This window comes from Pseudomonas fungipugnans (assembly GCF_029955235.1).
Taxonomy (GTDB): Bacteria; Pseudomonadota; Gammaproteobacteria; order Pseudomonadales; family Pseudomonadaceae; genus Aquipseudomonas; species Aquipseudomonas fungipugnans.
Genome location: NZ_JARBWL010000001.1, coordinates 746,719 through 804,389, shown reverse-complemented (window position 1 = coordinate 804,389; position 57,671 = coordinate 746,719). Strand labels below are relative to the sequence as shown.

Annotated in this window: 48 protein-coding genes (2 of these 48 only partly in view); 20 read left to right on the top strand and 28 right to left on the bottom strand. The window is 60.7% G+C overall.

The features are described from left to right. From tssE to POF45_RS03275, 3 genes are all read left to right on the top strand, one after another. Nucleotides 1–320: the 3' portion of a type VI secretion system baseplate subunit TssE gene (tssE, locus tag POF45_RS03285; RefSeq protein ID WP_282315043.1), read on the top strand. It extends 121 nt beyond the left edge of the window; only the last 320 of its 441 coding nucleotides appear in the window; the start codon falls outside the window, past its left edge; its stop codon occupies nucleotides 318–320. Nucleotides 321–343: 23 nt separating this feature from the next. Further along, entirely contained in the window at nucleotides 344–1,468 is a 1,125-nt protein-coding gene (locus POF45_RS03280) for an OmpA family protein (protein WP_282315042.1), read from the top strand. Nucleotides 1,469–1,862: 394 nt separating this feature from the next. Further along, a complete protein-coding gene (locus POF45_RS03275) occupies nucleotides 1,863–2,996 on the top strand; it encodes an alpha/beta hydrolase family protein (RefSeq protein ID WP_282315041.1) in 1,134 nt (377 codons plus the stop codon). Between the two features lie 503 nt (nucleotides 2,997–3,499). Here POF45_RS03275 and POF45_RS03270 read toward each other — a convergent pair. The 11 genes from POF45_RS03270 to POF45_RS03220 form a co-directional block, all read right to left on the bottom strand. Then, nucleotides 3,500–4,231, bottom strand: a complete 732-nt coding sequence (locus POF45_RS03270; protein WP_282315040.1) for a lytic transglycosylase domain-containing protein — start codon at nucleotides 4,229–4,231, stop codon at nucleotides 3,500–3,502. After that, on the bottom strand, nucleotides 4,228–5,280 hold the full coding sequence (locus POF45_RS03265; protein ID WP_282315039.1) for an EscU/YscU/HrcU family type III secretion system export apparatus switch protein: 1,053 nt from the start codon (nucleotides 5,278–5,280) through the stop codon (nucleotides 4,228–4,230). The genes POF45_RS03270 and POF45_RS03265 overlap by 4 nt, the downstream gene beginning before the upstream one ends. After that, entirely contained in the window at nucleotides 5,277–6,065 is a 789-nt protein-coding gene (gene sctT / locus POF45_RS03260; RefSeq protein ID WP_259502735.1) for a type III secretion system export apparatus subunit SctT, read from the bottom strand. The genes POF45_RS03265 and sctT overlap by 4 nt, the downstream gene beginning before the upstream one ends. Nucleotides 6,066–6,067: 2 nt before the next feature. Continuing rightward, the gene (locus POF45_RS03255; protein ID WP_259502736.1) at nucleotides 6,068–6,337 is read right to left on the bottom strand and encodes an EscS/YscS/HrcS family type III secretion system export apparatus protein; all 270 of its coding nucleotides are present in this window, start codon (nucleotides 6,335–6,337) and stop codon (nucleotides 6,068–6,070) included. 10 nt (nucleotides 6,338–6,347) lie between these two features. Next, entirely contained in the window at nucleotides 6,348–6,998 is a 651-nt protein-coding gene (sctR, locus tag POF45_RS03250; RefSeq protein WP_259502737.1) for a type III secretion system export apparatus subunit SctR, read from the bottom strand. A gap of 86 nt (nucleotides 6,999–7,084) precedes the next feature. Further along, nucleotides 7,085–8,044, bottom strand: coding sequence for a type III secretion system cytoplasmic ring protein SctQ (sctQ, locus tag POF45_RS03245; RefSeq protein ID WP_282315038.1), 960 nt, complete (start codon nucleotides 8,042–8,044; stop codon nucleotides 7,085–7,087). Then, entirely contained in the window at nucleotides 8,041–8,505 is a 465-nt protein-coding gene (locus tag POF45_RS03240; protein WP_282315037.1) for a hypothetical protein, read from the bottom strand. Before POF45_RS03240 ends, sctQ begins: the two co-directional genes overlap by 4 nt. Before the next feature lie 3 nt (nucleotides 8,506–8,508). Next, a complete protein-coding gene (locus POF45_RS03235; RefSeq protein WP_259502740.1) occupies nucleotides 8,509–8,892 on the bottom strand; it encodes a hypothetical protein in 384 nt (127 codons plus the stop codon). Continuing rightward, complete coding sequence (locus POF45_RS03230) at nucleotides 8,871–10,211, bottom strand: EscN/YscN/HrcN family type III secretion system ATPase (protein WP_259502741.1); 1,341 nt, start codon at nucleotides 10,209–10,211, stop codon at nucleotides 8,871–8,873. The genes POF45_RS03235 and POF45_RS03230 overlap by 22 nt, the downstream gene beginning before the upstream one ends. A 1-nt stretch (nucleotide 10,212) precedes the next feature. Continuing rightward, a complete protein-coding gene (locus tag POF45_RS03225) occupies nucleotides 10,213–12,267 on the bottom strand; it encodes an EscV/YscV/HrcV family type III secretion system export apparatus protein (RefSeq protein WP_282315036.1) in 2,055 nt (684 codons plus the stop codon). Continuing rightward, a complete protein-coding gene (locus tag POF45_RS03220) occupies nucleotides 12,264–12,632 on the bottom strand; it encodes a hypothetical protein (protein WP_259502743.1) in 369 nt (122 codons plus the stop codon). The genes POF45_RS03225 and POF45_RS03220 overlap by 4 nt, the downstream gene beginning before the upstream one ends. A gap of 209 nt (nucleotides 12,633–12,841) precedes the next feature. Between POF45_RS03220 and POF45_RS03215 the strand changes: the two genes are divergently transcribed. Then, complete coding sequence (locus POF45_RS03215; protein ID WP_259502744.1) at nucleotides 12,842–15,598, top strand: two component system sensor kinase; 2,757 nt, start codon at nucleotides 12,842–12,844, stop codon at nucleotides 15,596–15,598. A gap of 15 nt (nucleotides 15,599–15,613) precedes the next feature. Here POF45_RS03215 and POF45_RS03210 read toward each other — a convergent pair whose 3' ends face one another. After that, entirely contained in the window at nucleotides 15,614–16,264 is a 651-nt protein-coding gene (locus POF45_RS03210; protein WP_282315035.1) for a two component system response regulator, read from the bottom strand. Between the two features lie 193 nt (nucleotides 16,265–16,457). Here POF45_RS03210 and POF45_RS03205 point away from each other — a divergent pair, with 193 nt between their 5' ends. From POF45_RS03205 to POF45_RS03180, 6 genes are all read left to right on the top strand, one after another. Then, nucleotides 16,458–16,781 carry a hypothetical protein gene (locus POF45_RS03205; protein ID WP_259502746.1) on the top strand — a complete coding sequence of 108 codons (324 nt, stop codon included), beginning with the start codon at nucleotides 16,458–16,460 and terminating at the stop codon, nucleotides 16,779–16,781. Nucleotides 16,782–16,822: 41 nt separating this feature from the next. Then, the gene (locus POF45_RS03200) at nucleotides 16,823–18,268 is read left to right on the top strand and encodes an EscC/YscC/HrcC family type III secretion system outer membrane ring protein (protein ID WP_282315034.1); all 1,446 of its coding nucleotides are present in this window, start codon (nucleotides 16,823–16,825) and stop codon (nucleotides 18,266–18,268) included. Continuing rightward, nucleotides 18,268–19,485, top strand: a complete 1,218-nt coding sequence (gene sctD, locus POF45_RS03195) for a type III secretion system inner membrane ring subunit SctD (protein ID WP_282315033.1) — start codon at nucleotides 18,268–18,270, stop codon at nucleotides 19,483–19,485. The genes POF45_RS03200 and sctD overlap by 1 nt, the downstream gene beginning before the upstream one ends. A gap of 26 nt (nucleotides 19,486–19,511) precedes the next feature. Beyond that, on the top strand, nucleotides 19,512–19,760 hold the full coding sequence (locus POF45_RS03190; protein ID WP_259502749.1) for an EscE/YscE/SsaE family type III secretion system needle protein co-chaperone: 249 nt from the start codon (nucleotides 19,512–19,514) through the stop codon (nucleotides 19,758–19,760). A gap of 90 nt (nucleotides 19,761–19,850) precedes the next feature. Beyond that, on the top strand, nucleotides 19,851–21,197 hold the full coding sequence (locus POF45_RS03185) for a TcdA/TcdB catalytic glycosyltransferase domain-containing protein (RefSeq protein ID WP_259502750.1): 1,347 nt from the start codon (nucleotides 19,851–19,853) through the stop codon (nucleotides 21,195–21,197). A gap of 152 nt (nucleotides 21,198–21,349) precedes the next feature. Then, a complete protein-coding gene (locus tag POF45_RS03180) occupies nucleotides 21,350–22,579 on the top strand; it encodes an anthrax toxin-like adenylyl cyclase domain-containing protein (RefSeq protein ID WP_282315032.1) in 1,230 nt (409 codons plus the stop codon). Between the two features lie 149 nt (nucleotides 22,580–22,728). On the opposite strand, the gene sctW is transcribed toward POF45_RS03180, so the two are convergent. From sctW to POF45_RS03140, 8 genes are read right to left on the bottom strand one after another with little or no spacing between them, the layout of a single operon-like run. Beyond that, nucleotides 22,729–23,814: a type III secretion system gatekeeper subunit SctW gene (gene sctW / locus POF45_RS03175; RefSeq protein ID WP_259502752.1), complete on the bottom strand. Its 1,086-nt coding sequence runs from the start codon at nucleotides 23,812–23,814 to the stop codon at nucleotides 22,729–22,731. After that, nucleotides 23,702–24,472, bottom strand: coding sequence for an HrpE/YscL family type III secretion apparatus protein (locus tag POF45_RS03170; protein WP_282315031.1), 771 nt, complete (start codon nucleotides 24,470–24,472; stop codon nucleotides 23,702–23,704). The genes sctW and POF45_RS03170 overlap by 113 nt, the downstream gene beginning before the upstream one ends. Beyond that, nucleotides 24,469–25,080, bottom strand: a complete 612-nt coding sequence (locus tag POF45_RS03165) for a type III secretion system domain-containing protein (RefSeq protein WP_282315030.1) — start codon at nucleotides 25,078–25,080, stop codon at nucleotides 24,469–24,471. Before POF45_RS03165 ends, POF45_RS03170 begins: the two co-directional genes overlap by 4 nt. Further along, nucleotides 25,056–25,787, bottom strand: coding sequence for a type III secretion system inner membrane ring lipoprotein SctJ (gene sctJ / locus POF45_RS03160; protein ID WP_282315029.1), 732 nt, complete (start codon nucleotides 25,785–25,787; stop codon nucleotides 25,056–25,058). Before sctJ ends, POF45_RS03165 begins: the two co-directional genes overlap by 25 nt. Beyond that, nucleotides 25,784–26,095, bottom strand: coding sequence for a type III secretion system inner rod subunit SctI (sctI, locus tag POF45_RS03155; protein WP_282315028.1), 312 nt, complete (start codon nucleotides 26,093–26,095; stop codon nucleotides 25,784–25,786). The genes sctJ and sctI overlap by 4 nt, the downstream gene beginning before the upstream one ends. Nucleotides 26,096–26,125: 30 nt before the next feature. Next, complete coding sequence (locus POF45_RS03150) at nucleotides 26,126–26,434, bottom strand: EscG/YscG/SsaH family type III secretion system needle protein co-chaperone (RefSeq protein WP_282315027.1); 309 nt, start codon at nucleotides 26,432–26,434, stop codon at nucleotides 26,126–26,128. Further along, nucleotides 26,431–26,646, bottom strand: coding sequence for a type III secretion system needle filament subunit SctF (gene sctF, locus POF45_RS03145; RefSeq protein ID WP_075120821.1), 216 nt, complete (start codon nucleotides 26,644–26,646; stop codon nucleotides 26,431–26,433). Before sctF ends, POF45_RS03150 begins: the two co-directional genes overlap by 4 nt. 6 nt (nucleotides 26,647–26,652) lie before the next feature. Next, nucleotides 26,653–27,261 carry a helix-turn-helix transcriptional regulator gene (locus tag POF45_RS03140; RefSeq protein ID WP_259502758.1) on the bottom strand — a complete coding sequence of 203 codons (609 nt, stop codon included), beginning with the start codon at nucleotides 27,259–27,261 and terminating at the stop codon, nucleotides 26,653–26,655. A 364-nt stretch (nucleotides 27,262–27,625) separates the two neighbouring features. Between POF45_RS03140 and POF45_RS03135 the strand changes: the two genes are divergently transcribed. The 7 genes from POF45_RS03135 to sseE all read left to right on the top strand — a co-directional run bounded on the left by POF45_RS03135 (nucleotide 27,626) and on the right by sseE (nucleotide 32,550). Then, nucleotides 27,626–28,411: a hypothetical protein gene (locus POF45_RS03135; protein ID WP_259502759.1), complete on the top strand. Its 786-nt coding sequence runs from the start codon at nucleotides 27,626–27,628 to the stop codon at nucleotides 28,409–28,411. Between the two features lie 123 nt (nucleotides 28,412–28,534). Next, entirely contained in the window at nucleotides 28,535–28,897 is a 363-nt protein-coding gene (locus POF45_RS03130) for a hypothetical protein (protein WP_282315026.1), read from the top strand. Between the two features lie 18 nt (nucleotides 28,898–28,915). Beyond that, nucleotides 28,916–29,467 carry a type III secretion system translocon protein SseB gene (gene sseB / locus POF45_RS03125; RefSeq protein WP_259502761.1) on the top strand — a complete coding sequence of 184 codons (552 nt, stop codon included), beginning with the start codon at nucleotides 28,916–28,918 and terminating at the stop codon, nucleotides 29,465–29,467. A gap of 75 nt (nucleotides 29,468–29,542) precedes the next feature. Continuing rightward, on the top strand, nucleotides 29,543–30,028 hold the full coding sequence (locus tag POF45_RS03120) for a SycD/LcrH family type III secretion system chaperone (RefSeq protein ID WP_259502762.1): 486 nt from the start codon (nucleotides 29,543–29,545) through the stop codon (nucleotides 30,026–30,028). After that, nucleotides 30,025–31,512 (top strand): type III secretion system translocon subunit SseC family protein, encoded by a 1,488-nt coding sequence (sctE, locus tag POF45_RS03115; protein ID WP_282315025.1) that lies wholly within the window; start codon nucleotides 30,025–30,027, stop codon nucleotides 31,510–31,512. The genes POF45_RS03120 and sctE overlap by 4 nt, the downstream gene beginning before the upstream one ends. Nucleotides 31,513–31,529: 17 nt before the next feature. Beyond that, nucleotides 31,530–32,117 carry a type III secretion system translocon protein SseD gene (gene sseD / locus POF45_RS03110; protein WP_282315024.1) on the top strand — a complete coding sequence of 196 codons (588 nt, stop codon included), beginning with the start codon at nucleotides 31,530–31,532 and terminating at the stop codon, nucleotides 32,115–32,117. A gap of 1 nt (nucleotide 32,118) precedes the next feature. Beyond that, on the top strand, nucleotides 32,119–32,550 hold the full coding sequence (gene sseE / locus POF45_RS03105; protein WP_259502765.1) for a type III secretion system effector protein SseE: 432 nt from the start codon (nucleotides 32,119–32,121) through the stop codon (nucleotides 32,548–32,550). A 320-nt stretch (nucleotides 32,551–32,870) separates the two neighbouring features. Here sseE and POF45_RS03100 read toward each other — a convergent pair whose 3' ends face one another. The 6 genes from POF45_RS03100 to POF45_RS03075 all read right to left on the bottom strand — a co-directional run bounded on the left by POF45_RS03100 (nucleotide 32,871) and on the right by POF45_RS03075 (nucleotide 39,670). Next, entirely contained in the window at nucleotides 32,871–34,157 is a 1,287-nt protein-coding gene (locus POF45_RS03100; protein WP_282315023.1) for an NAD(P)/FAD-dependent oxidoreductase, read from the bottom strand. Then, nucleotides 34,150–35,739: an aldehyde dehydrogenase (NADP(+)) gene (locus POF45_RS03095; RefSeq protein WP_282315022.1), complete on the bottom strand. Its 1,590-nt coding sequence runs from the start codon at nucleotides 35,737–35,739 to the stop codon at nucleotides 34,150–34,152. The genes POF45_RS03100 and POF45_RS03095 overlap by 8 nt, the downstream gene beginning before the upstream one ends. 73 nt (nucleotides 35,740–35,812) lie before the next feature. Then, the gene (locus POF45_RS03090; RefSeq protein ID WP_259502768.1) at nucleotides 35,813–36,760 is read right to left on the bottom strand and encodes a dihydrodipicolinate synthase family protein; all 948 of its coding nucleotides are present in this window, start codon (nucleotides 36,758–36,760) and stop codon (nucleotides 35,813–35,815) included. 60 nt (nucleotides 36,761–36,820) lie between these two features. Further along, nucleotides 36,821–37,747, bottom strand: coding sequence for a 4-hydroxyproline epimerase (locus POF45_RS03085; protein WP_259502769.1), 927 nt, complete (start codon nucleotides 37,745–37,747; stop codon nucleotides 36,821–36,823). A 30-nt stretch (nucleotides 37,748–37,777) separates the two neighbouring features. Next, nucleotides 37,778–39,424, bottom strand: a complete 1,647-nt coding sequence (locus tag POF45_RS03080) for an APC family permease (RefSeq protein ID WP_282315021.1) — start codon at nucleotides 39,422–39,424, stop codon at nucleotides 37,778–37,780. A gap of 21 nt (nucleotides 39,425–39,445) precedes the next feature. Continuing rightward, the gene (locus tag POF45_RS03075) at nucleotides 39,446–39,670 is read right to left on the bottom strand and encodes a hypothetical protein (RefSeq protein ID WP_259502771.1); all 225 of its coding nucleotides are present in this window, start codon (nucleotides 39,668–39,670) and stop codon (nucleotides 39,446–39,448) included. On the opposite strand from POF45_RS03075, the gene POF45_RS03070 reads away from it, so the two are divergent. Beyond that, nucleotides 39,669–40,442, top strand: a complete 774-nt coding sequence (locus POF45_RS03070) for an AraC family transcriptional regulator (protein ID WP_282315020.1) — start codon at nucleotides 39,669–39,671, stop codon at nucleotides 40,440–40,442. The two genes, POF45_RS03075 and POF45_RS03070, sit on opposite strands and share 2 nt — an antisense overlap. A 143-nt stretch (nucleotides 40,443–40,585) precedes the next feature. Here the strand turns inward: POF45_RS03070 and POF45_RS03065 are convergent, their stop codons facing one another. After that, complete coding sequence (locus POF45_RS03065; protein WP_259502773.1) at nucleotides 40,586–40,984, bottom strand: RidA family protein; 399 nt, start codon at nucleotides 40,982–40,984, stop codon at nucleotides 40,586–40,588. A 140-nt stretch (nucleotides 40,985–41,124) separates the two neighbouring features. On the opposite strand from POF45_RS03065, the gene POF45_RS03060 reads away from it, so the two are divergent. Further along, nucleotides 41,125–43,125 (top strand): peptidase U32 family protein, encoded by a 2,001-nt coding sequence (locus tag POF45_RS03060; protein WP_259502774.1) that lies wholly within the window; start codon nucleotides 41,125–41,127, stop codon nucleotides 43,123–43,125. A 47-nt stretch (nucleotides 43,126–43,172) separates the two neighbouring features. Here the strand turns inward: POF45_RS03060 and POF45_RS03055 are convergent, their stop codons facing one another. Further along, nucleotides 43,173–44,915, bottom strand: coding sequence for a dipeptidase (locus tag POF45_RS03055; RefSeq protein WP_259502775.1), 1,743 nt, complete (start codon nucleotides 44,913–44,915; stop codon nucleotides 43,173–43,175). Nucleotides 44,916–45,812: 897 nt separating this feature from the next. On the opposite strand from POF45_RS03055, the gene POF45_RS03050 reads away from it, so the two are divergent. Beyond that, nucleotides 45,813–57,671 carry the 5' portion of an amino acid adenylation domain-containing protein gene (locus POF45_RS03050; protein ID WP_282315019.1) on the top strand. The gene runs 8,112 nt beyond the window's last position, so the window shows 11,859 of its 19,971 coding nt (coding positions 1–11,859); the start codon lies at nucleotides 45,813–45,815; the stop codon falls past the right edge of the window.

Here is a 57,671-nt window from a genome sequence, read left to right as displayed (position 1 = left end):
GCATCCTTAACAGCCGCGCGGGAGCGCTCAGCCATCTGCCGGATTACGGGCTGCCGGACATGAGTCTGATCCTGCAAGGGCTGCCCGCCACGGCCCATGGATTGATCAACACCATGACCGACACCTTGCTCAAGTACGAACCGCGTCTGGCGGCGGTCGCCATCGAACTGCTGTCCCAGGTAATGCCGGGGCATCTGGAGTATGCCCTGGACATGCAATTGAAGGATGGCCAGCGGGTGAGCTTCGGTACCACTCTGGCGCCTGAGGGCAAAGTGCTGGTACGTCACTTGAAGCGACAGCACTGCCTGTCAAAGCCTTGAACCGATAACGGAAGGGAAGCTGGATGACAGCGTTGTTTGAAATGCGTATTCGAGTCGGCGGTGATCCGCGCGGGTTCGGCGAGTTTGCGGCTTTGCGCGATGAGTTGGCCAAACTCAGCCATCCCGCTTGCCCTGATGTGGATTGGGCAAAGGTGGAGCGGTTGTGCCTGGCACTGTTCCAGCAAAACGGGGCGGAACTGCAAACGGCATGTTTTTACACCCTGGCACGGGGTCAGCGTCACGGACTGGAGGGCATTACCCAAGGTGTGGTGCTGCTTGAGGCTCTGGGCAGGGAGTGGTCGCGGCTGTGGCCGCCGATGGCTTCGGTGCGCCTGGATCTGCTGGGGTGGTTGTTCGATCAACTGCAACTGCTGCTGCGCAGTGTAGTGACGACGGCAAACAGCGTCCCTGAACTGGTTCAACTGGACACTGAGTTGGCACGTTTGCAGGTGTGTTTACTTCCTCAACTGTCGAGTCCACTGCTGACGCTGCAGGTTCTGCGCCACAGGGTCGATAATCTGATTCAGAATCTGGAACAGAGCTATTCCGCGGGCGAAAGGGGGCTGGTGCCCATCAGGGTGGGGGCGCCGACCTTGGTGACCCCCGTCGTGATTCTGCCGCCTCCTGAAGTGGAGCCGCGCAGGCTTCGTAGGGTCCAGTTGCTGTTGGCCGGGGCGTTTCTCCTTGCCTTGGTCGTGGGGGGCGGTTGGCGGACTTGGCTGGTGGCTCCAGACAATGAGGCGCTTATGCCCGAACCGGTACGGTTGGACAGCTTGTCGCTGTTCGATGCCGGTAGTGCAACGTTGAAACCAGGCTCGACCAAGGTGCTGATCAATGCCCTGGTCGGCATCAAAGCCCAGCCGGGATGGTTGATCGTGATCGCCGGACATACCGATGCAACCGGGGTTGCCGAACAGAACCTGGCCCTGTCCCACGCTCGCGCTTCAGCCGTGCGGGACTGGATGCAGCGCATGGGCGACATTGCCGACAGTTGCTTCGCGGTACAGGGCTTCGCGGCCAATCAGCCGATCGCCAGCAATGAGACCGAGGCTGGGCGCTCAGCCAACCGGCGGGTCGATATACATTTGGTGCCGCAGGCGGGGGCCTGTGAGCAGGGTGCGATGGTGGGGGAAGATCGCCAATCATGATGAATGGGCAATGCTGAACATCGTGATCGACGAGCTTGATGCAAAAACTTGTCCCATGCTGAACGGTGTACATTTCGTAATGGCTGATTGCCGCCATTTCTAAAGGCAACCTATCGTCCGACGCAACGTTGCCGCGAAGGCGGTCTTATATTCGACATCAATGTTGAATGTGCTGGCCCTTTCGCTAGCGGGCTCGCTCCGACAGGTTTTGCGTCTTAACTGATCGGTATGAGGCTTCGGCCTCTTTTTTCGTTTCACCGGCAAGAGGCTGGCGCGATGTGCGGCGTGAGCCTGACCTCATCCTTTACCCATTCTTTACCTGCCATTGCGCCTCGTTCGCCAGCGGGTCGGTTAGGCTGCTAGCCATCTTGATCTGGACGGTTTTGTGAATCGAATGAACTTTCAACCTCGGTACTGGCTAGCGGTGGGCGCCTTGGCGGGTGGCCTGGGATTGATCTCTGGTTGTGCGGGTGATCCGCCAGACCCGCGTATAGAATTCACCGAGCGGGTCAACAAAGAGCTGACCACCGCCTATCAACCGTCCCATGACGAAACGGCTGGCTGGGGCGCCGTTTGGCAAATCGATCAGCAATCGGTGGATGTTGCGTGGTTGGCGCCGACTAACCACGAGCGCTTGCCGCTGATTATTTACTTGCCAGGATTGGGCGAGCCGGCCTCGGGCGGCGCAGAGTGGCGCAAGGCGTGGGCGCAAGCCGGTTATGCGGTGCTGTCTGTTCAGGGACACGCCTATGATCAGTCCATTTTTGCGTCGCAGCAGGCGCAGTATGGCGACTTCCGTGGGATGGCGAGCAGTCATTACACCGCCGCCGCCCTGCGCGACAGGCTGTCCACATTGCAGAAAGTCCTGGCCGAGGTTCGGGCACGAGCCGCCAAAGGCGACGCGCAACTGGCGGCCATCGACTGGAACCAGGTGGTGGTGGCCGGCTTTGATCTTGGGGCACAGACCGCAGAGGCACTGGCCGGGGCGCTGGAGCCCGGCGCTACGTCGGGCGTCGCGATTCAGCCCAAAGCCGTATTGCTGCTCAGTCCTTACGTGGAAGCCGATGCCGGGCAAGACGTGTTCGCCCGGATATCGGCGCCCGTGCTGTCGATGACCGGTCAGAATGATGAAGATCCGTTCAACTGGGTCAGTTCTTATCGCCAGCGAGAAGTGTTGGGCCAGTCGGTGACGGCGGCGGGCAGTGTTCAGTTGGAGCTGAACAAGGCGACACACAAGACCTTGTCCGGCACCGAGTTGTTCAACCGTCCGGCGAAAAAGGCCGACAAGGGCAGCGCTCCGTCTGGCGATGCTCCCAAAGGTAAAGGGCACAAGCGCGGCGCCAAATCCGGCGGCGATTTCCATGGCCCGGTGGCGGGTGAGCCGGCGCCGGATCCCAAGCAAGTTGCTGCGATTCAGGCCGTTGGCGTGGCGTTTCTGGATAGCCGCATCAAACACAATCCTGCGGCCACTGAATGGTTGCAAAAAGGCGCGCCAGGTTGGCTGGAGGGGGCGGGGCGATTGAAGTAGCCAAACTGCTGTTGCCGAGCAGTGGGCGGCCCCCATGTCCGGTTTTATCAGATCACTAGAAAAACGCCACTCAATCGAGTGGCGTTTTTGTTTGTCCGTGATTTGTGTTGTTGCCTCGGGGAAAGGTGCTTCGGTTTCTTTACCCGGGCCTGTGACGTGTCATTTTCAGATAGTGCGGGCGAACAACCCAGCGGGCAGGGCATTGCGCTTGGCTGGCGGGTAAATACCCTCTTCCCATTGCTTGCGCAACGGAGCGGTAATGGATACAAACTGCTCCGCAGGTCCATTCAAGTCCGACGATCTGGGCGGGAGTGTTTCCCGAAAGGTGCAGGAGGGGACTGTCGTGTCGGGTAGCCAATGCCGTAACCAACTTCCCGCCACAACTCGTGAGTGCGACTGGCAGCGTGCAAGTTGGGTAGCGAATGACTCGAAGTCAGCATGGGGGTATTTCCTTTTGCTTGGATGGTTGTTTTCAGCGATCGGCAGCCATGTCATGGCTGCGTTTATCCATCGTTGTGTCCCGGCGAAGTCAACAGCAGCGTGCCCACTGCTTGAAGAAAAAATGCGGCACTGTGCTGGGCAGTCGATGGCTTTTGCGTTGCACGAGCCACGGATTGGCCCGCCCGATCAGCGCCAGAAAACGTCATGGGGGCTTCCCGGTAACGGGCCATGACGCGAGCGACATACGTTTGGGTTTCGGGGTACGGCGGTATTTGTCGACCGTACTTTTTTACCGCACCTTCACCGGCGTTGTAGGCGGCGATGGACAGTTCCAGGTTGTGGTCGAAGTGATCCAGCAGCCATTGCAGATAAGCCGCGCCGGCACGCAGGTTGTCGGGTGCGTTGCTCAGGTCGGTGTAGCCAAAGCGCGCGCCGGTGAGGGGCATGACCTGCATCAAGCCGACTGCACCTTTATTCGAAATGGCGCCTTGTTGATACCGCGACTCCACGTGGATGATGGCGTGCAGCAAGCGTGGGTCGAGGTTGTGCTCCCTGGCCACGCTGTCGATCAGTGGACCATAAGGCGTCATGGTTCGCGGCGGTGCCAATGAGGCCGGTGGAGGCGAGGGGAGCGGCGTCAGAGTGGACGGCGCCGCAGAAGGCTCTGATTCAACGTCGCCTCGGGTCCAGGTCAGGGGCGCGTAAATCCCGGCGTCTTGTGCCAGGGCCACAGCGCCCGGACCCAAGGCCAGAAACAGGCCCATGCTCGCCATGAACGTTTGCCGCCGGATCATGGCGCTTCCTGCTCGTAGTCCAGCTTCATGGCGATCCGCAGGATATGCGCCACCGGCTCGAACAGCTCGGCGGGAATGTAGCGGCCCACCTCACACTGGGCCGCCAGGGCGCGGGCGGTGGTGATGTTCTCGACCACCGGGATCCCGGCCTTTTCGGCAAGGGCGACGATGTTCAACGCCACATGGTCATGACCGATCTCGATCACCCGTGGCAAGGGTGTTTCCCCCGGTTTGAAGTACAGGCAGACCGCGATATGCGTGGGGTTGCGCACCACCGCGGTGGATTTGGCGACATTTGCCGCCAGGCTGCCGCTTTGCACTTCGCGGTGCACTTCCTTGCGTTTTTGTTTCATGTGCGGATCGCCTTCGGCGTTCTTGTATTCCTGCTTGATATCCTCCAGCGACATCATCAATTGCTGGTTGGTGTTGTAGCGCTGAAAGGCGAAATCGGCGATGCCGACCATCACGTAGAAACCGATCAGCACCGCCCACATCCAGTACAGCAACTGCGTGCTGACCTCCAGGCCGCAGGCCACGCTGCACAGGGGCAGGAACTGGATGGAGGGGGCGTACTGGCGGATCAGATAGAAAAATATCAGCGACAACACCCCGACCTTGGCAATGGATTTGCCGAATTCGAACAGGCTGTGCATGGAAAACATCTGCTTGGCGTTGGCCAGTGGGTTGAGTTTTTCCAGAGAAGGCTTGATCGCTTCGGGCGCGAGCAAGGGGCCGGTCTGGGCGACGATGGCGACCAGCGTCGTGATGATCAGCATCGCGGCGATGCCGCCGGCCACCCGCACAACGATTGCCCCGAACAGCTCGCCCAACTGTTTGAGCGCCGAGGCCAGGTCCAGGTTGATGGCATTGATCGTGGTGTCGAGCAGGGCGGTGAAACTGTCGAGCAGGTAGCCGCCTTCGAACATGAAATAGCTGAGCATTACCGCCAGTTGCACGCCGCTGGTGACCTCTGTGCTTTTCGCGACCTGGCCTTTGGCGCGTGCTTCGCGAATTTTTTTTGCCGTGGGTTGCTCGGTTTTTTCGCTCATCGCAGGTGGTCCATTAACGTGAGTACGTGCTGCACCCAGCGGGTGCTCTGTTCCAGAGGGGCCTTGAACGCAAAGCCGAGGCTCATGACCAGCATCAGCAGGGCGAAGGCGCTTTTGATCGGCATCGACAGAAAAAATACGTTCAGTTGCTGGGCCGAGCGGTTGACCAACCCAAGGGCCATGTCGACCAGCAGAATCGCGACAATCGCCGGCATCGAGAAACGCAGGCATAACTCATAAGCCAGTTGCCATTGCCGGGACAGGAACGCCAGAAAGCCGGGGCCGAAATGAAACACCTCACCGGGCGGCAGAACGCTGTAGGAGTGATAGATCCCCGCGATCAACTGGTTGAGGCCGCCCGTCACCAGAAACAACACCCCGAATATCTGGGTAAAGAGAATGCCGAACAGCGACGATTGCTGGCCCAGCAGGGGGTTGAGTACGCTGGCCATGGAGGCGCCGCGCAAGGTGTCGATCAGGAACCCGGCCATGTCCATGGCCCAGAACGGAATGGCCGCGCAAAACCCCATCATCAGGCCGATGCTCAGTTCACCGCAGATCAGCATCAGGTAGCGTCCAGCCGTGGCGTTCTGGCGCAGGGCCTCCAGAGTGGGCCAGGTGTCATGCAGCGGGATCAGCGGCAAGGCAATCATCAGCACCAGGGCGTTGCGCACCAGCGTGCCACCCAGCACGGCATGGTTGAACAGCGGCACCATCAACATCACGCCCAGGGGGCGCAGCATGCAGAAGCCGACAATGGGTAGCCACTGGGTCAGGGCTTCCACGTTCAGGCCCTCATCTGGTTGATCAACTCGAACGATCGGTTGGCATAGGCGAGCAGGATGTCGCCCATCCAGTTGAAGGTCATCGCCAGCGTGATAGCGACAGCCACCAGCTTGATCAGGAACTGAATCGTCTGGTCTTGCACCTGGGTCAGGGCCTGCACCAGGCTGACCAGCACCCCGACCACGGAAGCGACCACCACCACCGGTAATGACAACAACAGCACCAGCCACATCATCTGCGTGGCCAGTTGGGTGATCAGGGCTTCACTCATTTGCCATTCCTCAGTTAAACGACAGCATCAGTTGGCCCAGCAGCTTTTCCCAGCCGTTCATCAGTACGAACACCAGCAGCTTGAGGGGCATCGAGATGGTCATCGGCGAGACCATCATCATGCCCATGGCGAGCAGGACATTGGAGACGATCAGGTCGATGGCGATAAAGGGCAGGTACAGCAGCAGGCCGATCTTGAACGCTTCGATTAGCTGGCTGACGGTGAAGGCGGGCATCAGTACCAGCAAGGAGTTGTCGGGGAGTCGGTCGTGGTATTTCTGCGGCCAGATGTCACGGCCGATGCTGGAGAAAAAGTGCGCCTGATCCGGTGCGGTATTGCGTTCGAGAAACACCCGGTACGGGGCGAGTATCCCGTTATCGATCTGCCTGATGAAGTCATCGGATTCGCTCTGGATGGGGTTGGCCGCCAGGTTGTCCTGAATTTCCAGGCCGATGGGCGCCATGATGAACATCGTCAGGATCAACGCCAGGCCGTACAGCGCAATGTTCGGTGGAATCTGCTGGATGCCCAGGGCGTTGCGCAGCAGCGAGAACACCACCGCCAGTTTCAGGAACGACGTTCCCAGGATCAGCAACAACGGCAGTATCGAGACGGCGGACAGCAGAAGGATCAGGTGCAGTGGCTGGTCCAGCAAGTTCATCGATTCGCTCCGGGGGCTGTTTTTCCATTATCGGGCGCGGCCTGCACAGCGCCCATCCGGCGCACACCTGAGATTTTTCTGCGAGGTCAGCAAAGACGATCGATGCGCACGGCCAGCCGTCCATCGATCTCCAGCAGCAGGCCATGGGCAAGGGGTTTGCCGGCGACCTTGAGCGTGACGCAGTCGTCGATGCGGGCCGGCCCCTGCAGTACATCGCCCACCTGCAAATGGGCCAGTTGATGCAGGGGTACGTCGAGCGAGCCCAACTGAGCGACAACCGTTACCAGCAAGTCGCTGCCCAGTGGCGAGTCGGCGGCAGCGGGCCCCGGGGCGATGTCCAGCCAGTCGTTGAAGTCGTCCATGATGGTCTCCAGGGTAAAAGTCGAAACGTCGGGGGCCGAAAGGGTGGCCAGCGGGCGCGACAGGAATAAACCCACTTGACCCTCGGTCGCCCGGTAGGCGTGCTGTAACAGCAAAGCGTCACCGGGCTGCAAGCGTTCAAGGGTGCTGCGATCGACAGGGCTCCAGCCCGCGATCAGGGCCACGGGGAGTGTTCGACGGTCGCTGGCGTGTTGGGTGTCCATCGGCTGAAACAGTTGGCTGAGGCTGTCGAGCCATTGCAGGGGGGCTTCCAGGACCCAGGCTTGCAACTGCCGGTCCTCCTGCGCAAAGCACAGGCACCAGTGGGGCGCGGCCTCGACCTTGGCAGCCTCCAGGGTGGTCGCCGTGGGCCAGGCCACTGCGCTGTCCGCCAGCCCGGCGCCCGCCGAAGCGAGGGTCCAGCTCGCCAGAACGTCGTGCAGTTCAGGCGGCACTGCCGACCAGTGCGGGACGTCGAGCATCGGACGGACCCAGCGGCACCAGTGCGCTGCGGCAATCCAGAAACGAACCGGTTGATTCAGGACCTCGGCGTGCACGATCAGTCCGTCGCCACCGCCCATGCCGTAGGTGAATGTCATGACACCGTCGAGCAGTTCCAGCTGTCGTCCAGGACCGATTTTGCGCAGCAATTGACCCTCGGCCTGATTCAGTTTCGGCAATTTCACCAGGGCGCTCCATTGAGGTGTTGCAGCGTCATTGCCACCGGACGATTGAAGATCGCAGCCAGTTCGCTTTCGAGTGCTTCGCGAGTACCGACAATGCGTTCAAATGCGTTGCGGTCGGGGACTTTGATGTTGAGGCACAGCAGGCTGGTCTGGGCGCTGGCCTGTATTTCCAGTCCGGCCAGCGGGCCGTTGGTCAGCCGCAGATCGAGGGCGCCGCAATAGCGCCGACCCAGGCCGCGCAACCGGGTGATATCAGGCGTGAAGGCTTGGGTCAGGGCCGAACGCCTGTGTTGCTGCCAGGCAGCGTCGAGAATGGGCGGTGTGGCAAAGGCGTTCCGGGGTAGCGCGGGCTTGAGCAATGCGTCGAAGTCCCGCTGCTGTTCGTGGCCTGCGTGGCTGTCGCACGCTGTGTGCGATGCATAGTGTCTCGCCGGGTTGGACAGTGCTTTGAGGCAAGGCATGGGTCACTCCAGAAGCCAGTTGAATTTTTCTTGTTCCACCAGCAGTTTGCGCAGCTGAATCTGGCCCTCGGCCTGTTCACGGCGTACCCGGTCCTGTTCGTTGTGCAGCGCATCCAGCCGTTCAGTCATGGCATGGTCTTGCTGGTGGTACTGGGCGAGCTCGATCTTCAGGTGCCGTAGAGCGCCGTGATCGACGACTCGTGAAACCCGGCCGCAGTCACGCCACTGGCTCCAGAGCTGACGGCGCTGTTCCAGCAAGCGGGCGATGCTGCCTTGCAGTTCGGTGTCCTGTCGGGCCAGAGCGCTCAGCGCGGCCCGCAGGCTTCGTTCGCGACGTTGCTTGAGTGACAACAGGCGCCGCAGGATCAGGCTGTCAGTGTCTGGCATAGGTGCTGGACCGTTTCCTGGAAGCTGTTCTTTTGCGTAGTGGATTGGCACAGCAGCCCCTGAATCGCGTCACGGCGGGCGATGGCTTCATCGGCCTCGCTGTCCTGGCCGGCCTGGTATTCACCGACCCGGACCAGTAACTCGATGTCCTTGTAGGCCGCCATCAGGCGCCGCACCTTGCCGGCCATTTGCCGATGCTCGGCGTCGACGATCTGGCTCATCACCCGACTGACGCTGGCCCCGATATCGATGGCGGGATAGTGGTTGGCTTCGGCGAGCTTGCGTGACAGTACGATATGGCCGTCGAGAATCGAGCGCACCTCATCGGCCACCGGTTCATTCATGTTGTCGCCCTCGACCAGCACCGTGTAGATCCCGGTGATGCTGCCGATGGCAGCAGGCCCTGCGCGTTCGAGCAGGCGCGGCAGGCGTGCGAAGAAACTGGGCGGGTAGCCGCCCGCGCTGCACTGTTCTCCGGCAGCCAGGCCAATCTCCCGTGCGGCGCGGGCAAAGCGGGTCAATGAGTCCATCATCAGCAGGACGGTCTTGCCCTGATCGCGAAAGTACTCGGCAATGGTGGTCGCCGTGTAAGCCGCTTTCAGTCGTTCAAGCGCAGGGCGATCGGAGGTCGACACCACCACAATGGTTCGCTCGCGAGCGGCCGGTGATAGCGTATGTTCAAGAAACTCGCGCACTTCGCGCCCCCGTTCGCCAATCAGGGCGAGCACGATCACGTCAGCCAGGCTGCCGTCGCAGACCATCCCCAGTAACGTACTTTTCCCGCCGCCGGCTGCCGCAAAAATGCCGATCCGTTGACCGACCCCGCAGGTCAGCAGCGCATCGATTGCCCGAACCCCCAGAGGCAAGGGCGTGTCGATGATCGGACGGGTAAGGGCTTCGGGGGCATCGCGTTCGACACCGCGCCACAGGCAATTGGCCGGGGCCTCCTGGCCATCGAGCGGACGGCCGAGGCCGTCGACGACGCTGCCGAGCAGGAACTCCCCCAAGGCGATTTCATGGGGTTTTCCCAGTGCGTGGACGTGGCTGCCGGTGGTTACGCCGAGGGGTTCACTGAAGGGGGACAACACGGCGTAATCGCCCTCCACGGCGACGACCTCGGCTTCGATGTCGGACGGTTCCAGCCGACACCGTTCGCCAAGTCCGACGCCCGGCAGGGAAGCGCGCAGCAGGGTCGGGCCTACTTCCGTAATCCGACCGTTGAAGTGCTCGCCGACCTCGGCAGTCGCCGTCGCCGCTTGCTGGAAGGAGGGCCTTTGATCGAGTAAATCTTGCAGGGTGCTGAGTTCCGGCGCGCGCATATCAAGCCTGCTCGATCAGATCGATGTTGCCAATGACGCGCAACTCGATTTCATCACCCAGTTCCTGGAACGACAGGACGTGCAGGCCCGAGTATTCACGTTCGACAATCTTGCGCACGAAACGGCGGACATCGATGGCGGTGATCAGCACGGCGCGACGTGGATCGCCGTCCCCGATGCGCTCGCGGATGCCGTCGATAATGGCCTGGTTCTGGGTGGCTTCCAGCGTCGAGTAAGACCCGGCGGCTGTCTGCCGGATCGATTCGCGGACCAGCCCTTCGATGCGGTCACCGATCATCCAGCCACTGATCCATGCCTGGTTGCCACGGTAGCGCGTGGCGATGTGGCGCCGCAGGGCCACCCGTACGTATTCGGTCAGCATGATCGGGTCTTTTTCCCGGGGCGACCACTCAGTCAAGGCTTCGAGAATGCTGCGCAGATCGCGGATGGAAACGCCTTCGCCTACCAGCCGTTGCAACACATCGGCAATGCGCCCGATGGGCATTTGCCGTTGTACTTCCTTGACCAGTTCGGCATGGCTGTTTTCCATGGAGTCCATGAGAAAACGGGTTTCCTGCACGCCGATGAATTCGGCGGCGTAGCGGTCCATGACCAAAGACAGGCAGTGGGTGATACGAGCCTGGTCCTGATGTAGCACGACGCCGAGGGCGTTCAGTGTTTCGTGGTGTTCGGGGTCGATCCATTGCAGGGTGAGGCCGCCGAAGGGCAATTTGTCGCTGTGCCGTGTTTGTGCCTGAGGCATCGAATGCGCATCGGCCAGCAACAGCCCCTCGGGCACTGTCAGTGTCAGCACCGGCTCCTGGTACAGCAGAACCCGCAAACTCCCGGCTTCGAGTGAAGCGTCGATCTGCAGGTGAATGTCGGGTAGCGGGATGCCCAGCTGTTCGAATTTTTTCTGGCGAAGCTGGCGGAACGCCTCGTCGAGCGACCTTGACTGCCCCAGGTCGCTGGCCATGAGCACCATCAGCGGAATCGCCCCCGGTGTCATTGTCGGTGGGTTATCGTCCCCGTTCATGCCTGACGGCGCATCGGCTGAGGAACCGTTCGAACTCGAGCCAGCACGGGGTTGGCGTTTCTTGATCCACCAGGCACCGCCATAGACCGCTGCGGCCAGGCCAACAAAGTAGATGACCGGGAAGCCGGGAATCAGGGCGAACACCAGCAGCACGCCAGCGGCCAGGCTCAACGCCTGGGGCTGTCGGGTGATTTGCTCGCTCAGGTCGCTGGCCAGGTTCTTGCGCTGTTCCCCCGGTACGCGGGTCACGATAATACCGGCGGTGATGGAAATCAGCAGTGCCGGAATCTGGCTGATCAGGCCATCACCAATGGACAGGATGGCGTAGGTGGACATGGCCGTGCTCGCGCTCATGCCATGGATGAACACGCCGACGGCGGTGCCACCCAGAATGTTGACCAGGATAATGATGATGCCCGCAATCGCGTCGCCCTTGACGAACTTCATCGCCCCATCCATCGCGCCGTACAGCTGACTTTCCTTCTGCACCAGGCCACGCTGGCGGCGGGCCTCATTGGCGTCGATGATCCCGGCGCGCATGTCGCCATCGATACTCATCTGCTTGCCCGGCATGGCATCGAGGGAAAACCGCGCACCGACTTCGGCGACCCGCTCGGAGCCTTTGGTGATCACGATAAACTGGACGATGGTGATGATCATGAAGACAATCAGGCCGACACCGAGGTTACCGCCGACGGCGAAGTTGCCAAAGGTGTAGACGATTTCACCGGCGTCCGCTTGCAGCAGGATCAGCCGGGTGGTGCTGATGGTCAGCGCCAGACGGAACAGGGTGGTGATCAGCAGGACTGCCGGAAACGTCGAGAACTCCAGCGGTTCGCGGATGTACAGCGCCATCATCAACAGCACGATCGAGATGGTCAGGTTGATGGCAATCAGCAGGTCCACAAGGGCGGTGGGCAACGGCACGATCATCATGAAAACAGCCAGCAGCAGAAGCACCGCCAGTACGATGTCCTGGCGACCTGCGGCCAGCGAAAGCCAGTGACTCAGGCGTTTCATTGGCGGTCCCCGGCGTGGCGTTCGAGCAGCCGCCGCATGGTGTGCAGGCATTCGATCCATTGATTGACGCTGCTGCCAGGTACTAGCGCGCCACTGAGCATTTGCTGTTCGCCCACGACATAAGCGCGCAACGCAACACCTTGGGTGGAGGCTGGGTGGCAGCGCCCCAACAGGGCCTTGAACGTGCTCAGACGCCGACAGGCTTCAACCTGGCGAGCCAGCGAAAGCAACACTCGTCCCTGGGTGTACTCGATGTACAACCTGAAAGGGGGCAGGGAGAACTCCATCCGTGCTTCGACACGGCAAGGGCAAAGGTCCGACAAACGCAGGAACTCTTCAAGACTGCGTTGTGTTTGTAGGTCCATCCGCATCCTTAGCTGGTCAACAATGGGGGGCCGGGGGGCGTCCGATAGACTCATGGGCCGGGCCGGTTGTGGCGACGTCATGCTGATGTAATGATCCAGAACGGGTGGGTCCTGGAGCTATACGGCCTTCACCTGATTTATCAAATCTGTCTCGTGGCGTATCGTTTTGTGCGCTGTACGCGGTGCAGCCTGTCGAGACCGTTATCCCTATGCATAAACTTTGGCAAGCCTCACTGACCCGTAGTGTGATCGTCACCCTGGCCTGCGCCATGAGCGCATTCTGGCTGCTGTCCGAGACCATCAGTTTCTATTACCGCTACAACAAGGCCGAAGCCGAAGTCAGGGAAGACCTGACCTGGGAGCTGAACGGGGTCGCAAAGGAGGAGAATCGTCGTTACGAGTTGGCCCAGATCAGGGTCAATACCCTGCTGAGCCTGTGGAGTGAGTTACTCAGGAACGCACGCCTTTCCGGGGTTCAGAGCGGCGAACTGAAACACACGGTGTTCGTGCCCTTTGACGGGGTGCAGATTGACAAGGAACGCATCGCCGTTGCCGGCCAGGTCATCGAGATTTTTGGCAACTCGGACGCGATCAATCGCACTGAAACCTTTCTGGTGTTGCCGGGGCAAGGCGTGTTTTTCTATCGCCCAGAGGGTCAGTCGCCCGCCGATATCCTGATCAAGATGCGTGCGCTACAGGCGCGTCAGTACCATTCGACCACCAGTGACAACTGCTGGGGCGCCGTGTTCGACGACGGTCATGGTCACTTGCGCAGCGCGGTGACGGCGGTCGATGCACTCACCGGGATCACGGCCGGGCAGTTGCTGCGGGTCGACGATCTGAACGCCCGCAAATATGACTTTTCGTACGTTCTGCGCGATGCCGGCGGCACCCTGCTATGGAGCGACAATCGGGAGGAGAGCGCATTGCTTGCAGCCCGTGGCGTGGAACCGGATTGTCAGCGTGAGGCCCTGGAAGTGGCGGGCTTTATTGTGGACTGTGCTGCGCTCAAGGGGCCGCCATGGCTGTTGTCCGCCATCGCGCGCGGTGATGTCGCAATGAGCCGGGTACTGCCGTTGCTGGGGTCGACAGCCCCCTGGACGTTGCTGGCCCAGTTGCTGTTATTGGTATTTATTGCCCTGATCCTCCAGCGGCAGTTGGGTCGACCGTTGAGCCAGATCATCGAACTCATCCATCGCCAAAAGCAACTCACTGACTTGAGCTATCGTTTGCCGGAGGGGCGCAAGGATGAGCTGGGCCGCATTGCCAGTGCCTATAACACGCTGCTCAAGACTCTCAATGCCTATCATCAGACCCTGGAAGACAAGGTCAGGAGTCGAACCCGCGAACTGGATGCCGCCAAGCGTATTGCCGAACGAGCCAGTCACCGCAAGAGCGAACACTTGACCAGTATCAGCCACGAGATACGCACGCCGCTCAATGGCATTGTCGGTGCGCTGAGCCTGCTGGAGCGCAGTCACTTGTCCGGGCCACAACAGGAGCTGATTGGCACTGCGCGTCAATCCTCCGGCTTTCTGTTGAGCATCATCAACAACCTGCTGGATTTCTCCCGAATCGAAGCCGGACAGCTGGAGCTGTCTTACGAGCAGACGGCGATCCTGCCGATGATCGACCAAGTGTTGTTGACGATCAATTTGCGCGCCCAGGAAAAGCGTCTGTCGCTGCGTACCCTGGTGGCGGCCAATGTGCCTCGCTCGATGTCCCTGGACGGAGTGCGCGTACAGCAGATTCTGATCAACCTCCTGGCCAATGCGGTGAAATTCACAACACAGGGCGAAATCTGCGTTCGTCTTGAGCGCCGGGCAGAGATGCTGGTCATCGCGGTACGGGATACCGGTAAAGGCATACCGGAAGAAAACCAGATCGATATCTTCATGCCTTTCATCCAGGTACGCGCCCATGACAACGGCAGCGGCCTGGGGCTGGCCATTGCGTCGCGGCTCGCCAACCTGATGGGAGGGGAAATACTGCTCGACAGTCAGGTCGGGGCAGGATCGACCTTTACCCTGTTGCTGCCGATATGTAATCCCGGCGAACCATCATTGGCCTTTTCGGCACGGCTGCCAGCCCCGACAGCCTTGCAGCCGCAGTTGGCGATCTGGGGTATCGAAGCCCAGCCGGGAGACTCACCTTTGCTCGATATGCCGGAGTTGGTCTATCTGCCTGGCAGGTTGTGGCAGAAGGTCAGTGCCATTCTGTTCGAGGAAAAGTTGCCGGGCGACGAGCCGGCCTCGATTGCCCCGTGTGCGTGGTCGCTCAAGGTTCTGGTGGTCGATGACATGCAAGTCAACCGCGATATCGTCGGCAAGATGCTCCAGGAGCTAGGACACCTGGCCTATTCAGCCTCCTCGGGGGAAGAGGCGTTGCACCGCGGCCGAAACCATGTGTTCGATTGGGTGTTGATGGACATTCGCATGCCGGACATGGATGGCCTGCAAGTCACCCGGCTTTGGCGCGACACAGCCAACGGGATACTTGACCCGGACACCCCCATCATGGCGCTTACGGCCAATGCACTGCCCGCCGAGCGCTATCGGGCCCGGGCTGCGGGGATGAATGGCTACCTTGCCAAGCCCGTCAGCCTGGAACAGCTGGCCAGCGGGGTCGAGCAAGTCGTTTCGCTGCAACTGGCACGCGGTATCGACCTGGCACCCAACAGCAAGCTGCAGCAACCGTTGCTCAATCTGACAGACACCACACTGCGTGCCAGGCTCTACGAGACGCTTGAGGCTGTGCATCGGGATATTGAAACCGCGTGCTGCAAACAGGATCGCGCCTCCCTGTCGATGCTGCTGCACACCCTCAAGGGCTGTGCCGGTCAGGGCGGCCTTGATCGGGTATACACATGGGCGCAGGACCAGGAAACCCGGGTCAACCAAGGCGAATGGCTGAGTGGCGAAGAGGTCAGCAACCTGCGCGAGTTGATTGTGCACAAGACCTGTTAGGTCCCTCACCTCCCTTCAGTGGATACCCAGGCGACACGCCCAGTTGACCAGGTCCGCGATGTTATGCGCATCAAGTTTACGCATGAGATTGAGGCGATGGGTTTCGACCGTCTTGATGGTAATCGACAGCTTTTCGGCGATGTCCCGGTTACGGTCGCCTTCGGCAATCAACTTGAGTATCTGGCGTTCCCGGGTAGTCAGGTTCGTCAACCCGCCGACATTGGGGGCGCTGGTCACGTGCGCCAGATTCAGCGCCGGATCGAGGAACACCTGACCGGCGATGGCGGTTTGCAGGCCGGCCAACAGTATCTGCTGGGAGCTCTTCTTCAATATGTAGGCCTGCGCGCCTGCGGCCAACGCATCGCGGGCACGGTGCTCGGACGCATCGGCGGTGACCACCACGATAATCAGCTCGGGGCGGCGGCGTTTCAACTGGCGAATGACATCGATGCCATCCATGCCGGGCAGGCCCAGGTCGAGCAGCACCACGTCGGGGTTGAGCTGCTGGCAGGCCGCGTAGACGTTCAGGCCGTCGACTATTTCGCCGACGACTTCATAGGCAGGCATCGCTGACAGCAGGATTTTGATGCCGTAGATCAGCAAATAATGATCTTCGACGATCAGGATTCGTTGTGGCGCGGACTTGGGTTGCAGATAGGACAGCATGATCAAAAACCTGACTTTTTTTAGGGAACGGGGCGCGAAGGCTATAGGGTTCAGGTCATTACCGGATTCAGATTTTTCCCAAGACTGACAAAATCGTGTAATTCCTTCCATCGATATCCCTATGAAATTTCCATCTTCTCTGGCTGGGCTTGAAACCATTCGTGTGCTTTCGCGAGAGGGACAGCGTTGGCATATGACGCTGTCCGGTGTCCCGGGATGGTGCTGGGAATACCCGCTGGGACTGTGCGTTGCCCTGGCGATCGAGCGCGCATCCATCGATGACGATTGGCTGGTTCGCGCCAGCCTGTGGCTGGCGTCGATACCGCAGAGCCTGGACGACAGCCTGTTGTTGGAGGGTGAGCGTGTTTTCCTGATTCGCCGCCATGAAAGCCCGTGTCCGCCCCAGGAGCTGGAAGCGCGTGTGCAACAACAGTTGTCCATTGCCTGTTGGTTTGCAACCCATGACGAGTCGCATCCGGTGTCTGCCCAGACATGCACCGTGGGGCGCCTGGCGTGAGGTGGTTCAGAGACTGTCTGAGGGGGCTGGCGGTATTGTGCGTGAGCCTGAGTGCAAACGCCGCGATTGCGACCCAGGGGGCACCGGCCTTCTTCTTGAACACCCGAGGCGCCAAGCTGGCCGACGTCTTGCGCGACCTGGGGGCCAACTATCGTGTTCCCGTGATCGTCAGCCCGCAAATAGGCGAATCCTTTATTGGCCGGCTGGACGGAGGCACACCCGAACAGACACTCGAACACCTGGCGCAGCTCTATCAGCTGGCCTGGTACTACGACGGGCAAACGATTCATGTCTACAAGGCGCAGGAGGTGGGCAGCCAATTGCTGACCCCCGCGTACCTGCCGGTACAGACCTTGATTGCCCAGTTGCAGTCCACCGGCATCCTGGACAAGCGTTACTGCCGGGTACGCAGTGTCCCGAGCTCCAATGCGCTGGAAGTGCAGGGTGTCCCGGCCTGCATGGAGCGGGTGTCACGCCTGGCCGAAGGGCTCGACCAGCAAAAAATCAACCGCGAGCGTAACCAGGAAGCCATCGAACTGTTTGCCTTGAAGTACGCCACGGCCGCCGACACCCAGTACACCTATCGCAACCAGCAGGTAGTGGTGCCGGGCGTTGTCTCGGTGCTCAAGGACATGGCGCAGGGACGAACCTTGCCGCTCAAGGAGAATCAGGGCGAGCCGTCACCGGACGACCGCAGCTTGCCCATGTTCTCCTCTGATCCGCGACAGAATGCGGTGCTGATACGCGATCGCAAACTCAACCTGCCGTTGTATGCCGACCTGATTACCCGACTCGATCACAAACCCTCGCTGGTCGAGATTTCGGTGGCGATCATCGATGTCAATTCCCAGGACCTGGGGGCCTTGGGGGTCGATTGGTCGGGGGCCGCGCGTATCGGCGGCGTGGGGGTCAGCCTGAACACGGGCGAAGGCTTTGATTCCGGCAATTTTTCCACGGTGATCGCCAACACCGGCAACTTCATGGTCCGCCTCAATGCGCTTGAGCAAAACGCCAAGGCGCGCATCCTGTCGCGGCCCTCGGTGGTCACGCTCAATAACATGCAGGCCGTACTGGATCGCAACATCACCTTCTACACCAAACTGGTGGCGGAAAACGTTGCCAAGCTGGAGTCCATTTCCGCTGGATCGTTGCTGCGTGTGACCCCGCGAGTGATCGGTGAAGGCAACCGGCAGGAAGTCATGTTGACGCTGATCATCCAGGACGGGCGGCAAACCAGCCCGATCAGCCAGAGCGAGCCTTTGCCCCAGACGCTGAATTCGGAAATTTCCACCCATGCCTTGCTCAAGGCCGGACAAGCCTTGTTGCTGGGCGGTTTCGTCCAGGATGAAGAGAGCGAAAGCGTGCGCAAGATCCCGTTGCTGGGAGACATTCCCTTCATTGGCCGGTTCTTCAGATCGACACAGAAGGTCAACCGGCAAACGGTCCGCCTGTTCCTGATCAAAGCTGATCCTTGGCATCAACCCTGATGGGCTGTGTTTATAAACTCAAGTGGCTGAACGGGCCGCTAAGTGGCCGCGAGTTGGCATTGCCTGCAGGCGAACTGCGGATAGGGCGCCCGGACTCGGACATCGCGCTGTGCCTTGAACGGGATGCGCAGGCGACTTTATCCATCGAGGACGAGGCTGTTCGGCTGGTGTCCGAGACGCCGGCCTGGGTCGACGGCCAGCCGTGGGAGCTGGAACAGGCACTGCCTGCCGGCCGGGTGATCGATCTGGCCGGACAGGCGTTTGTTCTGGGGCGGGCTGACGAAACCATCGCGACGCAGGCCGTGCCTGCACGCTTGACGCGGCGTACCCCGGCGCGTCGGCCGGTCTGGTACTGGGGGGCGGTCGCCGTGCTCTGTGGGCTGATGCTGGCCGTGGCACTGATGGCCTGGCGACCGACACTCACGGTGCCGCCCTTTGACCTGGATGCCTGGCTGGCGACGCAATTGAAAGACCCGCAACTCGCCGGTTTGAGTGTGCAGCGGGGCAATCAGGGCAGCCTGATCCTCAAGGGCCTGTGTCACTCCTCGCCCAGCGTCGAGAGCCTGCGCTCGAAACTGCGCGAAAGGGGCCTGCTGGTCTATGACGAAAGCGTCTGTGCCGACACCTTGCTCGACAGTGTGCGCTCGGTGCTGAGCGTGAACGGGTATCGGGATGTCGAGGTCAAGAGCGGGACACCTCTGGACCGCGTGGTGATTTTCGGCAACATCGTCGCCGATGCGAAGTGGCAGCGTACCGGCGCTCAACTGCGAGCAATTCAGGCGTTGGGCGGGTGGCGGGTGGTCAATGATCAGGCGCTGCTGTTCGATGATCTGCTGGCCCGTCTGAGCGCTCGCCAAGTGTTGGGTGGCTTGAGCGTCAGCGTCTCCGACAAGGCCTTGCGGGTCAGTGGTCAACTGGATAGCCGGCGCCTGGCCACCGTGACCGAAGTGCTCGAGGCCTTCAATCGCAAGGGGCCGCCACGCTTGCCGGCGATTTTTCAAAACATTCCGGGAATGGCCTCGGCCGATCGGTATTTGCCCTCATCGATTGTCAGCATTGGCGGCAACGTCGATTCCCCCTATGTGCAACTGGCCAACGGCATGCGCTTGCAGCAAGGCAGTGTTTTGCCAAGTGGCTACCGAATTTACGCGCTGGATCGCCTGTCGATGGCCTTGCTCAAGGATCAAGAGCTGATATCGCTGCCGTTGGATCTATGAATCACCGGATTGAAAAAGGACGTTGAATGGCCCGTATCACTTACCTGGAAGATGCCTTGCACGCCGACGCGCAGGGCACGTTGCGCCGGCACTTGCTGGAGACGCTTGGACAGGCCGAACACCGACTGCGCGGGCAATTGCGCCAGCCGCAACCGGCTGCGCGGTTTCAGGCGCTGGAACAATGCGCCGATGCCTGCGCCAGTGCGGCGCACGTTATCGAGACGTTATGGGGGCGCTATCACCCTCACGGGCAAGGCATCAGAGGTCTGCGCTGAAAACCGGTACAAAACCGCCAAAGTCGTAAAATGTCGGGGGGCAATGTGGTGACACTGGTGCACGTTTTATCCAGTTGCCAAGGAGTCACCATGCAGATCCACAATTCCCCTGTCGTGTCCCAACCGTCGGTGTCGTCAACCTCCGGTATTGACGCCGCGCAGGCCCCGAAAGCCTTTGCCGAAGTCTATCCGAAGAGTGAGTTCCAGACGGTCCCCTCCAACATCCACATGGTGTGGGTGGGCTCTCAACCGGGTGAGAGTCAGGACAAATACCTGAGGCAATGGGCAGATAAAAATCCGGGCAGTACGATCATGTTATGGGTGGATTCCCAACAGTTCGATGCCTACGCCACCAACAAGACCGCCCGCCAGGAAGCCGAGAAGATCTTTCCGGACTATCAGGCCGAGAAACCATTGCGCGGCCTGTTCAGTCAGCTCAAGACCACACTGGGTAACACGGATGCACTCCTGAACCTGGGGGCACAGAAGCAGGCACTGAGCGAACTGAACAAAGAGCTGTCAGCCAAGGGCAACGAGTCCTGGAAAGAGAAGCTGTTGCCTGGCGCTGACAAAAAGGTGACCGCACAGAACGCGGGTCACGTACTGGCGGCTTTCCAGCAGCACACACGCGGCAATGACGACAAATTCTTCCAGGCCGAGCGATTGATCCTGGACCAGACGGTCCGCTCCTGGGACCGCTGCGCGAACAATCCTCAACGTGATGTCTCGTCACTGACAGCGTTGAAGGAAAAGTTCGCTGACGTCAAAAACATCCAGATCCGTGACTTGAGCAATCACAGTGATATCCAGCTCAAGAACAAGGATGCCTATCAGCACGAAATCATTGGCCGCAACGGCGCTTACCCGGCCGCGTCCGACATTGCCCGCTATGAGATTTTGCATGAGCACGGTGGCGTATACGCCGACATCGATCTGGAATGCATGCAGCCGCTCAGTGGTGCACTGCAAGCGCATCCGAACCTGATGCTGGTGGGCCTGGCCGGTGCCAAGAACGAAGCCAGTGGCAGCGCCACGCCTTATTTTGCCAATGCGTTGCTGGCCAGCCACCCCAACAGCAAGATGCTCGCTGACTTCATTGACAAGATCGGTGAGGATTATCAGACGCTCAAGGGCAACGAGTTTCGCGGTGATCGCTATTTCAGCCGCCCGAACAAGAGCACGATCGAGGCGACCGGTCCCAACGGGTTGCGCGGGCATGTCGATACCGTGATCCGCCAGGCTCAGGAGCAGCCACAATTGATGCGCAACGATGTGTTGTCGCTTTCAGAGCGGATCTGGGACAAGGGCCAGCAGCAGAACGATGACTTCTGGTCCTCCATGGAGTCGCACTTCAAATTCCCGGACAACTACGTGGAGTTCGAAACCGAGGAACAGCAGCAGAGTGCGACCAAGGCCATGGGGGGTGTTGCGTCGTAACCAGCGTCCAGCGTGACTGCCGACAGTGATCGCGGCTCGTCTGCAAGTCGTTTCGGTTGTTTCCATCAGTCCGGGGGCACTTTTTTCCATCCAGAAGAAAGTGCTCCCGGAGATTACTCGTGTCTTTATTTCTTCAATGTCGGGGCGTAGCAATGAACGGTTTATCGCTGAGCAATATACAACCCAGTGGCGCCAGTCTTGAGTCGTTGAACAAGGCTATCAATGGGCAGATGGCGTCTGGCGCCGCCCAAAACACCGCGCCCGATCTTTCGCAAGTCATGGAAAAAGTCCAGCATCGCACAGGCATTGTCGCCACCCATCTGGCGCCCCTGCAGAGTGTGGCGCAACAGCACAACTGCATTATCGGCATGCGTCCGGTTGAAACCGTGGCCACCGGGCTGATTGAGGATGGCCACCCCACCAAAGACTTCCATATCAAAGGCAAGAGCGCCAATTGGGGCCCGCAGGCCGGGATGATCTGTGTCGATCAGGCTTTCAGCAAACTGGAGGGCTGCCTGGCGTCGGATCCGGCGCGTGTCGAGAAATTCAGCGGGCAGACTCGCCAATGCATCGAAGACGGTCATGCCGTTGCCATTGCCCTGGTGATTTCCAAAGAGCGTATGGACACGCTGCTGGCCGGTGATCTCATCACCGACATGCAATCACCTGATGCCGAGGGAGGCATCAGGTTCAGCGCCAAAGCGCCCGGCGGCGGACTGTACACATTCGAAGCCACGCCTGCGCCCGGTGGCGGCGCGGGTCAGTACCAGATCAGTCAGCAGGGACAGCCGTTGCAAGTGCTGGCGAAAGCGCCGGAGGGCAAGGCGCTGACCGCCGACTATGACTTGCATCTGATCGGCCCTCATATCAGCGACCTGGGGCCGCAAGACAATCTGCCGGTCCCGGATGTCGCGCACAGTGTGTTCAAGGCGCGCATCGATGGCTACAGCGACCGGACAACGGACCCGCGCCCCAAGAATCTCGATCCGGAACTGCGCGAGGACTATGCGAGCGCCGCCAGCTTCTACAGCAAGGAAGACCCTCATATCGGCAACGCCACGCGCCGTATCGCCGAGATGATTCCGGTGATCAATGCGGCCCTGGTCGGTGAAGGAGAGCGGGTGGTTCACCACAACGCCGACTCGGGCAGCCCGGCCAGCGACGCCGCGGCAAACTATCCTGCCACGTTCTTCTTGCCGGCCAGGCTCGGCGCATTTGATGAAATTTGCGTGATCGAGAACAGTCAGCAAATGGCCGAACTGATCCTGCAAGCGAAAAACAGCGGATACCACATTCCGTTAAACCCGTTGTGGGAACCGGAAGTGACCAACGTCAGGCGCTCAGACTTTACCCAGGCACAGGCATTGCTCAATCGCGCCTGATAACCGTCGGGGCTGATCCATGATCAGCCCCGTCCAGTTTTTACACACCCTGTTCCAGTTTGTGCGACACACATCCAATGTGGGAGCGAGCCTGCTCGCGATGGCATCACCCCAATCCTGGATATTCACTCCCTGATCAGCATCGCCACCTATGCCAGTTTTTCCTGATACTCGCTAAACACATCCGTGATCATCTTGCGCTGCTCGTCATCTTCAAAGCACTCATCCGTCATCAACTTCACCAACTCGCCCATCTGCCGCACATAGCTGTATTGCAAGTCTGGGTTGGAGACCCGGCGTGAGGTCTGTTGTTCGAGCCAGTCCACGTGCATCCAGGATTGCTGGACAACCTCCAGCAAGGTGCTGATGACCTCATCTCCATCCAGGCCGTCGATAGACAGCGTGCGGGCAACGCGGTGACAGTGGTCTTCCATGCCCATGAACATCATGATGCGTTTCAGGTCGGTGATCACCGAAGCCAATTGCACATCCATGGCCGGACCTTCAGCCGAGAGTTCGAAAGCCAGGGTGCGGATCAGCGTTTTCAGTTTGCGTTTACGATCGTGCAACTGGCGAAACTCTTCGAACCATTGCACCAGGCGCGTACGCCGTGAAGTCGCACGCTGGTAGAGCTGTTTAAGTGCGACAAAACTGTTTTTACCCGCGTTGCCGAACTCCAGGCGGTTGAACAGCTTCAATGTCCATTCATCATCGTCCATCACCGCAGACAGCGCGTCTTCCAGACGTTTACGGTGTGCGCTGCCGAGGTTTTTGCGCCCCAGCAGCGAACTCAGGAGCAATGCCATTTCTCCGGCATCGAGTCCGCTTTCGTTCATGCTTGCCAGCAAGTCAGACGTTTCATCAAGGGCAGATGCGTGTTGATGCAGGTCGTCCATTTGCGCCGAGGCTGTTGCCGTGACGTGTTTGACCAGTTGCTGGAGCATGGCGCGGGTACGTGGGCGTTCAGACTTGCCATCACCTGTGCCGCGACCTGTGGCGTGCTTATACGCACCCAGGGCAAACCCCATGTTTTCCAGGGTTTCGGACAGTGCATCGCCCGTCACGTCAACGGGTATGAAATCAAGCCCCGTGGCCTGCATATCGAATTCGGTGCGAGCCAGTTCAAGGGCAGATTGCGGCGGGAAGACTTGCGTGGCACCGGGCAGGGGGCGAGGCGGTGAGTTTTGCATGACCGGGGTCGGTTTGAGGCTGGCGGAGTCGGTCTTGGTGATCATCGGCAGGTGTCTCGTGCGGGACCTGCCTCAAGCGCGACAGGAGTGATTGAAGGTGGGCGTCGAGGTCGATGCGCAGGGTGAACAGCCGCGTTTCCAGCAAGGCTTGAGTCGTCGCCAGCGAAGGGGTGCCGAGCACTTGAACCTGAGGGTAATCGGCAAGGCTCTGCCGGGCGTGATGCTCGCAATCAGGGGATACCCGAACAGTCAGGGCGCCCTGCGCAAGAAACGTCAGGAGTCGCTGGTTTACGCGTCGAACCATCAGCTCGGCGCCATCCTGCTCACCGATGAACTCTTCCAGCACCTGGGCAACAAGGGCGCGTAGCCGCGTGTCGAGGTGTTGGGCCAGGGTAGCTTCCAGCGCGGTTTCAGCCACATGCCAGTCCAGGGTTTCCTCGATGAGGGTCTGGCGCAGTGTCTCTCGTTCGCTGGCCGCCTCGGCAATGCCTTGATCCCGGGCCTGGGTTCGAATCTGCGAGGCTTGTTCTTCGGCCTGGGCCACGCATTCACGGGCTTGGCGCTGCATGGCCTCGGCTTGCGCGCGAGCATCGGCGAGCACCGTGGTGGCGCCGAAATATTCTGCCAATTGCATGGCGGGAATGACCATGGCGCTGGGCGTGCTGCCAGGCAATGCAATGCATGGGATGTTGAGCGGGTTCATAAAAAACGTCCGACCTTGGTTAACCACTGAACCGCGCTGTCCCGGACCGAGAGCGGACCCTCGGCAACCGGCGGTAAACGCAGGGTCAGCAGATCGTTGAGCGGGGTGGGTTCGGCATCGCGCAACCACCAGCGGGTGCCGGCGTGCAAAGCCGCCTGGCTCAGGTCTTCAGCGGGCAGGGCCTGCACGCTACAACTCCAGTCTCGGTGCAAAGCCAGCAGTTGATTGCAGCGACCTTCATCCAGATACGGCTCAAGTGCCAGCCGGCTGTCCTTCAACAACAGGTGATCGGGACAATTCAATGCCACCACCCCGAGGGCGATGATAAGCCGGGGCAAGCGTGGCTCCAGTGCGAGCAGGGCCCGTTGTCTGGTGTCGAGGCGAGCAGGCAACGCTGTCCACGCAATGCATCGGTGTTGCAGGATCAAGCGGTCGATACTCGGGCGACAGGCCGCTCGACTTCGGTAGACACTGCGCCAGGCGCCGAGTCCGAGGTGTTGCCACCAGTCTTCATGCATCCAGTGGCCTGGTTGCCAGCCCCATTGATGCAAGCGCTGTAGCGTCTGGTCAACGGCTACCTGAGTCATGGGCGTCTGGACCGAATCCATTTGCCAACCATGATCGCGAGGATCAGTACCGCCAGCGCCACCAGCAAAAACATGATCGGCAGACGATTGTGGTCAAGCCATGCATGCGGTGCATCACTTGAGCCTGATGGTTCAGGGAGCGGCTGATAGCGATAATCGGCCGCTTGCAGGACGATGCTGATGTTCTCGCTCAGCAGGTTGGGCACGCTGTTGAAGATGAGGCTCTTGATCGCGGTTTCGCGATTGAGCAGATTGCGTTCAGGGCTGTATTTGATGAAGACCGAGGCCGAAGGTTTCGGGAGTTCACGGGGGTTCTGGCTGATCCCTTCGCCAATCGATACCTGGGCGATGATGACGCCATCCATGGCCTGCAACATTTTCTCCAGTTGCTGTTCTTTCAGGTAAATGATCTTCGCGTGCTCCTGCACCGGTGAAGTCACCAGTTGGCCGGAAGGAAACAGGTCCTCCAGGGTCGCTATCTTTTTGCGTGGCAGTCCTTCCTGGCGCAACAGTTCAACGGCATTGATGAACTGCGTCTTGTCGACCTTGATCGTGACCAGCCCACCCTTGGTGATTTCCTTGCTCGCATCGATATTGCGCAACAACAACAGCGCCAGCATCTGATTGGCCTCGGCTTCGGACAACTCACTGTACAACTCGACTTTGCAGCCGCTGAGCATCAGCACCAGCACGCCAATGCAGCCCAGACGTAACCAGCCGTTGGTCATTGCATGCTCACCAGCTTGTTTACCCCTTGGGCCAGAGAGCCGGCGGTCTTGGCAATCAGGTCCACTTCGACAATGGCGTGCAACATGTTTGACTGCGCCGAGAGCATTTTCAGCGGACTGTCGAGTACGCTTTCACGGGCCGTCGCCACCGCGCTGCTCACGGTGCGCGATTGACTCTGCAGTTGGGTGAGTGCCGATACCTCGGGAGGATTTTGCGCCTGACCGAACATGGCCTGGTTGAACGCGGCAATGTCAGCGGGTGCGACAGTGGAGGGTGCGGGATCTTTCGGTGCGTGAAGAGCGGCCATGCGAACAGCTTCGATTTCCATAGGGAGGTCTCAGGCAAGTTGGGTGTGTGAAGAAGGAGGTGTGGCGCTGATGGGTGCGTCCCGAGAAGCGCTTTCGATCAGGCGTCGAAGCGTATTGGCTTCGTCCGAGGCATCGTCGGCCAACAGTTCAGTCGCTTCGTGTACCTGTGACAGGCCGATCAACAAGGTCGCCTGGAGAATCCGCAGCGCTGCGGGCTCGCCAACCAGGTGGGGCAGGGCGCTGTGAATCGTTTCGGCGTGGTCGACAAAACCATGATTGACCGCTGCCAGGCCGGTCTCGCAGACAATGCGACAAACATCGCGCTCAAGGATGTTCATATCTTTTGAATGATCCCTGAAAGCATGTCCTTGACCGCTTTCATCACCGCACTTTGATAAGTGACAAAGGTTGAGTACTGCTGGATGGCAAACTGCGCCTGGAGCATCCGCGCCGGGTCGTTCATGTCGGCGGCAGTCAGCTTCGACTGGACGTCATTGCCGGCCTTTTCGACCATTTGCGAGAGCTGGTTATTGACGGTTTCGATGTCCATGATCTGTTATCCCGCATGGCTGATGGCTGGGGTGAGCGCTGCCTGGGCACGCAGGCGAAATTGCGTGGGGTTGCACAGGTAGCGTTTGCGAAAGCTCTCGGTGAAATGCCCGTGATTGGAGAAACCACATTCAAGGGCGATATCCAGCACGCGCATCGGCGTCGACAGCAGCAGTTCACGGGCCCGGGTCAGGCGACGTTCCAGCAGCCAGCGCTTGGCCGAAAGACCGTATTTCTCCTGGAACAACAGATTGAACTTGCGCAGCGGCATGTTGAATTCCAGCGCATAGCGCGCAACCGACCACTGGTTCAGGGCGTGCGTTTCGATGAACTCGAAAAACGGTTCGTCGCCGGTCATGATCTGTTGCAGCAGTGCGGTGAAATAGCGCCGGTCCACGCCCAGGCAATAGATATAGGCAAAGCGCAGCAATGTATCGGGGGTGCCCTTGGCCAGCAGTTCGAGCACGCTGATCACATCATCCTGCGCCTTCACCATTCTGATGGGGGCACGCCAAAACAGGGTGCCGTGGGTGACGCCGAGCAAATCCACGACATCGGCGTACAGGTGCTTGAAGTCGGCGGGGTAGAAATCGAAGTACTGAAGGTCGCTGTTCACACTGCAAGGCTCCGTTGCGCGGCTCGCCACGACAACAGAGTTTGGTGGTATGAGTTGCACTGCGCCGTCAACCTGTACCTTGCCGCCGTACTTTCCGAATAGAAGTCGTACTGCCTGCATCGGTCCTCCCTTCCTGGATCACTGTCTGAGTGAACGCCATGGTCACGCGGGCGCGGAAAAATATGCATCGGGTGATGACCTGAAAGATAAGGCGCGGCCGTGATCATTTTCATCAGTGATTGATTGAATATGTAAGGCGACGGCGTTTCGGTGAAAACCGGAATGTTTGAGGGGAATTCAGAAGAGCAAATGTGGGCGAGTTGTACTATCAGGGTGTCATTGTGAAAACCTTGGGAATGCGTATATGAATATGGCCGTAACAGCAACTACCCCGAAAAGTCCGCTGGAGGACGTGCGCCCAACGCCACAGTCCGTTGCCAATCCACAATCGATGTTCAGCAATGGTTTGATGAGCATGCAAACCATCATGTTGCAACTCACTCAGTCGGGTAATGACTTGTTTGCACAGATGAACAAGAAGTCCGAGATTGCCCGCGATGCGCAAGAAATGGCCAATCAGGTCGAGGCCGTCATGTCCAGGCTGGCAAAGCCAGGGGACAAGTTGCCCTTGCCGGAAAGTACCGTGGCTTATATGCGCGCCAACCATATTCTGGTGGACGGCAAGACCATTGACGAGTTCATGGGAGAACGCTCCGGCGCCCAGGCCAGCCTTGAGACGCTGATGGCCAAGATCGCCGCGTCCGGCCCTGAAGGCATGGAAACCCGTTCATGGCAGGAGGTGATCACCTACATGGATGAAAATGGCATCACCGTGGATGGCAAGAAGGCATCCGACTATGTCTGGGGACTGCCGGAAGTCAATTTCCAGAGCGGCAAAAAGGTCAGCCTGGAGCACATGAACACCCTGCGCCAGGCGCTTGAAGACTCCATGGCCTTCGACAAGGGCGACTTGATGATGGTCAAGTCCTCCCTCGAGTCGGTGGCGGGCCGTGCCACCGATTTCAACCAGCAAAGTCAGTTGAAGTTGCAACAAGTCATGCAGAACTTCAGCACGTCCAACCAGTTGACTCAAAGTATGCAAAGCATGTTGGCCGAAATGACCAAAGGCACGGCATCGGCTATCCGTTAATCGCAATGGCGTAATAAACCTTTCAACCGATCAATAGGCAAAAAAGTAAACCCTTATCGACTTCCATAAAAGAGGGCGTGGATAACGGGCTAATCTGCTTTTGTCCTGAGGGTGGAGTGCTGAATGGACGATATGGAAAAACTGAAAGCCATGCTGGTCGAGCTGGCTAGAAACAAATCGATGTTTGCTCGTCAGACACAGGAATTCGAAAAGCTGCAAGCCGAAGTGTCTGAACTTCAGCAGCGTGCGGAGTGTGATCCGCAAGCCCGGAAAAAACTGAACAAGTTGAACGACTATATGAGCCGTGAGGGAAATGACTCGCAGCGTCGATTTGTCGAAAAAATGGCGACATCTGAAAAAAGTCTCAAGAAAGTGGGAGAGCAACTGCACGCGTTGTCCGCACTTGAACAAGGCTCGTCAGTAAAAAAAGAAGTACCCGCGGTAAAAAACACTGCACTGAAAAAATTCAGTCGAAACTTTGCTTGAATCCTTTGGAGAAACACGATGGATCCTATTGCCAATAAATTTAACTCGATCAACTCCCTGGGCTCGGTGCAGCCAACGCCGCAGTCGATCGTCAATTCGCAATCGATGTTCAGCAACGGCCTGCAGACCATGCAGAACATCATGTTGCAGCTGACCCAGTCGGGTAATGACCTGTTCGCACAGATGAACAAGAAGTCCGAAATCGCCCGTGACGCCCAGGAGAAAGCCAACCTGGTGGAAGGGGTGATGGCCAAGCTGGACAAGCCGGAAAGCACCGGGGAGCTGCCGGCGAGTGTCATTGACTACATGAAGGCCAACAACATTCTGGTCGACGGCAAGACCATCGACGAGTTCATGGAAGGCAAGGGCGGCAAGCTCGATAAGGGCGACCTGATGATGGTCAAGTCTTCGCTGGAAACGGTGGCGGGTCGTGCAACCGACTTCAACCAGCAAAGCCAGCTGAAGTTGCAGCAAGTGATGCAGAACTACAGCACCTCCAACCAACTGACCCAGAGCATGCAAAGCATGCTCGCTGAAATGACCAAGGGCACTGCCTCCGCTATCCGTTGATTGGATAACGCGCTGGCCACCGCTTTTTCCAAGGTGGCCAGCCATGGAGGGCGGTTGTTTTTGCAAGGAGTCATCATGACACAACCTATTAGCAGTGCCGGTCAGGACGACCACGAAGTGCTTCAGCATTTCTTCGCACGCGGTGGCTCGATTCGTATGTTGGCTGATATCACGCAAGACGATATCGACAAGCTTTATGCCTACGCGACGCAGCTGTTCAACAGCGGCGATGTTCAAGCCGCACGCAACGTCTACACCCTGCTGGTGCGTATCGACCACTGGAACTTCGAGTGCTGGCTGGCCTTGGGGCTGTGCAACCAGCGGCTGGGCCTGCATCAAGAGGCGGTCAGCAGTTTCGGGCGCTCCGGGATGATCAAAGTGGATGATCCCCGATCCGCCTATTTCGCCGGCATCAGCCATAGCCTTCTGGGGCAGATCGAATGCGCCCGTAAAGCATTCAATGCCGCGATCAAATGGTGTAACCAACAACCTGAACATGAGGTTATTCAGCACAGTGCCGCGCAATTGCTGGCTCATTGTGCGGTGGAGGGATCGGCATGAGCATCACCTTGAATACGCGCCCGCTGACGGCGCCGCAAACCGAGCAGATGCTCGTCCCGGACACCCCGAAAATCCACACAGAAGCCCAAACCGGGACCACGGGTTCGCGCGGTCCTTCGACGGCATTCGGCGATATCAGCCAGCAGCATTCGCGGGTCAATACACCGCCGCCGCCCAAGCTCCAGGTGTCGCAGCTTGAGGCCATGAAAGCCCTGGACCGGATCTTTGCCAATGTCCCGGCCAAGAACGACAGCGGCACACCGATCAGCCTCAAGGATCTGGAAAAGATCCCGATGGACTCGATCATGTTGGCCTCGACACTGCTGTCCAGTGAAATCCTGGGCAGTACCGCCATGGCCAAGTCCAAGGCCCTGGCGATCATGACCGACAAGCAGGAGCGAGTGCGCCAGCAAGAGGTGGTGGACTTCCGCGAGCAAATGGACAAAGCCGTTGAGCAGCAGGAGAAAGCCAAGAAGGCAGGCATCTTCGGCGTGATCTTCGATTGGGTGATCGCCGCCGTGGAAATTGTCACGGGCGTGGCGAAGATCGTCGGTGGCGCGCTGACCGGCAATGTCATGACGGCTGCCGGCGGGGCGATGGACCTGATGGCGGGGCTCGCCGGCGTGGTCAAGGCGGCCGCCAACACCATGGCCCTGATCGATCCCGACAACGCGCAAAAGTACCGGGAAATCGCCGATGTCGCCGGTAAGGTCCAGCTGGGCTTTGAAATTGCCGGGGCCGTGATCGACATCACCAGTGCCGCCCGCAACATGCTGATGACCAAAGTCATTCCGAAAGTCGCCGGAACGGTGCTCAAGGAAGGTGCCGAACAAGCCCTGGTGGCGGGCATCAAGGCCGGTAGCAAAGGCGCCATCGACCAGACCGCGAAGATGGTCGGCAAGGAAGTGGCGTCGCAGGTGTCCGCGCAAATTGCCCAGAGCCTGGGCAAGGCTGCCATGGAAGCGTCCAAGACCGCCGGCAAGGAAGCGGCGCAGAAAATCGTGCAACAGCTCGGCGTCAACCGGATGTTGGAGAAGTTTTCCCAGGAAGCCATCGAACAGCTGGTGACCAAAGCGGTGCAAAAGGTCGGGTACGGCGCGATCGACAAAGGCGTGGAAATGACCGCCAAGGAAGTGACCAAGGCCGTGACCAAGGAGATCAATCGCGAAGTGCTGCAAGTCGCGCTCAAGGCTTCGACCTATACCGCCGTCAACGTCACCCGCAGCGCGGTGGCCGGCGCCAGCCAGATCACCTCCGGGGCGCTGGCCGTGGACCGCGCCAAGCTGCAGAAAGAGATCAGTCAACTGATGCTCGATCAGCAATGGCTGCAGTCGCTTTTCACCTTCTACAAAGACGAAAAAGACGCCGCCATGAAGCGCATCGGTGAACTGATCGAAGGACAGTCCCAGGTGGTGCAGGACGGCAGTAAAGCCATCGCGCAAGCCGGTGCGGTGCAAGTGCAGATTGCCTCGGCAATGGTTTGATACCAGGAGAAGAACAGATGACCACTACAGTGAATACTCAACCGTTGGCCGCTGCTTTGCCCGTGCAGGACGCCGGGGACACCCGTACGTTCGATACCGGGGACAACGCGTTCACGCGCATCAACGAAATCATCATGCTGATGAAGAAAATGAACATCGAGATGCGCGATACCTTGCGCGAGTTTCACGATGACATGCAAAAGAATGCCTTCGATAAACAGCTCACAGCGCTGGAGACCAAGCAAAGCGCGATTGAATCGACCTTCAAGGCCGCCATGACCGGGGCGATTGGCCAGATTGTGTCCGGTGTCGTGAATTTTGGTGGCGCCCTGACCGGCAGCCAACTGGCGTCGTCGGCCACCACGGGGCTCGGCAAAGTCAGTGAGGGGCTTGGCGGGGTTGCGGCAGCGGGTGTCAGTCGTGACGCGCAACAAGCGCAAATACTGGGAGAGTTCCAGGCCAATGCCGCGGAAAACTTTGCGAAAAACGTGGCAGCCACCGCCGACCGTGCCGCCGAGGCTTCGCGACAACTGCGTGACGCCACCCGTGAACTGGTCGGCCTCTATGAGCGGATGGCCAATGCCGTACAGATGAGGGCGAAGTGAAATGCCTGCTCTCCAGTCTATTGATCCGGTCACGCAGTTTCTCAAGTCGCAGGGTTTGCAGCCAGAAGTCGCCTATTTTGAAAAAAGCGAATTCGTCATGGGTTGGCAGGTCCAGTTGGGAGATTTCGAACTGGTGTACCGGTTTGAAGACAGCACCTTGACGGTGTGTAACTTCACCGCCATCGAAAGCGCCAAAGGAACAAGCGGCGCGGTTTCGCAGTTCATCTCGTTGATCCACCGGATCGAGCGCTATGTCAAAGAGCTTTCTTCGGTGCGAGGACGATTCATCGACAGTGTTGCAAACTCGCAGATCAATCAGGTTCGTGAGCGACTGGCGAAAGTATTGGTGGCCCAGGGGGCATCCTGGGAAGAAGTCGAGGGTGAGTCCTGGCTGGTTTACCCACTCGCCTCAAAGACCACTCAAGCGTCATAGCGTTGAAATGGGAAGGGCACTTCATTGTGCCTTTCACATTTGTATTGCGGATGTTCAACGCCTGAAGCATTGAAGACATTTCAATGCCTTTTTTACTGATGTTGACTGGTTGCTCCGAAGTCTACTTTCCCTGTCTGCTCGGCCACCCGGATAGAGGGAGTCTACCGTTCTCAATGGTCGAGCAACGTTTTTCACTCCTGGTGTTGTTAGATGATTTTCTTTTTCATCGGTCAGCAATTATCCATTTATTAATGCGGTATCGTTGATGCCGGGGTGCAAAAACAGCGCAGGTTGGAACGGTTTCCGTTGCCAGCCTTCGCTCAGAAACGCCCCAGCCTGTACGGCTCGATCGCTGGCAACCCATGGCTGTTGCTGATGGTCGCCGGTAATGCCATCCGGGCGATGAGTTCGGCAGTGATTGCAGCTTGGGTCAGGCCCAGGTGTTGGTGGCCGAAAGCGAGTAGCACCCGGCCATCGCACACCCGATCGATGATCGGCAGGGAGTCCGGCAACGACGGACGAAAGCCCATCCAGGGCGTGGCATCCGCCGCGTTCAAATCATCGCTGAACAGGCCTTTGCTCAGGCGGTGCAGTTGCCAGGCGCGCGCCATGTTCGCCGGGCGCTTGAGGCCAGCGAATTCGACGGTGCCCGCCAACCGCAACCCGTCAGCCATCGGCGTCATGATGAACTTGCGCTCCAGCGAGGTGACGGCGAAAGGCAGCCGATCATGCTCATGGGGCAACATCAGGTGATAGCCGCGTTCCGTGTCCAGCGGGACTTTTTTGCCGGTCAGCGCAGCGGTGAGTGTCGCGGAATGGGCGCCACAGGCGATCAGCACCTGACGGGCCGTCAAATAGCCTTGTTCGGTGATCAGCGAAACGCCACGCTCGTGTAAATGTCCGCCCAGGACCCGATGCTTCAAGAACTGCACGCCGCTGGCCTTGGCGGCCTCAACCAGTGCACAGACGGCCCGGTACGGGTCAACAAAGTGCCCGGTGCGCGGGTAGAACAACCCCCCCTGAATCCGCTCGCTGAGTTGTGGCGCCACGTCGCGCACGGCGCTGGCGGTCCAGTAGTCGACCGGCACTGCCTGAGCGCGCATCCGTGCCTGTAATGCGTCGATGGCCAGGCGCGAATCGGGACGTTCGAACACCAGCAACGAACCGTCTTCTCTCAGCAGCTCCGGGCGGCCGATTTCCGCCAGCAACCGGTGCCACGCACCGAGGCTGCTTTCGTTGAGTGCGCGCAGGCCGGCCACCGTACGCTGGAAAGGCGCCGGGCGCAGGTTCAACAACAGGCGGGTGAACCAGGGCAGGGCGCGGGGCATGTACTGCCAGTCCAGACGCAGCGGCCCCATCGGATCCATGAGCATGCCCGGCAGACGCTTGAGGATCGACAGGTCGGCAACCGGAAACACTTGCTCGGTCGCCACATGCCCGGCATTGCCGTACGAGGCACCCCGGCCGGGATCCTGTTGATCGATCACCACCACCCGCAAACCCTGGCGCGCCAGACGCAAGGCACAGGCGACGCCAATGATGCCGGCGCCGACCACCGCGATATCGGTAGTGTCGTGTGGACCGGTTGAAGCGAGATGATCAGACATTGTCTTGAGCTTCTCCCTGGCCATCGAGCAGGCGGCGCAGTTGCAGCGGATTGCCGTGTTTGAGCGCGGCAGGCAGCAAGCTGTCAGGGAAGTCCTGGTAGCAGACCGGACGCAGGAACCGCAGGATGGCGGCAGTGCCGACCGAGGTCGTGCGCGAGTCCGAGGTGGCCGGAAAGGGGCCGCCATGCACCATGGCATCGCTGACCTCGACGCCCGTTGGCCAGCCGTTGACCAACAGGCGCCCGGCTTTGCGCTCCAGCACCGGCAGCAACGCCCTGGCGTGCTCAAGGTCAGCGTCATCCAGGTGCAAGGTTGCAGTCAGTTGTCCTTCAAGGTGTTCGATGACCTGGCGTGTTTCATCGTCATCAGCACATTGCACGATCAGTGAAGCGGCGCCGAATATCTCGGCCTGCAACGCCGCGTCGGCGAGGAAATCCTGCGCCTGCGTGACGAACAGATGGGCCTGGCATTGATTCGGGCTTTCACCCCTGAGGCCAGCGGCTGTCAGCTGCGCGTTAGCGTGTTCGAGCAGCAGACCGACGCCGGTTTCGTAGGCGTTGAAGATGCCGGGAGTGAGCATGGTCTGCGCCGTAATGCGTTCCACCAGGCCCGCCGCCGTCTTGATGAAACGCTCAAGGCCCGGCCCCTGACGGGCAATCACCAGACCGGGGTTGGTGCAGAACTGGCCAGCGCCCTGGGTCAGTGAAGCGACAAATCCTTGCGCCAGCGCTTCGCCGCGCGCGTCCAGCGCCGCCGGGAAAAGCAGCACCGGGTTGATCGAACTCATTTCGGCAAACACCGGGATCGGTTCAGGACGAGCCTGTGCAGCCTTGCACAAAGCGATGCCGCCATTGCGTGAACCGGTAAAGCCCACCGCCTTGATACGTGGGTCGCTGACCAGGGCGATACCGACGTCATTGCCCGCACCGAACAGCAGCGAAAATACGCCTTCGGGCAGCCCGCATTTTTTCACGGCATCAGCGACCGCACGGCCCACCAGTTCGCTGGTGCCGGGATGAGCGCCGTGCGCCTTGACGATCACCGGGCAACCCGCCGCCAAGGCTGAAGCGCTGTCACCGCCGGCGACGGAGAAGGCCAGCGGAAAGTTGCTGGCGCCAAACACGGCCACCGGGCCCAGCGGCACCTGGCGTTGACGCAGGTCCGGACGTGGCAGTGGCTGGCGCTGCGCTAACGCCGTGTCAACGCGCACGCCCAGCCAGTCACCGGCACGCACGACGCGGGCAAAGGTTCGCAGCTGCTGGCAGGTGCGACCGCGTTCACCCAGGATGCGCGGGCGCGGCAGGCCGGTCTCGGCGACAGCGCGCTCAATCAGTTCGTCGCCCAGTGATTCGATCTCATCGGCAATCGTTTCGAGAAAGTGGGCGCGGACAGTCAAAGGCGTCTCGCGATAGCTGTCAAAGGCTGCCCACGCCAACGCGCACGCCTGTTCGACATGCGCGCCGGTGGCGCCGGGATAGGCGGGTTCGAGTGGGTGATCGGTGGCTGGATCGATGGCCCGGAGCGCTTGCTGGCTACCGGTAACGGCCTGCTGACCGATCAGCATGTTGCCTGTCAGAGTCATGGCGCTTTCCTGGAAAAGAGGAGGGGCCCGACGGCGAAACAGCAGCGCCGTCGGGCTCGGACACAGGTGGCGGTCAGGCGACGTTCTGTTCTGCCGACCAGTTTTTGTACCACTGGCGGAACAACGCGTACTGGTGCTCGGCGTAATGGCGCTGGGCGTCGCTGAGTGCATCGGTTTCGTTGAAATGCAGGCTGTATTGCTGGTCGCCATTGAGCACCATCAGGTGCTTGTAATAGAGCACCAGGTCGCAGCCCTCATCGAACGAGGACAAGACCGCCAGTGCCGACTCCAGCTCTCTGGCCAGTCGCCGGGCCTTGGCGTCGCCTTTGGCCGCCTGCTTGCTCAGCGCCACCAGTTGCAGCACTTCGCGGGGCAGCGCGTTGCCGATGCCGGTAATCGCGCCAGTGGCGTTGCAGTTGACGAAGCCGTGTACCACTTGCGTATCGACGCCGACCATCAGCGTGACGTTGTCGTCTTGCGAGGTGATGTTCTCGGCGGCATAACGCAGGTCGGCGGCACCGCCGAACTCCTTGAAGCCGATCAGGTTCGGGTGCTCGCGGCGCAGTTCGAAGAACAAATCGGCGCGGGTGGCGAAGCCGTAGTAGGGGCTGTTGTAGATCACCGAGGGCAGGTTCGGAGCGGCCTTCAGGATCGCGCTGAAGTGGGCTTTTTGCGCCGCAGGCGATGCACCGCGAGACAGGACACGAGGGATGACCATCAAGCCATGTGCGCCGACTTTGGCCGCATGCGCCGTATGGGAAATCGCTTCGCGGCTGTTGACCGCCCCGGTGCCGACGATGGTTGGAACACCCGCCGCGACCAGGCGCGCCACGCCTTCCTGACGCTCGGCTTCGGTCAGCAGCGGCCAGTCACCCATGGAGCCGCAGTACACCACCGCGCTCATGCCGATATCGATCAGTTCGCGACCCTTGGCCACCAGTGCGTCGAAGTCAGGCTTGCGCTCCTGGGTGCACGGGGTCATCAGCGCGGGAATGCAGCCAGTGAAAATGTTGTCGCTCATTGTTGTAACTCCTTGAAGCGTTGATTCGAATGGATTGAGGGAGAAGCGATGCGCGGTCACTCAGATGCCCCACGCAAAGGCATCCTGTTCGTCGATCAGCAGGGTGCAGTCGGCGGTCATGAAGGCCTGGCCGGTGATGAACGGGCGCACGCGTTCGCCGTCCCATTCGTAACGGCCGATGAACTGGCTGGCGGTGATGCTGGCCTGGACCCAGGGTTCACCGGCGGCCAGTTTTCCATCGGCCGCCAGGCACGCCAGTTTGGCGCTGGTGCCGGTGCCGCAGGGCGAGCGGTCGTAGGCCTTGCCAGGGCACATGACGAAGTTGCGGCTGTCGGCCCGGTCATCCTCGGCAAACAGTTCGACATGGTCGATGAGCGCGCCGTCTTCGCCATGGATGCCCTGGGCTTCAAGCGCCTTGAGCATCGCCCAGGTGAACGCGGTGAGGGCTTCGACGTTGTCCAGTTGCAACGTCTGCCCGTGGTCGGACACCAGGAAAAACCAGTTGCCGCCCCAGGCGATATCACCGTAGACGCGGCCATGCCCCGGTACGTCGACCGGCACCTGTTGGCGCAAGCGGTAGGCGGGCACATTGCGCAGCGTCACCGTGCCGTCGTCATGCAGCGTGGCGTCAACCGGCCCGACCGGCGTGTCGATCTTGTGCACACCGGGGTCGATCTGCCCCAGGTAGTGCAACGAGTTGATCAGGCCGATGGTGCCGTGACCGCACATGCCGAGGTAGCCGGCGTTATTGAAGAAGATCACGCCGCAGGTGGCGCCCGCCGACACCGGTTCGCAATACAGCGCGCCGACCAGCACATCGTTGCCACGGGGTTCCAGCAGGCAGGCACGGCGCCATTGGTCATGCTGGTTGCGCAGGGCGTCGCGCTTCTCGACCATGGTGGCGCCGGGCAATGGGGGAAAGCCTTTCATCACCAGACGCGTCGGTTCGCCGCCAGTGTGGGAGTCGATGACATGCACTTTTTTCATGAAACTGTCCTTTGGCAGAGAGCCTGAATCTCAGGAAGAAGCCTGGATGCGCGCAGCGGCAGGGCGTTGACCTGTCGCCGGGCCGGCGAGTGTCGGTTCAGCTTCGCTTTCGTCGTCTTCATCTTCCAGCCGGACCAGATGTGCCGGCACGCCGGTTGCCGCGCCCCAGCAATAGATGCCCAGCGCACAGGCCGCCACGGCCAGGGTGTCGAAGGGATGGCTGAGCACGCCCAGGCCGCCGAAACTGCCGAGCTTCGATAGCACGATGGTCACGGCGTAGAAGCCGATCAGCCACGCCGACGAGCGCACTTGTCGGGCCAGGCTCAGGTGATGGGTCGGCACGAAGCGACCGCACAGCAGGTACACCACGAACATCAGGATTTGCAGGCCGAGCAGCCAGGACACGGTGTCCCAACCCGACCAGTAGACGATCAGCGCGGCGATGATGAATGACAGCGGGCCCAGCACGCTCATGCCCTTGACCCGGAACGGGCGCGGCATGTCAGGCGCATTGCGCCGTAGCGCGGCAACCGACACCGGGGCGACCGCGTAGCTCAACACCAGCGCGGCGGAGACAACGTTGATCAGCGCCTCCCAGGAAGGAAAGGGCAGGGTCCAGAACACCGACAAGGCGAAGGTCAACCACAGCGCCGGGCGCGGGATGCCGGACTTTTCGTCGATGCGGGTGAACACCTTGAAGAACGTGCCGGTTTGTGCCCAGCCATAGACCACGCGCGGTGTCGCGTTCATGTAGATGTTGCCGCAGCCGCTGGGGGAGATCACCGCGTCAGCGACCACCAGATAAGCCAACCAACCCACGCCCAGCGCCAGGGCGATGTCGCGATACGGCAGCGCCAGTTGCTGGGTGACGCCCGCCCAGCCGTTGACCAGCATCTCGGTGGGCACGCCGCCGAGGAAGGCCAGTTGCAACAGCACATAGATCAGGGTCGACAGCAGCACGGACAGGATCATCGCAATCGGGATGGTGCGCTGCGGGTTCTTGACTTCGCTCGCCACCGAAATAATCGGCGTCAACCCCAGGTAGGCGAAGATCACGCCCCCCGCAGACACCGCCATCTCGACGCCCGACAGGCCGAAGGGCGCAAAGCCCTGGGCATGCAGATTTTCCGGTTTGAAGAAGGTGAACAGCACGCCGATCACCAGCAGCGGGACGATGAACTTGAACACGCTGACCAGGTTGTTGGCGATGGCAAAGGTCTTCACGCTGCGATAGTTGAGCACGAAGAACAGGCACAGCAGGGCCAGTTGCATCAGCCAGCCAAGGATCGTCGGATCACTGGAACCGGCCTTGGTCAGCTCGGGAAACCAGGCGGCTGCGTACTGGCGAGAGGCGACCACTTCGATCGCCACCAGGCTGGTGAAGGCAATCAAGGTGATGAAGCCCATCAGATAGCCAAGCAACGGTCCGTGGGAGTACACCGGGTAGCGAACCACGCCACCGGCACGCGGCAGCGCCGCACCCAATTCGCAGTAGACAATGCCCAGCAACAACACGGCAAAGCCTCCCAGCAGCCAGGAGAAAATCCCTGCCGGCCCGGCGATGGCGGAGACGTGACTGGCGGCGAACAACCAGCCCGAACCGAAGATCGCGCCGAGCCCGATGAACGTAAGGTCTATCAACGAAAGTTGTCTTTTGAACTTGCCTTTGCCTGACATAGCGTCGCGCCTTCTTGTGGGTTATTGGGTAGGCAGGTGTGCATGCAATGGCCATAGCGTGAACGCGTCGGCGCGCTGGCGATTGATGTTTTGCATGGGTGTGAATGACGAAATCAGCACAATGCGCAAGGCTTGGCGGCCGCTGCGCTGTCGCATGAAAGTGAGGCTCGACAGCGTGCCAGCCATGGAGCAATCTGGATAAAAGACGCCTCGCAAGAGGCCGCCAATCGTGAGGGTGAGATTCATGACGCAGAGCGCTTTTGCGGTCTTGTGCCAAGGGAACGATCAGCGTCGCCCTGAAACCATCGAAGAATTACTGGCGGGCGTAGCGCCGCTTTTGCCGATGCTGGATGTGATCCCCAATGCCGCGATATTCATCAAGGATGTCCAGGCGCGTTACGTCATGGCCAATCTGACCCTGGTTCAGCGCTGTGGATTGAAGCAACTGCAACCGCTGCTTGGAAAAACCAGCGCCGAGGTCTTTCCAGAGCAATTGGGGCCGGGCTACACCGAGCAGGATCGGCGTGTACTGGAGCAGGGTTTTGTTCTGCAAGATCAACTGGAGCTGCACTTGTATGGCAGTCGAGAACCCGGTTGGTGCCTGACGCACAAACAGCCGTTGTATAACCGATACGGTGTGATCATCGGCCTGGCCGGGATATCCGTTGACCTGCAATCGGCCAGCGACACCCATCCGGCCTACCAGCGTCTGGCCGCCGTTGACGAACACATACGCGCAAATTTCAATCGCCGTATCACCCTGGGCGAACTGACACGTATCGCCGGCATTTCAGTGGCGCAACTGGAAAGATACTGCAAACGGGTATTCCACCTGACGCCCCGGCAGATGATTCAAAAAATCCGCCTGGAACACGCGCACCGTTTGCTGCACACCACCATTCCCATCACCGAAGTCGCCTTGCAGTGCGGTTACACCGACCACAGCGCGTTCACCCGACAGTTCAAGGCCCTGACCGGTTTCACCCCGCGCCACTATCGGCTTGCGACCGGGCATTGAGTGGGACGCATCACCGTGGCGAGGGAGCTTGCTCCCGCTGGGGCGCGAGGCGGCCCCTCTCTTCAAGTACAGCAGGGGTCCGCTACGCAGTCCGGCGGCAGCAAGCTTCCTCGCCACGGCACCTGACTGTTTTGTGCGGGTGGTTACCGGGCTCGGCGCACCGCCACACACTTGATCTCCACCAGCAACCCCGGCTGGGCCAGTTCGCTGACGCCGATGCACGTCCAGGCACACAAACCTCTGGGGAATAGCCGGTTCTTCACCTCGCGAAACACCGGCATGTGCTGTGCCAGATCCACGTGATAAGTGGTCATGTCGACCACATCCTCGAAGCTGCAACCGCCAGCGGCCAGCACACTGCGCAGGCTTTCCCAGGCGGTGACGAACTGCTGCTCGGGATCGTGGATCACTTGCAGGTCGGGCGTTCTGCCCACCTGGCCGGCACAGTACAGCGTGTCGCCGACCTTGACCGCCGGGGCGTATCCGGCGCGTTCGACGATGGCTTTCATGGCCTCTGGAATGATGATTTCGCGGTCCGACATCGTGGGTGCTCCGGGTGGGTCGTCGGCGGATTCTAGCAGTAGCCGGGGGATGGGCGAGCCGCCATCCGGCTCCCCACGGATGCCACCCCCGCATTTCGCCGCTACAATGCGCGCACCCGTGACAAACCAGACTAAAAAATATGTCCTTACCCAAGCATCACCTGGAACTGCTCAGCCCCGCCCGCGACGTGACCATCGCCCGTGAGGCCATCCTCCACGGCGCCGACGCCGTGTACATCGGGGGGCCGAGTTTCGGTGCCCGGCACAACGCCTGCAACGAGGTGGGCGAGATTGCCCAACTGGTTGAATTTGCCCGTCGCTATCACGCCCGTGTGTTCACCACCCTCAACACCATCCTGCATGACAACGAACTGGAGCCGGCGCGCAAGCTGATCCACCAGTTGTACGATGCCGGCGTCGATGCGCTGATCGTCCAGGATCTGGGTGTGATGGAGCTGGACATTCCGCCAATCGAGCTGCACGCCAGCACCCAGACCGACATCCGCACCCTGGCGCGGGCGAAGTTTCTTGATCAGGCCGGCTTCTCGCAACTGGTACTGGCGCGTGAACTGAACCTGCAAGAGATCCGCGCCATCGCCGATGAAACCGACGCCGCCATCGAGTTCTTTATCCATGGCGCGTTGTGCGTGGCGTTCTCCGGTCAGTGCAACATCTCGCACGCGCAAAATGGTCGCAGCGCCAACCGCGGCGACTGCTCCCAGGCCTGCCGCCTGCCGTACACCCTCAAAGACGATCAGGGGCGCGTGGTTGCCTATGAAAAGCACCTGCTGTCGATGAAAGACAACAACCAGAGCGCCAACATCCGCGCCCTGGTCGAAGCCGGCGTGCGTTCGTTCAAGATCGAGGGCCGCTACAAGGACATGGGCTACGTGAAGAACATCACGGCCTATTATCGCCAGCGCCTGGACGATGTGCTAGAAGATCGCCCGGATCTGGCCCGTGCCTCCAGCGGCCGCACCGCGCACTTTTTCCTGCCTGACCCGGACAAAACCTTCCACCGTGGCAGCACCGACTACTTCGTCAGCGAACGTAAAGTCGACATCGGCGCCTTCGACTCGCCGACGTTCACCGGTCTGCTGGTGGGCGTGGTGGAGAAAGTCGGCAAGCGCGACCTGCACGTGGTGACCCAGGAGCCGCTGTCCAATGGCGATGGCCTCAACGTGCAGGTCAAACGCGAAGTCGTGGGCTTTCGCGCCAACATCGCCGAGCCCAAGGGCGAGTTCGAAGAGGACGGCCAGAAGCGCTACCGCTACCGCGTCGAGCCCAACGAGATGCCGGAGGGCCTGTACCGCCTGCGACCAAATCACCCGCTGAGCCGCAACCTCGATCACAACTGGCAGCAGGCGTTGCTCAAGACTTCTGCCGAGCGCCGCGTGGGACTGGCCTGGGTCGCCAGGCTACGCGAAGATCGCCTGGAACTGATTGCCACGAGTGAGGAGGGCGTCAGCGCCAGCGTCGCACTCGACGGTCCGTTCGGGATGGCCAACAAGCCGGAGCAGGCACTGGAACAGTTGCACGATCTGCTCGGGCAACTGGGCACTACTCAGTACCACGCCACGGCCATCGAGCTGGACGCACCGCAGGCGTACTTCATTCCCAATTCTCAGCTCAAGGCGTTGCGCCGCGAAGTCATCGAGGCGCTGACCGAAGCCCGCGTCAAAGCCCATCCACGGGGCAGCCGCAAGGCCGAAACCAACCCGCCACCGGTGTACCCGGAATCGCACCTGTCGTTCCTGGCCAACGTCTACAACCAGAAGGCCCGGGATTTCTATCACCGTCACGGTGTTCAGCTGATCGACGCCGCGTTCGAGGCCCACGAGGAAACCGGTGAAGTGCCGGTGATGATCACCAAACACTGCCTGCGTTTCTCCTTCAACCTGTGCCCCAAGCAGGCCAAGGGCGTGACCGGCGTGCGGACCAAAGTCGCACCGATGCAACTGGTGCATGGCGATGAGGTGTTGACGTTGAAGTTCGACTGCAAGCCGTGCGAGATGCACGTCATCGGCAAGATCAAGGGGCATATCCTTGGCCTGCCGCTACCGGGTAGCCAAGCGGAACCGGTGGTGGGTTACATCAGCCCGGACGATCTGCTCAAGACCATCCCGCGCGCACCGCACTAAGCCGTTGAGGGTGTGGACCCGCCGCAATGGCGGGTCCGCAAGTGGCATCAGAGCGTCGGCAACTGCCCGATGCGCCCGATCATTTCAGTCACGATCTGCAAGTCCAGCTGGAACTGCTCGACGGTCTTGAATTCGCCGTCGGTGTGGCCGGTGTACTTGACTTCGGGTCTGGCCAGGCCGAACTGCACGCCATTGGGTAGTTTATGCACCGAGGTGGCGCCGGCAGAGGTGCCGTACTTGTGTTCCATACCGAGGTTTTCGGTGGCCACGGCCAGCAGCGCCTTGACCCATTCACCCTCGGGGTTGCGGTACATCGGCTCGGAGATCGAGTAGGTGAAGCTCGCCGCGATGTGCGTCTGCTTGCTCCAGGCGGCGATCTTTTCAGCGATGTCGGCCTTGAGTGCTTCCGGCGACTTGCCCTTCGGCACGCGCAGGTTGACCGCGAGTTTGAAGGCTTTGTCATCCTCGGCAACGTAGGTCAGGGACGCGGTCAGCGGCCCCATGAACTCATCGGAAAAACCGACGCCCAGTTTGCCACCCAGGTAATCCAGGCCCCAGTTGTCGGCGGCGTAACGAGCGGCGTCAGTGATCTGGTTGTGCTTGAGCGCAACCTTGCCGTCGAGGCTGTTGATGAAGTCGAGCATCCTGGCGACTGGGTTGACGCCAGATTCAGGTTCGGAGGAGTGGGCGGAAACCCCGGTGACGGTCAGTTGTACGTCCTTGCCGACGACTTTGGCCGCCACTTCGAAATCGCCACCGTTGCGCTTGGCATAATCAGCGCCGTCTTTTTCCAGGGTGGCGGCCAGTTCGGCAGGATTATCAGCCCCTACCAGGGTGGCAACCGACCTCGACGGAATCTGGTTGGTGGCCAGGCCGCCGGTCATCGAGGTGATCTCGGCGCCCTTGCCCTCGGCGTTACGCCGCGCAAACGTGGCCATGACCGTGCCCGAGCCTTTCTCGGCAATCACTACCGGGTAGCCGCCATCCAGCGCCAGGTTGTAGTTGGGCGTCGGGTTGCGTTCGAAGTAATAAGGGATGGCGTCGCCGGTGGTTTCCTCGGTGGTGTCTACCAGCAGCTTGAAATTGCGCGCCAGCGGCAGCTTCTCTTCCTTGATGATCTTCATCGCGTAGAGCGTCACGACGATGCCGTTCTTGTCATCCTCGGTGCCGCGGCCATACATGCGGTCGCCGATCAGCGTGACCTTGAATGGATCGAGGCGAGTGCCGTCTTTCAGCACCCAGTTCTCCGGCGTCACCGGCACTACGTCGGCGTGCGCGTGAATGCCCACCACTTCCTTGCCGCTGCCTTCCAGGGAGATTTCATAGACGCGGTTGTCGACGTTGCGAAAGTTCAGGTTGAACGATTGGGCAAGGCCCTTGATCTTGTCGCCGATCTTGATGAATTCCGGATTGTCGTGCTGGGCCACGCCGTCCACACGGAAGGTCGGAATCTCCACCAGCTCACGCAGAGTCTCGGTGGCCGCCGCGCCGTACTTCAGTCGCGCATAAATGCCCAGCAGGCGATAAATCTCGTTCTGCTGCTCGGCGGAAAGCGTCTTGTTGGCCTGGAACGCACTGATGGTCGGGCCGAGATGGTCGGCTTTCGCCAGATCGCTCTTGGCCAGACTGCCCAGGAACTGCCTGAAATCAGTGACCGATGTGTCACTGAAGGTCTTGAGAATCGCCGCGCTCTGTTGCGCGGTGATGTTGTCGGCCGCTTGCGTGGTGAACGACGAAAGGCTGGCCAGCATCAACGTTGTCGCGGCCAGGTGCTTGAGTGAGAAATCCATTGCTGGGGGCATTCCTTTGCAGGGAGTGAGTAAGAAGTATCTGATTGATTACAGAAACATTTCGAAACTAACACCCTGATGAGCAGGAGGGGAGTCCGGAAGTGGGATCTGTCGCACAGAAATGCAAAAGCGACGCACAAATGAAAAAGCCCCGGGAGGTTGCCCGGGGCTTTCAGGGGCCGTGCGTTACAGGTTGCGCGGTGAGTCCATTCGATGACCAAACCTGCGATCTAAAATGCCATCAACCATATTTTTCTGATGGCTAAAACACCCAGCTTCGAACCTTCCAGACAGCTGAAGCAGAGCCCCGCCGGGCGGTTTCGCCTGTCTGACCGGTCAGCGCCTTCCTGTCCGTTCGTCCTCGATTTGTAAAGTATGGGGTTCTAGATTTGACAGTGGGATTGTTCCTACTACGCTCGTACCGTCGTCCTGTAGGAAGAGTCTCGGACCTGCAGGCACAAGCGAGAAAATACGACCCCAAGTGGTGTGAATCCACAACGACGCAAGGTATGCATCGTTGTCGCTGGCAAGCCTCAGGCGCTCACTGGTAAAGGGAATTACTGTGTTCAGGAACACGGATGTGTTGGTCTTGCTCCTCACTGAATCTACATCGAACGGCCCCAATCTTTGCTATCTCGGCAAGGCCGTGGGCTGCTTTGCGCTTTTTTCTCTCACAGGCAGGCGTCTGTGAGTTTGTCACAAGCGTCCCTTCGTGGACGGTTAGCTTGCGCAGCAACGCGCCCCTCAATCATTAGCAGCACCAAAAATCCGAACAATCCCCGGTAATCGACTGAAGGCTCGCACGGCAAGACGCTGACATGAGCGTGCCGCGCTGACGGGATGACACGGATCAAAGTTGCCGATGACGTCGGCCCAACCTGACAGGGAAGTCGCGCAGTGTCAGACAACAACTCTACGAATGACGGTCCACAGAGCACTCCGCCCGCAGCGCTGCCCGGTGATCGAATCCAGGAACGCGCGATCATTGCCGGCTGGAACGATACCCACCACGAATACCCGCTGGAGCAGTGCCTGCAGCAGCTGATCGAGCAACAGGTGGAGCGCAGCCCTGACGCCCTGGCGGTGCGCTTCGACGATCAACGCCTGAGTTTTTGCCAATTGAATCGCCGGGCCAATCGCCTGGCCCATTACCTGCGCGAACTTGGCATTGGTCCCGACAGCCTGGTCGGCGTGCAGATGGAGCGTTCGCTTGAGCTGATGATCGCGCTGCTCGCCATTCTCAAGGCCGGTGGCGCCTACCTGCCGCTGGACCCGGCTTACCCCGAGGAACGGCTGGCCCTGATCATCGAGGACGCCTCGGTCAGCGTGGTGTTGACGCAGCAGCGCTTTGAACCGCGCCTCAAGGCCCATGACGTTGCCGTGCTGTGCCTGGACGATCCGGCGAACGACGTGTTGCACGAAAACGACGCCAATCCCGCGTCTATCAATCGCCCGGATGATCTCGCCTATGTGATCTACACCTCGGGCTCAACCGGGCGTCCCAAAGGCTGCATGTTGCCGCACAAGGCAATCTGCAACCGGCTGCTGTGGATGCGGCGCCATTACGCCGTGGGGCCCGCTGACCGGATCTTGCAGAAGACGCCTTTCACGTTTGATGTGTCCGTGTGGGAGTTGTTTCTGCCGTTGCTCAGCGGTGCCTGCCTGGTCATGGCCAGGCCGGAAGGCCACAAGGATGCCCACTATCTGGTGGAGATCATCAAGGCGCAGCGCATCACCATCTGCCACTTCGTGCCATCCATGTTGCGCTTCTTCCTCAAGCACCCGGCGGTTGGCGAATGCCGGTCCCTGAGCAAGGTCTTTGTCAGCGGCGAAGCACTGACCCACGACCTGCTGTTGCAGTGTCGCGCGCGGCTGAGCGCGCAGTTGCACAACCTCTATGGCCCGACCGAGGCCGCGGTGGACGTCACCTGGTGGCTCGCCGAACCGCGCGAAGACCAGCGCGTGCCGATCGGTCGACCCATCGACAATATTCAAATCCATATCCTCGATGCCGGGTCCAATCCGGTGCCAATTGGCCAGACCGGCGAGCTGTGCATCGGCGGTGTCGGCCTGGCCCGGGGTTATCTCAATCGGCCCGAGCTGACCGCTGAAAAATTCATCCACGATCCGTTTTCCACTGAGCCCGACGCCCGGCTTTACCGCACCGGTGACGAGGCGCGCTTTCTCGATAATGGCGAGATCGAAGTGCTGGGACGTTTCGATTCGCAAGTCAAGCTGCGGGGTTTTCGCATCGAACTGGGCGAGATCGAAAACACCCTCAAAAGCCATCCGTCGATCAGTGATGCGGTGGTGCTGGTCAAGGATCCCGGCTCCGAGGATCCCAAGCTGGTGGCCTATGTAGTGGCCGAAGGGCTGGACAAAAAGGCAATACGCGACTTCGTGAAATCCCGCTTGCCGGAGTACATGACGCCGAACCTGGTGCAGTTCGTCGAGCAGATCCCGGTAACGCCCCACGGCAAGGCTGATCGTCAGGCGCTGCTGGCCGGTGACGGGGCCTCGTCGGCCAGTTCCCGGGTTCCGGCAGTGGATGTCGAAGCACTGAGCGCCTGGCTGCAACAGTATTTTGTCGAGGCGCTCGGGGTCGATGAACTGGCGGCTGACGACGATCTTTTTGATCAGGGTGCGACCTCCTTTACCTTGGTGCAAGCGGTCCACAGCATTCATCAGCAGTATCAGGTCACGCTGCCGGTCGAGATGTTCCTTGAGCAACCGACCATCGCCGCCGTCATGGCCTTTATTCTCGAGGCCAAGGGCGTGACACCCGATCAGGCGCCGTTGCTGGAGGCCGCACCGCCACCACAGCCAACAGCCCATGAACTGATCCGGCTGGAGCGGGTGCGCTTTGATCCGCGTGCTTATCAGCGAACCGACGACGCTTCACCCGCCAGCCTTGAACGGCTGGGCTGCCTGCTCTCGTTATTGCGTGAAGTGGCGCTGGAGGGCGAGGGTAAATACCTTTATTCATCGGCCGGCGGCCTCAACGCCATCCAGTGTCATGTGTATGTCGCCGAGGGGCGAATCGAGGGACTGCCGGGTGGCGCCTGGTATTACCAGCCACGCCTGAACCGCCTGCTGCCTGTCAGCGTACCGGCCAGGCTCGACCCGCAGGCCCTGCGTGCCGAGCAGCGTGCGCAACTGGCCGAAGCCGGTTTTGTGCTGTTCCTGGTCGCCGAAACCGCCGCCATCACGCCGCTCTACAACCATGCCGCCCCGACGCTGCTGGTGCTTGAAGCCGGTTATATCGAGCAACTGTTGCTGTCACGCCAGGCGGACTTCGACATCGCGTTGACCCCGGCCTATGGCGTGGACGTCGCGACGATTGCCGGAATGTTCAAGTTGCAGCCGAGTCACCGGGTGCTGCATTGCCTGATCGAGGGCGCCGCGCCAGCCGTTCTGACGGGGCAGCCCGGGCCTTTGTTCGCCGACTTCCTGGCCGAAAACAACAACGGTTTCGACCTGCCGGGCAAGGAGGCGCTGGAGCAACTGCACCGCCAACAACGCCAGCTTCGCCATGATCTGCCGGAGCAGGGTGACAGCGTCATCGAACTGCCCGCCGCACCGATCAGCGACGACGCGCTGCGACTGCGGGCTGCCAAGCGCCAGTACGCTGGCGAGCCAGTGAGCGTGGCGCAGTTGAGCCGGTTGCTGAGCCTGTTGAAGGCCGGGCCGGGCAGTGGCCAGCTGTACAACACCGACGCCGCACTGGACCTGAAGATCTACCTGCACCTCGCCGGGCCGATCGAGCCTGGCCAGCAACAATCGCCGCCCCCCGGCATCTATCGCTACCACCGCGACAGCCACAGCCTGAGCCGCATCGGCGAAGGCGATCCGCTGGCGTTCAACGGCAGCTACACGCCGTTCAACCGCAAACACGCACAGCAGGCCCGCTTGCGGATCTTCATCATCGCCGGTCGCTCAGCGGTCTACGGTGATGAAAGTCGCTATTTCAACCTGCTGCAGGCTGGACGAATCGGCCAGTTGCTGCTGGAAAAACAGACCGAGTTCGGCATCGGACTGTGTCCCATCGGCTCGATGTACTTCGACAAAATTCGCAGCGCCTTTGACCTGGAAGAGGGTGATGAACTGCTGCACAGCTTCGTCGGCGGCAGCGTCAGCCAAGTGCTCCCGGTGGGCTGGCCACGGCTGGAACTTCACAGTGGCAGCCCAGTCGCCGCCGAGCCGGTGAGTGATGGTGCGCTGGCGATCATCGGCCTCAGCGGTCGTTATCCCGGCGCCGCCAATGCCCAGGAACTGTGGCAAAACCTCAGTGCCGGGCGCTCGGCGATCAACACCGTCAGCCGCGAATCGCTGCTGTATGGCGACGACATCAGCGCGGATTCAACGCAATGGGCCGTCGGTGCACTGGCCGACAAGCAGCTGTTTGATCCGCTGCTGTTCAAGATCACCCCCGCCGAAGCGAAGACCCTGGACCCACAGGAGCGGCTGTTCCTGCAAACGGTCTGGCATTGCCTGGAAAACAGCGGCTACACCGCTGCCGGTCTGCGGCGCAAGGCCGAGCGGGTCGGTGTGTTTGTCGGCGCGATGTGGGGCGATTACCAGCACCACCAGCCCGGTGAACACGGCGAGCGAACCACCTCGTTTCTCTCGGCGATTGCCAACCGCGTGTCGTTCTTCAACGACTTCAATGGCCCCAGCGTCGCCTTTGACACCTCGTGCTCATCCGCGATGACGGCGCTGCATTTCGCCTGCAGCAGCATTCGCCAGGGTGAATGTCAGGCGGCGATTGTCGGCGGTGTCAACCTGATCAGCCATCCCTCGCACCTTGAACTATTGACGTCGCTGGAGCTGTTGTCCGGCGATGGCCAGTCTCACCCGTTCGGCCTCAACGCCAATGGCTGGGTGGCAGGCGAGGGCGTTGGTGCGCTGTTGATCCGGCCACTTGCAGACGCCAGGCGCGACGGTGACCAGATTCTCGGCGTTATCCGCACCACGGCCATCAGCCACAGCGGCAAGACCTTTCGCTACGGCACACCGAGCGCCGACAGCCACGCTGCATCGATGCGCCGAGTGCTGCAACAGGCAGGACTGCCTGCCGAGGCCATCGGTTATGTGGAGGCCGCAGCGCCCGGCGCCAGTCTGGCGGACGGGGCCGAGTTTGCGGCGATCAACAAAGTCTTCGGCAGCCGCCTTGGCGATACACCGCTGAAAGTCGGGTCGATCAAGGCCAATATCGGCCACCTCGAATCGGCGTCGGCGCTGTCGCAGATCACCAAGGTCTTGATGCAGTTCAAACACCGGCAGATAGCGCCGACCCTCGGCTGCAATCCGTTGAGCCCCCTTGTCGGACTTGAGAACAGCCACCTCGCCATCGTCGACACGTTGAGCGAGTGGCAAGGGCCGCAACGCGCCTTGATCAACGCCTTCGGCGCCAGCGGTTCCGGTGGTCACTTGATCCTTGAAGCGCCGCCAGCACAGGCCGCACCGCTACCGGCCGTCGGGCCCTGGCTGTTTCCCTTCAGCGCTGCCAGCCGCGAGCAGCTTGTGCTACTGGTCAGGGCCTTTGCCGACGATCTTCAGGCAAGACGCCTGGGCGACGCCAGCCTCGGCGATATCAGCCACACCCTGTGTGTCGGCCGGGTTGCGCTCAGTCACCGTCTGGCGCTGGTGGCCGACAGCGAAGCCGAACTGCTGACGCTGCTCGACGATGGCCAGCCAGCGCTGCAAGGCACCCTCGCCAGCGCGGCACAACCGGCTGCGGTCGAGCAGGATCTGCGCGGCCTCGACCGCCACGCCCTGAACGCCATCGCCAGCCGCTGGGTCGCCGGCGAAACGGATCTGGCCGAGATTGCCCGGCATGACGCTCGCCGAGTGGCGCTGACGGCGTACCCCTTTGCCACCGTCGATTGCCATATCGCCGCCTCCATCCGAGACGAATCGGGCCAGTCGCCCGCACAGGATGAGACGCTGCAAGCAGCGCTTGAGGGCTATCTCAAACAACACTTTTCCAGCGTCTCGGCGATTCCCCAGAGCAGCCTCGACAGCCTGGAAACCTTTGATCGTTACGGCTTGACCTCGCTGATGATCACCGCACTCAACCAACGGCTGGCGCAAGCGTTTGGCGAGTTGCCCAGCACCCTGTTCTTCGAACACCAGAGCATCAGCGCGCTGGCGGTCTGGTTTGCCGCCAAACAGCCGTTGCGCAGCCGGCAATTGCTGGGCGTTCAGGCGCCCGCCAAGCAGACGGCCCAGATTGCCGGAGCCGCGCAACGCCCCGAAACCAGTCGCCGCCAGGAGCGGGACGAACCGATTGCGATCATTGGTCTGGCCGGGCGTTTTCCCGGTGCGCCGGACGTCGACAGCTTCTGGGACAACCTGAAAAACGGCGTCGACAGTATCAGCGAGATCCCCGCCGAACGCTGGCAGCACCAGCATTACTACAGCCGCGACCGCAGCCTCAAAGGCAAGATCAACACCCAATGGGGCGGTTTCATCGACGGCGTCGACCGCTTTGATCCGTTGTTTTTCAACATTTCGCCGCGCGACGCCGAGCGCATGGACCCACAGGAACGGATCTTCCTCGAAACCGCCTGGCACACCCTCGAAGACGCCGGCTACGACCGCGCCGCACTGCAACGTCACTACCAGGGAAACATGGGTGTCTTTGTCGGCGTGATGCATGGCGAATACCTGCTGTACACGCGCTCTGCCGCTGCCGATTGCACCGATGACGCGGTGGATTCATCGTTTGGTTCGATTGCCAACCGCGTGTCCTACGTCTTCGACTGCAACGGCCCGAGCATGGCCATCGACACCATCTGCTCATCCTCGCTGACCGCACTGCACCTGGCCGTCGAGAGCCTGAAACGCGGCGAGTGTCGGGTGGCGCTGGCCGGTGGCGTCAACCTGTCGTTGCACCCCAACAAATACTTTATCCAGTCGCAGTTGACCATGTCCTCGACCGATGGCCGCTGCCGCAGTTTCGGCGAAGGCGGCGACGGGTTTGTGCCCGGCGAAGGCGCTGGCGCGGTGCTGCTCAAACCGCTGGCCCAGGCCCAGGCTGATGGCGACAATATCTACGGCGTCATTCGTGCGACCTCGGTCAACCATAACGGCAAGACCCACGGCTACACCGTGCCAAGCCCCAATGCCCAGGGTGCGATGATCGCCGAGTCGCTGCAAAAGGCTGGCATGAATCCCCGCGAGCTGAGCTACATCGAAGCCCACGGCACCGGCACCGCGCTGGGCGACCCGATTGAAATCAGCGGTCTGCAACAGGGCTTTGCCCGACGCAGCGCGGCCCTCGGCAGTGAGCCGGCATCGGCGCAGCAATGCGCGCTTGGCTCGGCCAAATCGAACATCGGCCATCTGGAATCGGCAGCCGGCATCGCCGGGATCGCCAAGGTGCTGCTGCAACTCAAGCACCGCCAACTGGTACCGTCACTGCATTCGAGCCGGCTCAACCCCGGCATTTCCTTCAGCGATTCGCCGTTCTACATCCCCCAGCAACTGCAAGCGTGGCACCGGCCGCTGCTCAATCTCGATGGCCGCGAACGCGAATATCCACTGGCCGCCTCGGTCTCGTCGTTTGGCTCTGGTGGTTCGAACGGCCATGTGATCATCGCCCAGTACCTGGCGCCGGAGCGCGACGAAGCGCTTGTCGGGCAACCAGCGATCATCGTGCTGTCGGCCCGGACCCCGGCGCAGTTGCAACAGCAGGTCGAGCGTTTGCAGCAGTTCCTGCAACGACGCGACCTTGAGAGCGAACTGCCGCGTCTGGCGGACCTGGCCTTTACCCTGCAACAGGGCAAGGAAGCGCTGGAATACCGCCTGGCTTTCAGCGTCGTCTCGATCAGCGAGCTGCAAGAGCGCCTGACGCAGAGCCTGGCGCAACTGCTCAAGGCCCCGGAACACTTCGGCTGCTTCGACGGCCTGCATCTGGGCCGGGTGCAAGACAACAAGGCGGCCATGGCAGTACTGGCCCACGATGAAGACATGGCGACGACGCTGGCGGCCTGGGCCGAGAAAGGCAAATACCAGAAGTTGCTGGAGCTGTGGGTCAAGGGGCTGAGCTTTGACTGGGCGCTGCCGGGCATCTCCATGGGCGTGGCCAGACGGATCAGCCTGCCCGGTTATCCCTTCGCCCGTGAGCGGACCTGGGTGTCCGGCGATTTCCATTTTCCGCCTCAGGCCGAGCAGCTTGGCGAAGCCCGCTTGCACCCGTTGCTGCACCGCAACGTTTCCGACCTGTCGCAACAGAAATTCAGCTCGGTGTTCAGCGGCCATGAGTTTTTCCTGCGCGATCACCGCGTGCGCAACCAGAAAGTGCTGCCCGGCGTGGCGTATCTTGAGATGGCGCGAGAGGCGATCAGTCGCTCTCTCGGTGAGTTGGCGACTTCCGGCACCGTGAGTCTGTGCAATCTGGTGTGGTCGCAACCGCTGATGCTCAGCGAGCAGGGCGATGCACCGGCCAGCGTCGACATCCACATCAACAGCGTCGAGCCACAGCGCCTGACCTTCGAGATTCGCGAGCAGCACCCGCAAACCCTGTGCTGTCAGGGCGAAGCGATGTTGCTGCAACACGCGCTCGAACCGACGGCATCGCTGGCCTCCCTGCAAGCCGCCATCAACGGCCATCGCCTCGACGCCGAGGCGCTGTACCGCGTATTCGACAGCATCGACATCCACTACGGCCCCAGCCACCGAGCGGTTCGCGAACTGCGCATTGACGGCGGCCAGCTGTTGGCAAGGATCGAACTGCCGCAGTCCCTGAGTGCCGGCCACACGCAATTTATCCTGCACCCGAGCCTGATGGACGGCGCGTTGCAGTCGACCGTGGGCCTGCTGGTGGCCGATCAGCTCGATCAAGGTGCCGCACCGCAGCTGGGGCAAACCTGGGTGCCGTTTGCCCTGGCCCGGCTGCAGCTGAGCGGCGCGGCACTGGGTGAACAGGTATGGGCCTGGGTGCGGCCCGGTGCCGAGAATGCGGAAGCAGGGCAGTCGGTTTTTGATCTCGATATCTACAATCGACAGGGCGAGCATTGCGTCGCCCTCCGGGGCTTTGTCCTGCGGGAAATGAAAGCGCCGTCGCCGCTGGAAGTGATGCTCGACGACCGCCCGCAGACCGACTGTTATCTGCTGGAAAAATGGCGTCGGATCAGTCCTCAACCGGTGCTAACGAGCAGCGCCCGGCTGTTGCTGATCGCCAATGATGCCCAAGGCCAGCAGCAGTTGACCGCCCGCTATCCGCAGGCCGTTTCACTGTTGCTGGACGGCAGCGAATCCATCGAAACACTCACCGGACTGCTGCGTGAAGCCGGTTCGATAGAGCACCTGTTGTGGCTGGCGCCGACCGCGTCAGTCGAGGATGCCAGTGCCGACGGCATGCTCAACGCCCAGCAAGCCGGTGTGCTGAGCTGCTTCCGTTTGATCAAGGCGCTGCTGGCGTTGGCACGCGACCAGCAGCCTCTGGCATGGACCGTCATCACCCGCGCCACGCTGACGGTGTTCAGCGAAGCCAGCGCACTGCACCAAGCCGCCACTGAACCGGTGGCACCGGCTCACGCCAGCGTCCACGGGCTGATCGGCGTGATGGCCAAGGAATACAGCCATTGGCAAGTGCGGCTGGTGGACCTGCCGGCAGGCGACAGCTGGCCGAGTCTGGATCCGTTGTCGTTGCCCGCCGATCCGTGTGGCGACGCGCTGGCCTGTCGTGACGACGTCTGGTATCGCCAATCGCTGGTGCCTTGCGTGGTGCCGACCGAAGCGGCTGCCGACAGTCTCTACCGCGATGGCGGCGTGTACCTGGTCGTCGGCGGCGCTGGCGGTATCGGCCGCTTGTGGAGTGAACACCTGATCCGCAGCCGTGGCGCCCAGGTCATCTGGCTGGGGCGTCGCGAGCGGGACAGCCAAATCGATGCCGCGATCAGCGAACTGGCCCGGTTCGGCCCCGCGCCACGCTACATCAGCGCCGACGCCGGCAACCACGCCGCGCTGCAACAGGCAGTGACGCACGTGCTGGCCGAGCATGGCCGGATTCACGGCGTGATTCACGCGGCGATCCAGCTTGAGGATCAAAGCCTGGCGCGCATGGACGCGTTGAAATTTGCCGCAGGCCTCGCCGCCAAGGTCGATGTCTGCGCACGGCTGGCCGAGGTGTTCGAACACCAGCCGCTGGACTTCATGCTGTTCTTTTCGTCGTTACAGAGCTTCACCAAGTCGGCTGGCCAGAGCAATTACGCGGCCGGCTGCACCTTCAAGAACGCCTTCGGCCACTACCTGGCGCAACAACGCAGCTACCCGGTGAAGGTGATCAACTGGGGTTACTGGGGTGAAGTCGGCTCGGTGGCCAGTGATGATTATCGGCGGCGGATGGCCGAGGTCGGTCTCGGTTCAATCAACGGCGAACAGGCGATGTCGGCCCTGGAAACACTGCTCGGCGCTACTGATGACGGCGCGCCGCTCAGCCAGTTGACCTTCCTGCGCACTTCGCAGCGATTGAGCGACACCTTCAACCACCTGGCGCTGGCGCAACATCCTGCCGGGCCTTTCGCTGAATACGGCGAAATGCGTCTGCCTGCCTATCCATCGCTGATCAGCCGGATGCAGAAGAATCTGCGGGTGGACAATCAGCAAGTGCGCAGCGCGATCGCGCCGGTGCAGGCACACAAGGCAGCCATCGACGACCTGCAGGTTCGCCTGCTCTTCGCCCAGTTGCAGCAACTGGGCTGGTTCAGTCGTGAGCATGAATCCGTGGCCGAAATGACCCAACGCAGCGGCCTGTTACCGCTGTATCAACGCTGGCTCGACAAGAGCCTGGAGGCGCTGGCCCAGCGCGGCTACGTGCAGTTGCAGGGCGACAGCTGCCTTGTCACCCACCCGCAACCGCTGGCGCTTGAAGCGCTCTGGCACGAATGGGATGCACAAAAGCCGGTCTGGCTCGAACACCCCGGGCTGAAAGCCGAAACACTGCTTGCCGAAGCGACCCTGCGCGTCTTGCCGCACATCCTCGATGGCCGCATTGCCGCCACCGACATCCTGTTCCCCGACGCTTCGATGTCCAGGGTCGAGGGCATCTACAAACACAACCCGGTGTCCGACTTCTTCAACGAAGTGCTGCTCGATGCCATGCTCGAATTTGTCAGGGGCCGCCTGGAGCAGGCGCCACAGACGCCGATCCGGATCCTCGAAATCGGCGCCGGCACCGGTGGCACCAGCGCCCGTGCCTTTGAAAAGCTGCGGCCGTATCAGGCGCAGATTGCCGAGTACTGCTACACCGACGTCTCCCAGGCGTTTTTGCAGCATGCACGGCAGGTCTACGGCCCGCACACCCCGTACCTCAGTTATCAGCTGTTCGATGTCGACAAGCCGCTGGCCGCTCAGGGCATCAAGCCCGGCGCCTACGATCTGGTGATCGCCACCAACGTCCTGCACGCGACCCACGACCTGCGCCGGACGATGAAAAACGCCAAGGCCGCGCTCAAGCACAACGGCCTGGTGCTGATCAACGAGATTGCACGCAATAGCCTGTTCACCCACCTGACGTTCGGCCTGCTCAAGGGTTGGTGGCTGTTCGACGATCAGGAACTGCGCTTGCCTGGCGGCCCGGCGCTCGCACCCAGACAATGGAAGCAGGTACTGGAAAGCGAGGGTTATCGGCAGGTGTATTTCCCGGCGCTGGCCGACCACGACCTTGGGCAGCAGATCGTCATTGCCCAGAGCAACGGCATGGTCTGGCAGGACCGCAGCGATAAGGTCGAACCGGCCAGAATGGCGCCGGTCATCCGGGCAAAGGTGGCGGCTCAGGCAGCGCGAGCCCCACAACCCCGCGTCATCGCAGCGCCGATGGCCGAAGTCAGCAACGCGCAGCTCAAAACCGAGACGGTGCGCTACCTCAAGCAGATTATCGGCGGCCTGTTCAAGATCGCACCCGAACAGATCGACGCCCGTGAAGCGCTGGAAACCTATGGCATCGACTCGATTCTGGTGGTGCAACTGACCAACCTGCTGCGCGACAAACTGGCGGGGATCAGCAGCACGCTGTTCTTCGAATACCAGACCGTCGAAGCGCTGGCGGATCATTTTGTCGCCACGCAGACAGACCGGCTGAAGACGCTGCTGGGCCTTGATCAGACCACGGCAGTCGTGCTGCCACCCGCCGTCGAAAACGTCGAGCCATTGTTTGCTCCGGGCAAGTCGCGCTTTAGCGCCAAGGCCGCCGATAACACGCCGGCAACGGCACGCGGTTCAGACGTGGCCATCGTCGGTCTGGCCGGGCGTTACGCCAACTCCGACAACGTTCGCGAGCTGTGGCAGCACCTGAAAAACGCCGAGAACTGCATCGATGAAGTGCCAGCGGATCGCTGGGACTGGCGCCAGTACTTTGATCAGGCACCGGGCACGGCGGGGCGCCTCTATACCCCGTGGGGCGGTTTCATCCGCGAAATCGACAAGTTCGATCCGCTGTTTTTTCATCTGTCGCCCCGCGAAGCGCTGAAAATGGACCCTCAGGAACGGCTGTTCCTGGAAGAGGCCTATCACTGCATCAGCGACGCCGGCTATACCCCCGCACGCTTGGCCGATCGGCATCGGGTCGGGGTGTTTGTCGGCGTGATGAATGGCACCTACGCCCGCCAGTCCACTTACTGGTCAGTGGCCAATCGCGTGTCGTATCAGTTCAATTTCCAGGGCCCGAGCCTTGCAGTGGATACGGCCTGTTCGTCATCGATTACCGCGATTCATCTGGCGCTGGAAAGCCTGCACAGCGGGGTCAGCGAC

What these genes read in the sequence shown, in the direction of transcription:
- sseB (WP_259502761.1), top strand. Translation starts at nt 28,916, where the DNA reads ATGGATCCTATTGCCAATAAATTTAACTCGATCAACTCCCTGGGCTCG.
- POF45_RS03210 (WP_282315035.1), bottom strand. Translation starts at nt 16,264, where the DNA reads ATGCTGTCCTATCTGCAACCCAAGTCCGCGCCACAACGAATCCTGATC.
- POF45_RS03255 (WP_259502736.1), bottom strand. Translation starts at nt 6,337, where the DNA reads ATGAGTGAAGCCCTGATCACCCAACTGGCCACGCAGATGATGTGGCTG.
- POF45_RS03095 (WP_282315022.1), bottom strand. Translation starts at nt 35,739, where the DNA reads ATGACTCTGACAGGCAACATGCTGATCGGTCAGCAGGCCGTTACCGGT.
- POF45_RS03275 (WP_282315041.1), top strand. Translation starts at nt 1,863, where the DNA reads ATGAACTTTCAACCTCGGTACTGGCTAGCGGTGGGCGCCTTGGCGGGT.
- sctW (WP_259502752.1), bottom strand. Translation starts at nt 23,814, where the DNA reads ATGATCACCAAGACCGACTCCGCCAGCCTCAAACCGACCCCGGTCATG.
- sseD (WP_282315024.1), top strand. Translation starts at nt 31,530, where the DNA reads ATGACCACTACAGTGAATACTCAACCGTTGGCCGCTGCTTTGCCCGTG.
- POF45_RS03235 (WP_259502740.1), bottom strand. Translation starts at nt 8,892, where the DNA reads ATGCCAGACACTGACAGCCTGATCCTGCGGCGCCTGTTGTCACTCAAG.
- POF45_RS03150 (WP_282315027.1), bottom strand. Translation starts at nt 26,434, where the DNA reads ATGAACATCCTTGAGCGCGATGTTTGTCGCATTGTCTGCGAGACCGGC.
- sctJ (WP_282315029.1), bottom strand. Translation starts at nt 25,787, where the DNA reads ATGACCAACGGCTGGTTACGTCTGGGCTGCATTGGCGTGCTGGTGCTG.
- POF45_RS03120 (WP_259502762.1), top strand. Translation starts at nt 29,543, where the DNA reads ATGACACAACCTATTAGCAGTGCCGGTCAGGACGACCACGAAGTGCTT.
- sctF (WP_075120821.1), bottom strand. Translation starts at nt 26,646, where the DNA reads ATGGACATCGAAACCGTCAATAACCAGCTCTCGCAAATGGTCGAAAAG.
- POF45_RS03060 (WP_259502774.1), top strand. Translation starts at nt 41,125, where the DNA reads ATGTCCTTACCCAAGCATCACCTGGAACTGCTCAGCCCCGCCCGCGAC.
- sseE (WP_259502765.1), top strand. Translation starts at nt 32,119, where the DNA reads ATGCCTGCTCTCCAGTCTATTGATCCGGTCACGCAGTTTCTCAAGTCG.
- POF45_RS03130 (WP_282315026.1), top strand. Translation starts at nt 28,535, where the DNA reads ATGGACGATATGGAAAAACTGAAAGCCATGCTGGTCGAGCTGGCTAGA.
- POF45_RS03070 (WP_282315020.1), top strand. Translation starts at nt 39,669, where the DNA reads ATGACGCAGAGCGCTTTTGCGGTCTTGTGCCAAGGGAACGATCAGCGT.
- POF45_RS03215 (WP_259502744.1), top strand. Translation starts at nt 12,842, where the DNA reads ATGCATAAACTTTGGCAAGCCTCACTGACCCGTAGTGTGATCGTCACC.
- POF45_RS03225 (WP_282315036.1), bottom strand. Translation starts at nt 12,267, where the DNA reads ATGAAACGCCTGAGTCACTGGCTTTCGCTGGCCGCAGGTCGCCAGGAC.
- POF45_RS03230 (WP_259502741.1), bottom strand. Translation starts at nt 10,211, where the DNA reads ATGCGCGCGCCGGAACTCAGCACCCTGCAAGATTTACTCGATCAAAGG.
- POF45_RS03190 (WP_259502749.1), top strand. Translation starts at nt 19,512, where the DNA reads ATGGCCCGTATCACTTACCTGGAAGATGCCTTGCACGCCGACGCGCAG.
- POF45_RS03080 (WP_282315021.1), bottom strand. Translation starts at nt 39,424, where the DNA reads ATGTCAGGCAAAGGCAAGTTCAAAAGACAACTTTCGTTGATAGACCTT.
- POF45_RS03085 (WP_259502769.1), bottom strand. Translation starts at nt 37,747, where the DNA reads ATGAAAAAAGTGCATGTCATCGACTCCCACACTGGCGGCGAACCGACG.
- POF45_RS03090 (WP_259502768.1), bottom strand. Translation starts at nt 36,760, where the DNA reads ATGAGCGACAACATTTTCACTGGCTGCATTCCCGCGCTGATGACCCCG.
- sctE (WP_282315025.1), top strand. Translation starts at nt 30,025, where the DNA reads ATGAGCATCACCTTGAATACGCGCCCGCTGACGGCGCCGCAAACCGAG.
- POF45_RS03075 (WP_259502771.1), bottom strand. Translation starts at nt 39,670, where the DNA reads ATGAATCTCACCCTCACGATTGGCGGCCTCTTGCGAGGCGTCTTTTAT.
- sctR (WP_259502737.1), bottom strand. Translation starts at nt 6,998, where the DNA reads ATGAACTTGCTGGACCAGCCACTGCACCTGATCCTTCTGCTGTCCGCC.
- POF45_RS03170 (WP_282315031.1), bottom strand. Translation starts at nt 24,472, where the DNA reads ATGAACCCGCTCAACATCCCATGCATTGCATTGCCTGGCAGCACGCCC.
- POF45_RS03165 (WP_282315030.1), bottom strand. Translation starts at nt 25,080, where the DNA reads ATGGATTCGGTCCAGACGCCCATGACTCAGGTAGCCGTTGACCAGACG.
- POF45_RS03185 (WP_259502750.1), top strand. Translation starts at nt 19,851, where the DNA reads ATGCAGATCCACAATTCCCCTGTCGTGTCCCAACCGTCGGTGTCGTCA.
- POF45_RS03240 (WP_282315037.1), bottom strand. Translation starts at nt 8,505, where the DNA reads ATGCCTTGCCTCAAAGCACTGTCCAACCCGGCGAGACACTATGCATCG.
- POF45_RS03055 (WP_259502775.1), bottom strand. Translation starts at nt 44,915, where the DNA reads ATGGATTTCTCACTCAAGCACCTGGCCGCGACAACGTTGATGCTGGCC.
- POF45_RS03180 (WP_282315032.1), top strand. Translation starts at nt 21,350, where the DNA reads ATGAACGGTTTATCGCTGAGCAATATACAACCCAGTGGCGCCAGTCTT.
- sctI (WP_282315028.1), bottom strand. Translation starts at nt 26,095, where the DNA reads ATGGCCGCTCTTCACGCACCGAAAGATCCCGCACCCTCCACTGTCGCA.
- POF45_RS03280 (WP_282315042.1), top strand. Translation starts at nt 344, where the DNA reads ATGACAGCGTTGTTTGAAATGCGTATTCGAGTCGGCGGTGATCCGCGC.
- sctD (WP_282315033.1), top strand. Translation starts at nt 18,268, where the DNA reads ATGGGCTGTGTTTATAAACTCAAGTGGCTGAACGGGCCGCTAAGTGGC.
- POF45_RS03205 (WP_259502746.1), top strand. Translation starts at nt 16,458, where the DNA reads ATGACGCTGTCCGGTGTCCCGGGATGGTGCTGGGAATACCCGCTGGGA.
- POF45_RS03270 (WP_282315040.1), bottom strand. Translation starts at nt 4,231, where the DNA reads ATGATCCGGCGGCAAACGTTCATGGCGAGCATGGGCCTGTTTCTGGCC.
- POF45_RS03220 (WP_259502743.1), bottom strand. Translation starts at nt 12,632, where the DNA reads ATGGACCTACAAACACAACGCAGTCTTGAAGAGTTCCTGCGTTTGTCG.
- POF45_RS03265 (WP_282315039.1), bottom strand. Translation starts at nt 5,280, where the DNA reads ATGAGCGAAAAAACCGAGCAACCCACGGCAAAAAAAATTCGCGAAGCA.
- POF45_RS03065 (WP_259502773.1), bottom strand. Translation starts at nt 40,984, where the DNA reads ATGTCGGACCGCGAAATCATCATTCCAGAGGCCATGAAAGCCATCGTC.
- POF45_RS03100 (WP_282315023.1), bottom strand. Translation starts at nt 34,157, where the DNA reads ATGTCTGATCATCTCGCTTCAACCGGTCCACACGACACTACCGATATC.
- POF45_RS03135 (WP_259502759.1), top strand. Translation starts at nt 27,626, where the DNA reads ATGAATATGGCCGTAACAGCAACTACCCCGAAAAGTCCGCTGGAGGAC.